The 54,954-nt window shown below is 70.7% G+C and carries 55 protein-coding genes (2 of these 55 running past the window's edge); 32 read left to right on the top strand and 23 right to left on the bottom strand.

The features are described 5' to 3' along the window. A protein-coding gene (locus JMO03_RS17945) for a LysR family transcriptional regulator (protein ID WP_202845109.1) crosses the window boundary here: on the top strand, window positions 1–736 show its 3' portion. The gene continues 311 nt to the left of window position 1, outside the view; only the last 736 of its 1,047 coding nucleotides appear in the window; its start codon lies beyond the left edge, outside the window; its stop codon occupies window positions 734–736. A 63-nt stretch (window positions 737–799) separates the two neighbouring features. On the opposite strand, the gene JMO03_RS17940 is transcribed toward JMO03_RS17945, so the two are convergent. Together JMO03_RS17940 and JMO03_RS17935 are read right to left on the bottom strand one after the other, a co-directional pair. After that, window positions 800–1,777 carry a zinc-binding dehydrogenase gene (locus JMO03_RS17940; protein ID WP_202845108.1) on the bottom strand — a complete coding sequence of 326 codons (978 nt, stop codon included), beginning with the start codon at window positions 1,775–1,777 and terminating at the stop codon, window positions 800–802. A gap of 108 nt (window positions 1,778–1,885) precedes the next feature. Beyond that, window positions 1,886–2,038, bottom strand: coding sequence for a hypothetical protein (locus JMO03_RS17935; protein ID WP_187471121.1), 153 nt, complete (start codon window positions 2,036–2,038; stop codon window positions 1,886–1,888). Between the two features lie 153 nt (window positions 2,039–2,191). Between JMO03_RS17935 and JMO03_RS17930 the strand changes: the two genes are divergently transcribed. From JMO03_RS17930 to JMO03_RS17910, 5 genes are all read left to right on the top strand, one after another. Beyond that, the gene (locus JMO03_RS17930) at window positions 2,192–3,043 is read left to right on the top strand and encodes a helix-turn-helix domain-containing protein (RefSeq protein ID WP_202845107.1); all 852 of its coding nucleotides are present in this window, start codon (window positions 2,192–2,194) and stop codon (window positions 3,041–3,043) included. Between the two features lie 258 nt (window positions 3,044–3,301). Beyond that, a complete protein-coding gene (locus JMO03_RS17925) occupies window positions 3,302–4,315 on the top strand; it encodes a saccharopine dehydrogenase NADP-binding domain-containing protein (RefSeq protein WP_202845106.1) in 1,014 nt (337 codons plus the stop codon). A 385-nt stretch (window positions 4,316–4,700) separates the two neighbouring features. After that, on the top strand, window positions 4,701–5,858 hold the full coding sequence (locus JMO03_RS17920) for a mechanosensitive ion channel family protein (RefSeq protein WP_202845105.1): 1,158 nt from the start codon (window positions 4,701–4,703) through the stop codon (window positions 5,856–5,858). Between the two features lie 56 nt (window positions 5,859–5,914). After that, window positions 5,915–7,852 (top strand): SLC13 family permease, encoded by a 1,938-nt coding sequence (locus JMO03_RS17915; protein WP_202845104.1) that lies wholly within the window; start codon window positions 5,915–5,917, stop codon window positions 7,850–7,852. Window positions 7,853–8,236: 384 nt separating this feature from the next. Continuing rightward, window positions 8,237–8,731: a lipocalin family protein gene (locus JMO03_RS17910; RefSeq protein ID WP_202845103.1), complete on the top strand. Its 495-nt coding sequence runs from the start codon at window positions 8,237–8,239 to the stop codon at window positions 8,729–8,731. Window positions 8,732–8,848: 117 nt separating this feature from the next. On the opposite strand, the gene JMO03_RS17905 is transcribed toward JMO03_RS17910, so the two are convergent. Together JMO03_RS17905 and JMO03_RS17900 are read right to left on the bottom strand one after the other, a co-directional pair. Then, window positions 8,849–9,424, bottom strand: coding sequence for a TlpA family protein disulfide reductase (locus JMO03_RS17905; RefSeq protein WP_202845102.1), 576 nt, complete (start codon window positions 9,422–9,424; stop codon window positions 8,849–8,851). 128 nt (window positions 9,425–9,552) lie between these two features. After that, the gene (locus JMO03_RS17900) at window positions 9,553–10,104 is read right to left on the bottom strand and encodes a YdeI/OmpD-associated family protein (RefSeq protein WP_202845101.1); all 552 of its coding nucleotides are present in this window, start codon (window positions 10,102–10,104) and stop codon (window positions 9,553–9,555) included. A gap of 85 nt (window positions 10,105–10,189) precedes the next feature. On the opposite strand from JMO03_RS17900, the gene htpG reads away from it, so the two are divergent. The 4 genes from htpG (at window position 10,190) to JMO03_RS17880 (ending at window position 15,096) form a co-directional block, all read left to right on the top strand. Next, window positions 10,190–12,088, top strand: coding sequence for a molecular chaperone HtpG (htpG, locus tag JMO03_RS17895; protein WP_202845100.1), 1,899 nt, complete (start codon window positions 10,190–10,192; stop codon window positions 12,086–12,088). Between the two features lie 461 nt (window positions 12,089–12,549). After that, entirely contained in the window at window positions 12,550–13,254 is a 705-nt protein-coding gene (locus JMO03_RS17890; RefSeq protein ID WP_202845099.1) for a hypothetical protein, read from the top strand. A gap of 88 nt (window positions 13,255–13,342) precedes the next feature. Continuing rightward, entirely contained in the window at window positions 13,343–14,410 is a 1,068-nt protein-coding gene (locus JMO03_RS17885) for a LysM peptidoglycan-binding domain-containing protein (protein ID WP_202845098.1), read from the top strand. Window positions 14,411–14,640: 230 nt separating this feature from the next. Continuing rightward, the gene (locus JMO03_RS17880; protein ID WP_202845097.1) at window positions 14,641–15,096 is read left to right on the top strand and encodes a PA2169 family four-helix-bundle protein; all 456 of its coding nucleotides are present in this window, start codon (window positions 14,641–14,643) and stop codon (window positions 15,094–15,096) included. Window positions 15,097–15,231: 135 nt separating this feature from the next. Here JMO03_RS17880 and JMO03_RS17875 read toward each other — a convergent pair whose 3' ends face one another. After that, window positions 15,232–16,149 (bottom strand): MerR family transcriptional regulator, encoded by a 918-nt coding sequence (locus JMO03_RS17875; protein WP_202845096.1) that lies wholly within the window; start codon window positions 16,147–16,149, stop codon window positions 15,232–15,234. Between the two features lie 98 nt (window positions 16,150–16,247). Here JMO03_RS17875 and JMO03_RS17870 point away from each other — a divergent pair, with 98 nt between their 5' ends. The 4 genes from JMO03_RS17870 to JMO03_RS17855 all read left to right on the top strand — a co-directional run bounded on the left by JMO03_RS17870 (window position 16,248) and on the right by JMO03_RS17855 (window position 18,720). After that, entirely contained in the window at window positions 16,248–16,793 is a 546-nt protein-coding gene (locus tag JMO03_RS17870) for a fasciclin domain-containing protein (protein ID WP_202845095.1), read from the top strand. A 61-nt stretch (window positions 16,794–16,854) separates the two neighbouring features. Further along, window positions 16,855–17,082 (top strand): DUF378 domain-containing protein, encoded by a 228-nt coding sequence (locus JMO03_RS17865; protein WP_202845094.1) that lies wholly within the window; start codon window positions 16,855–16,857, stop codon window positions 17,080–17,082. A gap of 361 nt (window positions 17,083–17,443) precedes the next feature. Further along, window positions 17,444–17,974 (top strand): fasciclin domain-containing protein, encoded by a 531-nt coding sequence (locus JMO03_RS17860; RefSeq protein ID WP_425491862.1) that lies wholly within the window; start codon window positions 17,444–17,446, stop codon window positions 17,972–17,974. 263 nt (window positions 17,975–18,237) lie between these two features. After that, complete coding sequence (locus JMO03_RS17855) at window positions 18,238–18,720, top strand: ribosomal L7/L12 family protein (RefSeq protein ID WP_202845092.1); 483 nt, start codon at window positions 18,238–18,240, stop codon at window positions 18,718–18,720. Between the two features lie 286 nt (window positions 18,721–19,006). Here JMO03_RS17855 and JMO03_RS17850 read toward each other — a convergent pair whose 3' ends face one another. Next, window positions 19,007–19,750 carry an SDR family oxidoreductase gene (locus tag JMO03_RS17850; protein ID WP_202845091.1) on the bottom strand — a complete coding sequence of 248 codons (744 nt, stop codon included), beginning with the start codon at window positions 19,748–19,750 and terminating at the stop codon, window positions 19,007–19,009. 99 nt (window positions 19,751–19,849) lie between these two features. Here JMO03_RS17850 and JMO03_RS17845 point away from each other — a divergent pair, with 99 nt between their 5' ends. The 3 genes from JMO03_RS17845 (at window position 19,850) to JMO03_RS17840 (ending at window position 22,355) form a co-directional block, all read left to right on the top strand. Then, complete coding sequence (locus JMO03_RS17845) at window positions 19,850–20,761, top strand: AraC family transcriptional regulator (RefSeq protein ID WP_202845090.1); 912 nt, start codon at window positions 19,850–19,852, stop codon at window positions 20,759–20,761. A gap of 199 nt (window positions 20,762–20,960) precedes the next feature. Then, window positions 20,961–21,086 carry a small membrane protein YohP gene (locus tag JMO03_RS21430; protein ID WP_273544288.1) on the top strand — a complete coding sequence of 42 codons (126 nt, stop codon included), beginning with the start codon at window positions 20,961–20,963 and terminating at the stop codon, window positions 21,084–21,086. 420 nt (window positions 21,087–21,506) lie between these two features. After that, complete coding sequence (locus JMO03_RS17840; protein WP_202845089.1) at window positions 21,507–22,355, top strand: type II toxin-antitoxin system RelE/ParE family toxin; 849 nt, start codon at window positions 21,507–21,509, stop codon at window positions 22,353–22,355. A gap of 63 nt (window positions 22,356–22,418) precedes the next feature. Here the strand turns inward: JMO03_RS17840 and JMO03_RS17835 are convergent, their stop codons facing one another. The 5 genes from JMO03_RS17835 to JMO03_RS17815 form a co-directional block, all read right to left on the bottom strand. After that, window positions 22,419–22,907 carry an EF-hand domain-containing protein gene (locus JMO03_RS17835; RefSeq protein WP_202845088.1) on the bottom strand — a complete coding sequence of 163 codons (489 nt, stop codon included), beginning with the start codon at window positions 22,905–22,907 and terminating at the stop codon, window positions 22,419–22,421. A gap of 555 nt (window positions 22,908–23,462) precedes the next feature. Further along, complete coding sequence (locus JMO03_RS17830; RefSeq protein ID WP_202845087.1) at window positions 23,463–25,604, bottom strand: prolyl oligopeptidase family serine peptidase; 2,142 nt, start codon at window positions 25,602–25,604, stop codon at window positions 23,463–23,465. Window positions 25,605–26,178: 574 nt separating this feature from the next. After that, window positions 26,179–26,610 (bottom strand): SRPBCC family protein, encoded by a 432-nt coding sequence (locus JMO03_RS17825; RefSeq protein ID WP_202845086.1) that lies wholly within the window; start codon window positions 26,608–26,610, stop codon window positions 26,179–26,181. 10 nt (window positions 26,611–26,620) lie between these two features. Beyond that, entirely contained in the window at window positions 26,621–26,947 is a 327-nt protein-coding gene (locus tag JMO03_RS17820) for an ArsR/SmtB family transcription factor (RefSeq protein ID WP_238346304.1), read from the bottom strand. Window positions 26,948–27,050: 103 nt separating this feature from the next. Continuing rightward, window positions 27,051–28,592, bottom strand: a complete 1,542-nt coding sequence (locus JMO03_RS17815; protein ID WP_202845084.1) for a S41 family peptidase — start codon at window positions 28,590–28,592, stop codon at window positions 27,051–27,053. Window positions 28,593–28,854: 262 nt separating this feature from the next. Here JMO03_RS17815 and JMO03_RS17810 point away from each other — a divergent pair, with 262 nt between their 5' ends. The 3 genes from JMO03_RS17810 (at window position 28,855) to JMO03_RS17800 (ending at window position 30,928) form a co-directional block, all read left to right on the top strand. Continuing rightward, window positions 28,855–29,406: a DUF6630 family protein gene (locus tag JMO03_RS17810; protein WP_238346303.1), complete on the top strand. Its 552-nt coding sequence runs from the start codon at window positions 28,855–28,857 to the stop codon at window positions 29,404–29,406. 184 nt (window positions 29,407–29,590) lie between these two features. Next, window positions 29,591–29,950, top strand: a complete 360-nt coding sequence (locus JMO03_RS17805) for an excalibur calcium-binding domain-containing protein (protein WP_238346302.1) — start codon at window positions 29,591–29,593, stop codon at window positions 29,948–29,950. A 6-nt stretch (window positions 29,951–29,956) separates the two neighbouring features. Then, window positions 29,957–30,928: a hypothetical protein gene (locus JMO03_RS17800; RefSeq protein ID WP_202845083.1), complete on the top strand. Its 972-nt coding sequence runs from the start codon at window positions 29,957–29,959 to the stop codon at window positions 30,926–30,928. Window positions 30,929–30,985: 57 nt separating this feature from the next. Here the strand turns inward: JMO03_RS17800 and JMO03_RS21425 are convergent, their stop codons facing one another. The 6 genes from JMO03_RS21425 to JMO03_RS17770 form a co-directional block, all read right to left on the bottom strand. Further along, window positions 30,986–31,120, bottom strand: coding sequence for a hypothetical protein (locus tag JMO03_RS21425; RefSeq protein WP_273544287.1), 135 nt, complete (start codon window positions 31,118–31,120; stop codon window positions 30,986–30,988). Between the two features lie 350 nt (window positions 31,121–31,470). Next, the gene (locus tag JMO03_RS17790; RefSeq protein WP_202845082.1) at window positions 31,471–32,292 is read right to left on the bottom strand and encodes an SEL1-like repeat protein; all 822 of its coding nucleotides are present in this window, start codon (window positions 32,290–32,292) and stop codon (window positions 31,471–31,473) included. A gap of 52 nt (window positions 32,293–32,344) precedes the next feature. Continuing rightward, window positions 32,345–32,734, bottom strand: coding sequence for a hypothetical protein (locus JMO03_RS21255; protein ID WP_238346301.1), 390 nt, complete (start codon window positions 32,732–32,734; stop codon window positions 32,345–32,347). A 31-nt stretch (window positions 32,735–32,765) separates the two neighbouring features. Then, the gene (locus JMO03_RS17780) at window positions 32,766–34,229 is read right to left on the bottom strand and encodes a P-loop ATPase, Sll1717 family (RefSeq protein WP_238346300.1); all 1,464 of its coding nucleotides are present in this window, start codon (window positions 34,227–34,229) and stop codon (window positions 32,766–32,768) included. Between the two features lie 38 nt (window positions 34,230–34,267). After that, window positions 34,268–35,107: a restriction endonuclease gene (locus tag JMO03_RS17775; protein ID WP_202845080.1), complete on the bottom strand. Its 840-nt coding sequence runs from the start codon at window positions 35,105–35,107 to the stop codon at window positions 34,268–34,270. Between the two features lie 154 nt (window positions 35,108–35,261). Continuing rightward, the gene (locus JMO03_RS17770) at window positions 35,262–35,900 is read right to left on the bottom strand and encodes a nucleotidyltransferase domain-containing protein (RefSeq protein WP_202845079.1); all 639 of its coding nucleotides are present in this window, start codon (window positions 35,898–35,900) and stop codon (window positions 35,262–35,264) included. Window positions 35,901–36,059: 159 nt separating this feature from the next. Here JMO03_RS17770 and JMO03_RS17765 point away from each other — a divergent pair, with 159 nt between their 5' ends. The 3 genes from JMO03_RS17765 (at window position 36,060) to JMO03_RS17755 (ending at window position 38,576) form a co-directional block, all read left to right on the top strand. After that, window positions 36,060–36,476 carry a hypothetical protein gene (locus JMO03_RS17765; RefSeq protein ID WP_202845078.1) on the top strand — a complete coding sequence of 139 codons (417 nt, stop codon included), beginning with the start codon at window positions 36,060–36,062 and terminating at the stop codon, window positions 36,474–36,476. Between the two features lie 82 nt (window positions 36,477–36,558). Further along, window positions 36,559–37,704, top strand: coding sequence for a DUF4932 domain-containing protein (locus tag JMO03_RS17760; RefSeq protein ID WP_337926448.1), 1,146 nt, complete (start codon window positions 36,559–36,561; stop codon window positions 37,702–37,704). Continuing rightward, the gene (locus tag JMO03_RS17755; RefSeq protein ID WP_202845076.1) at window positions 37,701–38,576 is read left to right on the top strand and encodes a DUF5694 domain-containing protein; all 876 of its coding nucleotides are present in this window, start codon (window positions 37,701–37,703) and stop codon (window positions 38,574–38,576) included. The genes JMO03_RS17760 and JMO03_RS17755 overlap by 4 nt, the downstream gene beginning before the upstream one ends. A gap of 563 nt (window positions 38,577–39,139) precedes the next feature. On the opposite strand, the gene JMO03_RS17750 is transcribed toward JMO03_RS17755, so the two are convergent. Then, window positions 39,140–39,778: an RBBP9/YdeN family alpha/beta hydrolase gene (locus JMO03_RS17750; RefSeq protein ID WP_202845075.1), complete on the bottom strand. Its 639-nt coding sequence runs from the start codon at window positions 39,776–39,778 to the stop codon at window positions 39,140–39,142. Window positions 39,779–39,919: 141 nt separating this feature from the next. After that, on the bottom strand, window positions 39,920–40,816 hold the full coding sequence (locus JMO03_RS17745) for a LysR family transcriptional regulator (RefSeq protein ID WP_202845074.1): 897 nt from the start codon (window positions 40,814–40,816) through the stop codon (window positions 39,920–39,922). A 101-nt stretch (window positions 40,817–40,917) separates the two neighbouring features. Between JMO03_RS17745 and JMO03_RS17740 the strand changes: the two genes are divergently transcribed. The 3 genes from JMO03_RS17740 to JMO03_RS17730 all read left to right on the top strand — a co-directional run bounded on the left by JMO03_RS17740 (window position 40,918) and on the right by JMO03_RS17730 (window position 43,038). Then, complete coding sequence (locus JMO03_RS17740) at window positions 40,918–41,283, top strand: Atu4866 domain-containing protein (protein WP_202845073.1); 366 nt, start codon at window positions 40,918–40,920, stop codon at window positions 41,281–41,283. Between the two features lie 394 nt (window positions 41,284–41,677). Beyond that, window positions 41,678–42,412 carry an SDR family oxidoreductase gene (locus JMO03_RS17735; RefSeq protein ID WP_202845072.1) on the top strand — a complete coding sequence of 245 codons (735 nt, stop codon included), beginning with the start codon at window positions 41,678–41,680 and terminating at the stop codon, window positions 42,410–42,412. Between the two features lie 122 nt (window positions 42,413–42,534). Further along, window positions 42,535–43,038: a nuclear transport factor 2 family protein gene (locus tag JMO03_RS17730; protein WP_202845071.1), complete on the top strand. Its 504-nt coding sequence runs from the start codon at window positions 42,535–42,537 to the stop codon at window positions 43,036–43,038. 15 nt (window positions 43,039–43,053) lie between these two features. Here the strand turns inward: JMO03_RS17730 and JMO03_RS17725 are convergent, their stop codons facing one another. Both JMO03_RS17725 and JMO03_RS17720 read right to left on the bottom strand, forming a co-directional pair. Then, window positions 43,054–44,088, bottom strand: coding sequence for a methyltransferase domain-containing protein (locus tag JMO03_RS17725; RefSeq protein ID WP_202845070.1), 1,035 nt, complete (start codon window positions 44,086–44,088; stop codon window positions 43,054–43,056). 509 nt (window positions 44,089–44,597) lie between these two features. Further along, window positions 44,598–44,825, bottom strand: a complete 228-nt coding sequence (locus JMO03_RS17720; RefSeq protein WP_202845069.1) for a hypothetical protein — start codon at window positions 44,823–44,825, stop codon at window positions 44,598–44,600. A 420-nt stretch (window positions 44,826–45,245) separates the two neighbouring features. On the opposite strand from JMO03_RS17720, the gene JMO03_RS17715 reads away from it, so the two are divergent. From JMO03_RS17715 to JMO03_RS17695, 5 genes are read left to right on the top strand one after another with little or no spacing between them, the layout of a single operon-like run. After that, window positions 45,246–48,065 carry an ATP-binding protein gene (locus JMO03_RS17715; RefSeq protein WP_202845068.1) on the top strand — a complete coding sequence of 940 codons (2,820 nt, stop codon included), beginning with the start codon at window positions 45,246–45,248 and terminating at the stop codon, window positions 48,063–48,065. Next, a complete protein-coding gene (locus tag JMO03_RS17710; RefSeq protein ID WP_202845067.1) occupies window positions 48,062–48,448 on the top strand; it encodes a response regulator transcription factor in 387 nt (128 codons plus the stop codon). The genes JMO03_RS17715 and JMO03_RS17710 overlap by 4 nt, the downstream gene beginning before the upstream one ends. Continuing rightward, the gene (locus JMO03_RS17705; protein ID WP_202845066.1) at window positions 48,445–49,611 is read left to right on the top strand and encodes a YaiO family outer membrane beta-barrel protein; all 1,167 of its coding nucleotides are present in this window, start codon (window positions 48,445–48,447) and stop codon (window positions 49,609–49,611) included. The genes JMO03_RS17710 and JMO03_RS17705 overlap by 4 nt, the downstream gene beginning before the upstream one ends. A 3-nt stretch (window positions 49,612–49,614) precedes the next feature. Then, window positions 49,615–50,700, top strand: coding sequence for a HEAT repeat domain-containing protein (locus JMO03_RS17700; RefSeq protein ID WP_202845065.1), 1,086 nt, complete (start codon window positions 49,615–49,617; stop codon window positions 50,698–50,700). Next, entirely contained in the window at window positions 50,697–52,097 is a 1,401-nt protein-coding gene (locus JMO03_RS17695; RefSeq protein ID WP_202845064.1) for a glycosyltransferase, read from the top strand. The genes JMO03_RS17700 and JMO03_RS17695 overlap by 4 nt, the downstream gene beginning before the upstream one ends. Before the next feature lie 99 nt (window positions 52,098–52,196). Here JMO03_RS17695 and JMO03_RS17690 read toward each other — a convergent pair whose 3' ends face one another. Together JMO03_RS17690 and JMO03_RS17685 are read right to left on the bottom strand one after the other, a co-directional pair. Next, entirely contained in the window at window positions 52,197–53,585 is a 1,389-nt protein-coding gene (locus JMO03_RS17690; RefSeq protein WP_202845063.1) for an ATP-binding protein, read from the bottom strand. Then, window positions 53,582–54,247 (bottom strand): response regulator transcription factor, encoded by a 666-nt coding sequence (locus JMO03_RS17685; RefSeq protein WP_202845062.1) that lies wholly within the window; start codon window positions 54,245–54,247, stop codon window positions 53,582–53,584. The genes JMO03_RS17690 and JMO03_RS17685 overlap by 4 nt, the downstream gene beginning before the upstream one ends. A 265-nt stretch (window positions 54,248–54,512) precedes the next feature. On the opposite strand from JMO03_RS17685, the gene JMO03_RS17680 reads away from it, so the two are divergent. Next, window positions 54,513–54,954, top strand: the start of a protein-coding gene (locus tag JMO03_RS17680) for an NTP/NDP exchange transporter (protein WP_202845061.1). It continues 932 nt past the right edge of the window; the window shows 442 of its 1,374 coding nt (coding positions 1–442); its start codon is at window positions 54,513–54,515; its stop codon lies off the right edge, out of view.

The following is a 54,954-nucleotide window of genomic DNA, read 5'->3' as shown; positions in this document are numbered from 1 at the left end:
CATCGACAAGATCGCGCCGCTGCTCGGCGAGTTCCACATGCGCCATCCGGAAGTGCGGGTGGAGATGATCCTGTCCAACGAGCCGCTCGACCTGATCGCCGGCGAGATCGACGTCGCGCTCCGGGTCGGCCCGCTGCCGGATTCGAGCTTCGTCGCGCGCAGGCTGGGCAGCCTGCGCACGCAGCTGTTCGCCGGCAGCGCGTACATCGCGCGCTACGGCGAGCCGCTGCACCCGGACGAACTGCAGTACCACCGTACGCTGGCGATGGCCAAGCACCGCCAGGGCAACGGCTACGTGTGGATACTCGACGACGGCAACGGCCGCCAGCCGTTCCAGATCCACCCGATCCTGGTGGCCAACGATCCGGCCGCACTCAAGGGCGCCCTGCTCTGCGGCGAGGGCGTGATCATCGGCGCCGACGTGATGGTCAAGCCGTTCGTCGAGCAGGGCCTGGTCAAGCGCGTGCTCGCCGGCTGGACCGACGGCGACTACGAGCTCAACGCGGTATTCCCGCGCGGCCACGGGCAGTCGCCGAAGGTGCGCGCGTTCGTCGATTTCCTGCTCGAGCGCCTGAACCTGGAGATCGACTACATGTCCGCGCACTGCCCGTTGATGGGCGGTTCCTGCGGCAGCGAGCACCCCGGCGCAGCGGACGAGGCGGAGATCGCGGATCCCGGGCAGGCCGAAGACATCGCCGCCGGCAAACGGATCCTGGAGACAGCCACCAACGGCTGAAGACGGCGCGCGGCGCGGCTGCATGCGGCGTGCGCGCGCCGCTGCGAAGCGTGACGGGTCGCGTCAGGCCCGCAGCAACACCTTACCGCCGCGGCCCGGACGCAGGCTCGCCGCCATTGCCTGCGCCGCTTCCTCCAGGGGGTATACCGCGTCCACCGGCAGCCGCAGTTCGCCCTGCGCGGCGCGCTGCAGCAGCTCGCCGACCAGGCGGCGGCGATCGTCCGCGCCCATCTCGCGGCCGACCTTGCTGCCCCAGAAGCCCTTCACCACCAGGTGGCGGAAGATCATGTCGCCCGAAGGGATCTGCATCGGCTCGCCGCTCATCGAGCCGAACGACACCAGCACGCCTTCGTCGCCCAGCAGCGAGGCCAGATCGGCGCTCGCCTGGCCGCCGACCGAATCCACCGCGGCGCGGGCGCGGCCCTTGCCGAGCAGCGCCCTGGCCGCGTCGCGCCAGTCGGCGCGTGCGCAGGACACCACGTTGTCCACGCCCACGGCCGCGAGTTCGTCCACGCCCGCGTCGCGCCGCACCAGGCTGAGCACCTTCACGCCGCGTGCCGCGGCGAGCATCGCCAAAGTCTTGCCGACCGCGCCATTGGCCGCGTTCTGCACGATCCACTGGCCCGGCTGCACGTCGAGGAACTCGAGCAGCATCAGCGCGCTGAGCGGCATCGCGATCAGCTGCGCGGCGACCTCGTCGGTGATCGCATCGGGCAACGGGGTCGCCATGCCGGCCGGGGTCAGGAAGTATTCGGCCCAGGTACCGCGGCCCGCGGCGGTGTTGATGCGCTGCCCGACGCGCAGGCCTTCGGCGCCCTCGCCGAGCGCATCGATCACGCCGCAGGCCTCGCTGCCGCCAATCGCCGGCAGCGCCGGTTTCCAGCCGTACTGGCCGCGGATCGTCCACAGGTCGTGGTTGTGGACCGGCGCCAGGATCATGCGCACGCGGACTTCGCCGGGTCCCGGCTGCGGCATCGGGCTGTCCGCGGGGCCGATCACGTCGGCCGGTTCGCCGAACGAGGCATGGACTGCGCTGCGCATGGACCTGGACTCCGGAAGAAGACAGGCGCCCACGCTAGCGCATCCGGGACCACCCTGCCCGTCGCAACCGCATCGCGCCGGCGCCCGGTGCCCGGTGCCGGCGATGCTTCAGCCCTGCTGCGCGGTGGCCGCCGCGTGCGCCTCGCGCAGCTTGACCGCGCAATCCTCGCAGCACACCTCGACGGCCTGGCCGCCGATCCTCACGGTGATCGCATTCGCGTCCAGCGGATAGTCGCAGGCCGCACAGGTCTTCTCGCTCATGGTGGTGCCTCCGTCGATGCCTGCCATCCAGGCGTCGCCATTGCGCCACGCTGGGCGCGCGCGGGCTGTCAGGATCTTTAGCGATCGCCCGCGCCGCCTGCCGGGAGCGCGGTCGCGGCGTATCCTGCCGCCAGCCGATACGCCGGGTCGCACGTGCCGCATTTCCAGGTCCAGACGCTGCTGCGCACGCCGGTCGTTGCCGTGCACGACGTATGGTGTCCCGGCGGCACCGCCCATCGCAGCGAACCCGAAACCTCCTCGCGCACCCACCTGGTATTTCCCTACCGCGGCACCTGGGTGCGCCACCTCGGCGCGGACGCCGCGGTCGCCGATGCCAGCCAGGTGCTGCTGTTCAACGCCGGCGAGACCTACAGGGTGAGCCATCCGCATCCGGGCAGCGACGCCAGCCTGGTGCTCGAGGTGGACGAAACGCTGCTGCGCGAACTGGCGCCGCCCGCGCTGCTGCAAGACGGCGCCGCACTGCGATTCCGCCGGCAGCGCCTGCGCATCGATCCGCGCGCGCAGGTGCTGGTGGCGCTGCTGCGCCATGCGCTGCGCGAGGGCACCGCCGAAGCGCTCGAAGGCGAGAGCCTGGCCCTGGTGCTGGCGAGCCGCGCGCTCGGTCCGCGCACCGCGCATGTCGCCGGCGCGGGCAGCGCGCGGCAACGGCTGGTGGAGCGGACCAAGCTGGTGCTGGCCGGCGACCTCGCGCGGCGCTGGACGCTGGCCGAGATCGCCGCGCAGGTCGGCGTGTCGCCGGTCTACCTCACCCAGTGCTTCCGCCAGGTGGAGGGCGTGCCGCTGTACCGCTACCAGGTGCGGCTGCGGCTGGCGCGCGCACTCGATCGGCTCGCCGAGCACGAGGACCTCTCGGCGCTGGCGCTGGAACTCGGCTTCTCCAGCCACAGCCATTTTGCCGCCAGCTTCCAGCAGGCCTACGGGCGCACGCCCTCGGCATTCCGACAGCACGTGCTGGGGCAGCGGCGCGGGGCACCGTCGCGCTGATCGCGCGGGGCGCAAGACACGCAACACCACGCCGATCGCTGTCGTCGTTCGCTTCACGTGCCTACGGAGGAAGTGGCGTACGGCATGATCACGCAGCAACCTGACCGCGCGCTGCCGATCGGCCGGACGGAGCATTGGCCGCAGGTCGCCGGAACACCGGAACACCGAAACACCGGAACACCGGAACTAAAGATTCCGACAGCGGACGACGCCGGTGTCCGCTGCAATGCGCGGCCGGCATCCACGCAGGAAACCCGCATGACCACTTCCCGACGCAATCCCGGCACCGTCGCCGTCTACGGCGCCGGCGGCCACACCGGCGGCTTCGTGCTCGACCTGCTCGCGCGCCGCGGGATCGATGCCGTCGCCGTCGGCCGCCGGATCGTCGCCACGCGCTCGCAGGTGCCGTTCCGGGTGGCGGCGCTCGACGATGCGCCCGCGCTCGCGCGCGCCTTCGCCGGCTGCGCCGTCGTGATCAATGTCGCCGGCCCGTTCCTCGACACCGCCGTGCCGGTGATCGAGGCCGCGCTGGCCGCCGGCTGCCATTACATCGACGTGACCGCGGAACAGGAAAGCGCGCGCGCCACCCTGCACGACCACGACGCCGCGGCGCGTGCGCGCGGCGTGGCGCTGATCCCGGCCGCGGGCTTCTACGGCGGGCTGGCCGACCTGTTGGCCAGCGCGCTCGCGGGCGATGCGGCCGCGGCCACGCCGATCGGATCGATCACCGTCGCCGTCGCGCTCGATCACTGGTGGCCCACCGCGGGGACGCGCCGCACCGGCGCGCGCAACACCTTCCCGCGCGTCGTGGTCGAGGACGGGCGGCTGGTGCCGCTGGCGGCACGCGGATGCCGCTGGGATTTCGGACCGCCACGCGGCGCCGAGGACATGGAGGCGATGCCCTTCAGCGAAATCGTCACCCTCGCCCACCACCTGCCCGCACGCCGCATCGACGCCTGGCTCGGCACGCGCGCGCTGCGCGACATCCGCGACCCGGCGACTGCTCCGCCTACCGCAGTCGATTCGCTGGGCCGTTCGGCGCAACGCTTCACGATGCAGGTGGCGCTGGAGGATGCGCGCGGCACGCGGCGCGCCAGTGCGCACGGGCAGGACGTCTACGCGGTGTCCGCGCCGCTGGTGGTGGAAGCAGCCAAGCGGCTGATGGCGGATGGGCCTGCGCGCGCGGGGGCGCAGACGCTGGGGTCGGCGTTCGATCCGCGGGGTTTTCTGGGGACGATTGCGCCGGAGTGGATTGAACTTGCGATGTCCTAGCGCGGCTGAACCCTGTCTACGACTGTCGGTGGCGATCTTCTGCCGGACTTCTTGCCTCGACTGCCGACAAGCAAAGGCTTCCGACCGCCTGCGGCGGACGGGTTCATTTCTTTTGATGGCGCCAAAAGAAATGAACCCGCTCGCCTGCGGCGAGCGGAAGCTGTTGCTTCACACGACTCTAGGCGCAGAGCGGTAATCAAGAGCACCCCAATCCAACCATTCTCCGCTTCGCGGAGGAGGATCTGCGAACGGGAAGGGATCATCTTGGTTCAACAACCAATGCGCCTCGCCCACGACGTCGCGATTCCAGAAACCGCGGATCGACACACCATGCACGCCGCAACTGGCATCCTGCACGATTCGAGATCGAGGATCCCCCGGAACGATGCCCACCCCCGACTGGCCCCAGATCACCGCCATCGCCTGGCCGATCCTGGCCGCGCTGCTGCTCGGACTGCTGGTGCGACAGGCGCTGCTGGGCGTGGCGCGGCGTGCGCGGGCGAAGTCGCAGGAGTCGTTGGCCGCGCGCGTGGTGCAGGTGATCGCGGTGCCCGCCGCGCTGGCGCTGCCGCTGCTGTTCCTGATCCTAGCGGTGGACGCGACACCGCTGTCGGCCGAGGTCGCCGCGCGCCTGCGTCACTGGCTCGGTATCGGCGTCGTGCTGTGCGTCACCTGGCTGGCGGTGCGCGCGGTCGGTGCGCTCGAGGCGCGGATCCTGCGCGAGCATCCGGTCGATATCGAGGACAACCTCGCCGCGCGCCGCGTGCAGACCCAGACCCGGGTGATCGCGCGCACCATCCAGGGCGCGATCCTCCTGGTGGGCGTGGCGCTGGCGCTGATGACCTTCCCCGCGATCCGCCAGGTCGGCACCACCCTGCTGGCCTCGGCCGGCATCATCGGCCTGGTCGCCGGCATCGCCGCCAAGCCGGTGTTCGGCAACCTCATCGCCGGGCTGCAGATCGCGCTGGCGCAACCGATCCGGCTCGACGACGTGGTGATCGTCGAAGGCGAATGGGGCCGAATCGAGGAGCTCACCAGCACCTACGTGGTGGTGCGCATCTGGGACGAGCGGCGCATGGTGGTGCCGCTGCAGTGGTTCATCGAGAACCCGTTCCAGAACTGGACCCGTACCAGCGCGCAGCTGCTGGGCACGACCTTCCTGTGGCTGGACTACCGCACGCCGATGGCCGAGGTGCGCGCGCAGTTGCAGCGCATCTGCGAGGAGGATCCGCGCTGGGACGGCCGGGTGTGCGTGGCCCAGGTCACCGAGACCACCGAACGCAGCATCGAGGTGCGGCTGCTGGTCAGCGCACGCAACTCCGGCGACCTGTTCGACCTGCGCTGCGTGGTACGCGAACGCATGATCGATTTCCTCGCGCAGGCGCATCCGCAGTCGCTGCCGCGGCTGCGCGCCGACCTCGCGCGCGAGCACCACGGGGCGGCAGCGGCGACGCCCGCATCGGCACCGCCGGGCCACGCCGAGACGATGTCGCCCGGGGCCGAAGACGACGCCAGCCAGGATCCCGCGCCCACGGCCGCGTGATGCAGGCGTGCACCCGGGCTCGTTACCCTGTCGCGTATCCCGGCAGCGGCAGCCCCATGCAGACCGACCAGATCCTGATCCTCGCCATCCTCGCGGCCACCGTCGCGATGTTCCTGTGGGGGCGTTGGCGCCACGACCTGGTCGCGGGCGCGGCGCTGATGGCCTGCGTCGGCGTCGGCGTGGTGGCGCCCGACCAGGCCTTCGCCGGCTTCGGCCATCCCGCGGTGATCACCGTGGCCTGCGTGCTCGTGCTCAGCCGCGGCTTGCAGACCTCCGGCGCGGTCGACGCGCTGGCGCGGGTCGCACTGCCGGACAAGGCCGGGCCGATGCTCTCGATCGCCGCGCTGACGCTGCTGGCGGCGGTCCTGTCGGGCTTCATGAACAACGTCGGCGCACTCGCGTTGCTGATGCCGGTGGCGCTGCAGATCGCGCGCAAGCGCAAGCTCGCGCCGGGGCAGGTGCTGATGCCGCTCGCGTTCGGCTCGATCCTCGGCGGCATGACCACCCTGATCGGCACGCCGCCGAACCTGATCGTGTCGGGCTTCCGCGCCTCCAACGGCCAGGCGCCGTTCTCGATGTTCGACTTCAGTCCGGTCGGCGTCGCCGTCGCCGCCGCCGGCGTGCTTCTGATCGCGATCGGCGGCTGGAAGCTGGTACCGGTGCGGCGCGAGGCCGCCGCGGCGGGTTTCGACCCCGGCGCCTACCTCACCGAGGTGCGCGTGCCCGAGGGCTCGCGTGCGGTCGGCAAGACCCTGGCCGAGATCGAACAATCGCTCGACAAGCACGAGGCGCAAGTGCTGGGCATGGTGCAGTCCGAGTTCCGGGTGCACGCGCCGCATCCCTCGCGCGTGGTCCGCGCCGGCGACGTGCTGGTGATCGAGGCCGACGCCGACACATTGTCCGACTTGCTGTCCGGACTCGGGCTCAAGCTCGAAGAGGACGTGCGTCCGAGCGACGACGCCGCCAGGCAGTCCGAGACCGACGAGCGGGACGAGGCGGCGGCGGTGGCGACGCTGGCGGAGGTCCTGCACGGACGCGCATCGACGGACCGGAACGACGCGAGCGACACGAACGACGGGGACGATCGCGCCGACAGCGGGGAAAAGCGCAAGGACGACGACCGTCGCACCCCGCACGCCGACATCATCCTGCAGGAGATCGCGGTGCTGCCCGGCTCCGGCCTGGCCGGCCGCTCGGCGACCGAGCTCGACCTGCGCACGCGCTACAGCATCAACGTGCTCGCGATCTCGCGCGCCGGCCGGCGCTCGCTCGCGCGGCTGCGCTCGCAGCCGTTCCAGGAAGGCGACCTGCTGCTGGTGCAGGGCACGCAGGATGCGATTTCCGGGTTCTCCGCGCAGTTCGGCGGAGTGCCGCTGGCCGAGCGCGCGTTGCGCATTCCGGACCGGCGCAAGGCGATCACCGCCACCCTGGTGCTGGCGCTCGCCATCGCCGCGACCGCGTTCGGCGTGCTGCCGGCGGCGGTCGCGTTCGCGTTGGGCGTGGTCGCGTCGATGGCGCTGCGCACGGTGCCGCCGCGCGAGGTCTACGAGGCGGTGGACTGGCCGGTGATCGTGCTGCTGGCGGCGCTGATCCCGGTGGCCGGCGCGATGGAGTCCACCGGCACCGCCGACCTGCTCGCGCGCGGACTGTTCGATTCGGTCGCGCAGGGCCAGCCGGTGCTCGGCCTGGTGCTGGTGATGGTGGTGACGATGACCCTGTCGGACCTGATGAACAACGCCGCCACCGCGGCGGTGATGTGCCCGATCGCGGTCGGCGCCGCGAACACCCTCGGGGTCAACGCCGACCCGTACCTGATGGCGGTCGCGGTCGGCGCCTCGTGTGCGTTCCTGACTCCGATCGGGCACCAGAACAATACCCTCATCCTCGGCCCCGGCGGCTTCCGTTTCGGCGATTACTGGCGGCTCGGTTTGCCGGTGCAACTGCTCGTGCTGGCGGTGTCGATTCCGCTGCTGTTGCGCTTCTGGCCGCTGTAGCGCGACGGCCATGATCGGGCGGATGAAGATCCTGCTCCTGACCGGCAGCGCCGAAGGCGACACCCATCCGCTGGCCGCGCCCGGCCATGCCCTCGCGATCAGCGCCGCGCAACTGGGCGAGGCCATCGCCTTCGCCGACAGCGACGAAGCGCGCCGGCAGTCCGCGCCGCTCGGCGAGCGCATGCAGCGCGAGGATGTTGCGCGGCGCGGTCGCGCTGGTGGGGCGCTACGCCGCGCGCTGACGGGGCCGCGTCGGGTGCGTCCGGGACGCGCGGCATGGCGCGCCACGTGCACCGCAGGCGGCGTGCGGCCGCGACGACGACGACTTCACCGTGCGGCGCCTATACCTGTGCGCCCCACGCTCCGCAGTGCGCAGGACGTCCCATGCCCGACCATCCCGAACCGGCCACCGTCGCCCACGTCGACATCGCGCGCTACATGGGCACCTGGTACGAGATCGCGCGTCTGTCGATGCGCCACGAGCCGGAAGATGCCACCGACATTTCCGCGCACTTCACGCTGCAGGACGACGGCAAGGTCGAAGTGCGCAACCGCATGCGCCGCAACGGCGAGGTCGAGGAGGCAGTGGGCGAGGCGCGCGCCATCGACGACAGCGGCAGCCGGCTGGAGGTGAGCTTCCTGCCCGAAGGCCTGCGCTGGATTCCCTTCACCCGGGGCGACTACTGGATCGTCGCGCTGGCGCCGGACTACAGCGTCTCGCTGGTCGGCAGCCCCGATCGCAGGTACCTGTGGCTGCTCGCACGCGAGCCGAAGCTCGACGAAACCACCCGCGGCCACTACCTCGCCATCGCCGAACACCACGGCTTCGACCTGGCGCGGCTGATCCATACCCCGCACACCGGCCAACCGACGGCCTGATCCGACGCACTAGGCCTTCGGGCCCGGTGGCAGGCGGATGCGCGGGTTGTCGATGCCGCCAGAAGCCGGGAACGCGGGACCGCCAGGCGCCATGCCGCGCGGCGGGCCGCGCCCGCTTCAGGTCTGGAGTCCGGACGCGGTTGCGACGACTTCGGCGGCCGGGGCCGGATCGGCCGCCGGCGCGGGGCGGGCGAGCACCTCGTTGAGAATTTCGATCGTCCGCACCGCGCCTTCCTCCGAATAGCCGCTGCGGATCGCGACCAGGGTGCCGGCCTTGTCGAAGATGTACATGCGCGGGACTCCCGTCACGCCGAAGGCATCGGAAAGCGCGCCATCGCGATCATGCGTCCAGGTCACCGGCGACTTGCGCAGCGCGCGGCGAATGCTGCGGTAATCGGCGGCAGGTTCCTTGAAGTTCACCACCACCACGCGCAACCGATCCGTGCCGACCTCGCTCTGGAGATGGTCCAGCAGCGGGAACTGCTTGCGGCAGTAGCCGCACCACGAGGCCCAGAAGCTCACCACCATCGCCTTGCCGAGGTGCGCGCTGATGCGGACCTCCTCGCCCTCGGGCGTCTTCCCGAGCAGGTCGACCGGCGAGGGCTCGCCGACCCTGGGCGAGGCCTGCGCCAGGCCCGCGACGCACAATACCAGCAGGCCAATGGCCTGCCGGACCTTCCAGGCTGTCTTCATGCTCCCCTCCCCCCCGCGCGTCGCTTCAGCGCATGCGCCGAAACATCCACCGGCGCGGGCCATCCCGTCAAGCCTGTCGCATGCCACGCGTCCGTGCGGTGTGCGCGCCATGCGCGCGGCGCAGGTGCCTATTCCGCCGCCTCGGGCGGGCCCATGTTGCCCAGGCTGTACATGCCCGAGCGGTCGAAGCAGCAGGCGCGGCGCATGCCGGACGCGAGCTTGTCGCAGGCGGTGGCGATGCGCTTGAGGCGCGTCTCCGCCTTCTTGCCCGAGGTGATCCAGTGGATCCAGTCGCGCCGTGCGACGGCGGTGATGTCCTTCCAGGTCGCGAGCGCGGCCGGATGCGCGGCCAGGGCGCGGCGCAGGTCCGCCGGCACCTTCGGCTCGGGCTCGCGCGCCACCGGCGCGATTTCCAGCGCGACTGTGTCGCGGGCGTCGACGCCCGCGGCCTCGCGCAGCTTCTTCTCCACCTTCAGCCAGTGGCTGCCCTGGCCGTCCGGCTCCAGCGTGGCCTGGAACGGCTGGCCTTCGAGGGTGCCGTCGACGGTGACCATGCTGCGCGTGGGCAGCCTGACGCTGGCCGCCGCAGGCAGCACCAGGAACCGCCACGCAGCGCCTTTGGGCTGCGCCGGGCGCTGCAGCCTCGCCTTGAACCGGATGCCGGCAGGGGCCTTGTCCATGCGCGAAAGATAGCACCGGCACGCTTGAAATCGCCGCCGGCGCACGCATATCCGCGGCCTGCCTGGCCATGCAAGGGAAGGGTCCATGACCGACGCCACCACCACCGAAACCCGCAAGTTCGAAGCCGAGGTCGCCCAGGTGCTGCACCTGGTCACGCACTCGCTGTACTCGCACAAGGAGATCTTCCTGCGCGAGCTGATTTCCAACGCCTCCGATGCCTGCGACAAGCTGCGCTTCGAGGCCATCGCCAAGCCCGAGCTGCTGTCGGGCGCCGGCGAGCTGCACATCGACGTCAGCTGGGACAAGGACGCGCGCACGATCACCATCGCCGACACCGGCATCGGCATGAGCCGCGACGAGGTGGTGGCCAACATCGGCAGCATCGCCAGCTCCGGGACCCGCCGCTTCCTCGAGGCGCTGGGCAGCGAACAGAAGGCCGACGCGCGCCTGATAGGCCAGTTCGGCGTGGGCTTCTACTCCGCCTTCGTGGTCGCCGACCGGGTCACCGTGCTCACCCGCCGCGCCGGCGACGCCCCCGACGCCGGCGTGAAGTGGGAGAGCGACGGCCGCGGCGAGTACACGCTCGAATCCGCCACGCTCGACCAGCGCGGCACCACCGTGGTGCTGCATCTGAAGGCGGACGAGGACGAATTCCTCGACGGCTGGAAGCTGCGGGCGCTGGTGCGCAAGTATTCCGACCACGTTGCGTTCCCGATCCGCATGCCGAAGGAAGCCGCTGCCGCCGGGGAAGACGAAGAGAAGACGGACGAAGCACCGCAGTGGGAAACGGCCAACGACGCCTCCGCGCTGTGGACCCGTCCGAAGAGCGAGATCACCGACGAGGAATACCAGAACTTCTACAAGTCGCTCGGCCACGACTTCAACGACGCCGCGGCCTGGTCGCACAACCGGGTCGAGGGCAGCCAGAGCTTCACCACCCTGCTGTACCTGCCCTCGCAGCCGCCGTTCGACCTGATGATGGGCGGGCGCGACGAGCGCAAGGGGCTCAAGCTCTACATCAAGCGCGTCTTCATCATGGACGCCGCGGAAGAACTGCTGCCGAACTACCTGCGCTTCGTGCGCGGCGTGGTGGACGCCGACGACCTGCCGCTCAACGTCAGCCGCGAGATCCTGCAGCACAACCGCCAGCTCGAACGCATCCGGGGCGCGTGCGTGAAGCGCGTCCTGGACCTGGTCGAGAAGCTCTCGCGCGACGAGCCGGACACCTTCGCCGCCTTCATCAAGGCCTTCGGCAATACGCTCAAGGAAGGCATCGTCGAGGACCATGCCAACCGCGAGCGGATCGCGAAGCTGCTGCGGTTCGCTTCCACCCGGGGCGAAGGCGAGGCGCAGACGGTGTCGCTGGACGACTACGTCGGCCGCATGGCCGAGGGCCAGGACGCGATCTGGTACGTCACCGCCGACGGCTACCGCGCCGCGGCCGGCAGCCCGCAGCTGGAGGCGTTCCGCGCGCGCGGCATCGAGGTGCTGCTGATGTCCGACCGCATCGACGAATGGATGCTCGGCCACCTGCGCGAGTACGCCGGCAAGCCGCTGCGCCACGTCGCCAAGGGCGAACTGCCGCTGGACGAGGCTGAGAAGGCGAAGCAGGCCGAGGCCTCGCAGGCGGCGGCGCCGCTGCTCGAACGCATCAAGGGCCTGCTCGGCGAGCGGGTCGAGGACGTGCGCGTGTCCGCGCGCCTGACCGACTCGCCGGCCTGCCTGGCCCTGTCGGAGTACGAGATGGCGCCGCACCTGGCGCGCCTGCTGCGCGAGGCCGGCCAGGATGTGCCCGGTGGCAAGCCGGTGCTCGAGGTCAATCCGCGCCACCCGCTGCTGCAGAGGCTGCTCGGCGAACACGACGACGCGCGCGCCGCCGACCTCGCCCACCTGCTGCTGGAACAGGCCGAACTCGCCGCCGGCGCCCCGCTGCCGGATCCGGCCGCCTTCGTGCAGCGCATGAACCGGCTGCTGGCGGGATGAGGAACGGCCGCTTGCACGGCACTGCCGTGCGGCCGCTCCGAACGCCCGGCGCGCTGCGCCGGGCTGGGTGAGGGAGGACTGCTTGCACGGCACTGCCGTGCAGTCCTGCCGAACGCCCGGCGCGCTGCGCCGGGCCGGGTGAGAAATAGCCGCTCGCACGGCCGCCTGCGGCCGTAGCCCGGATAAGGCCGCAGGCCGCATCCGGGATGCCGGGGTACCGGCCCTGCGCGCGGCGATGGCGCACCCCCATCCGCCTTGGGCACCTTCCACCCGTGAAGGGGCAATGCCCCGCAGGCGGGGAAGGAAAGAACCACGCGCCTCGCAAGCGGCGAATGCAAAAAGAGTTGCGGACCCCCAGACGCGGGGCTGACACCACCGCGTCTGTCCACCGTGCGGCGCCGCTCACGGCATGCCCGGGCGCGGCGCGCTATCGTTGCCCGCTCAACGCCCCGGAGACACGCATGGCCTCGACCGGTTGCTGCACGCGCGCCGCATCCGCGGCCCGCCCCATCACCCTGTCCTGCATGTTCGTCCTGCTGCTCGCGGGGTGCGGGTCGCGCACACCGACGGCTACGCCGGAGTCGACCGCGGGCACGCCGGAGACGCTGGAGACGCCAACGGCCTCGCGCGTCCACACACCCGCAGCGACGTCGGCGCCCACTCCCCCGTTGGCGTCCTATGCATCTTCCCCTGCCTCCTCTTCCTCTCCCGCTTCCCCACCGCCGCCCGCCCGGGCAGACGGGCGGGCGATCTCGCCCGAGGGCGTCTACGCCATGGCGCCCCCGCTGGGATCGGAGCTGCGCGTGGTCGCGCTCCCCGGTCGCGCCGGCGAGTACCGCATCGAGGTGCACGGGGGCGGCGATCCGGTCGACGGCGCCGGGGTCGCCGCCGATTGCCAGGCGGTCGCCGAAGGGCCGCTGGAAGGCGGGCGCATCGATGCGACCCTGGTTCCGTTCGAAAGCGATATCGGCGGCCTCGATGCCACCGACCTGCAGTCCGCGCCGCGAATGGTGCTGACCTTGCAGGGCGACCGCGCGCAACTGGAGGGCGGGTTCGAGCATTGCCCGATGGGCACGGCGATGGCCGGCACCTACCGGCGCACGGCCGCGACGAAGCTCTTCGAAGCGTGCGCGCCGCTGCCCGCCGCGTGCTGGAACCGTGACTGAGCGCACGCGCACTGGGGTCGACCCGAGGATGTGAGTCGCCGCCGCCCGGGTTATTCCTGTCGGACCCCCGCGTGCGGAACATAGAGCCATGGACAGCAGCAACGGCGTCGGCAGTGCGGACAGCCGCGATCATTCGCAGGACGTGCAGGGCAATACCCAGGCCTCGAGCGCCTCGAGCACGTCGGCCACCACCAGCGCGTCCGACGCGCTCGATGCGGTCACGTTCGACAATCCCGCCGCGCAACGCGCGGTCGCCGACGCGATCGCGACACAGACGCCGATCGCGCTCTCGGGGCCGGTCTGCTACACGATGCAGCCGGGCCAGACCCTGCAGGACGTCGCCACCGCGTTCGGCATCACCGTGCGCGAACTCGCGATCGCCAACGACATCACCAACCCCGAGACGGTGCAGCCGGGGCAGACGATCAGCGTCGCGCCGCCGGTCGACAAGCCGGAGATCGGCTCGCTGTCGGCGCAGTACGAAACCGGCAATCGCGGGCCCGGCACGGTGTCGACCGGCCGCGGCGACATCGGCGGCGTCTCCTACGGCAGCTACCAGCTCTCGACCGCGGCCGGACGCCCGCAGGAATTCCTGGCCACCGAAGGCGCACAGTGGGCTGCCGAGTTCGCGGGACAGCGGGCGGGCACGCCCGGGTTCAGCCAGACCTGGCGCGACGTGGCCGCGCGCGAGCCCGAGGCCTTCCAGCAGGCGCAGCACGACTACATCGAACGCACCCACTACGATCCGCAGGCGGCGCGCGTCGAGCAGCGCACCACCGTGGCCGGCGTCGACGGCGGCATCGCCACCGCCGGCGTCGACCTGTCGCAGCATTCGCGCGCCTTGCAGAACGTGGCCTGGTCCACCGCCGTGCAGCACGGCCCGCGCAGCAATATCGTCGCCGACGCGATCGCCGACGTGCGCGCGGCCGGCGTGCAGGACTGGGAGGCGGGCTTCGACCGCGCCGTGATCGATGCGGTCTACGACGAACGCGGCCGGGTCGACCGCAACGGCGAGCTCGTGCACTTCAGCAGCAATTCCGCCGCGGTGCAGCGCGGCGTCGCCGAGCGCTTCGTCAACGAGCGCGCGGACGCGATCGCCGCGCTGGAAGCGGAAGACGGCGCGCTGCGCGAAGCGCTCGGGCAGACCGAGCCGTAACAGGCGAGGCGTCATGCCGCGGTGCAACGTCGGGCGCGTTCGATGGCGATCGGCGCGTTACCGCAAGCGCGGCAGGCGCCAGCGGCCGCGTGGGACGAACGGACCATGGCAACCACCGCGCTCACGCCGTCCACGCAAAGCTGAGGTCGCGTTCAGTCCCGCGCGCCGATTGCACGTTGCCTTGATGCCTCCTGGTGGACACTGGTGCCCACACATTGAGGAGACATCACATGAACGTGGAAAAGAAGATCCAGCACAGCCTGAACGACCTGATCGAGATCGCGCGCGACGGCGGCGAGTTCTACACCGAGGCCGCGGGCAAGGTGAAGGATCCGCGCCTGGCGACGCTGTTCAGCCAGATGGCCGCGCACAAGCAGGAGATCGTGACCACGCTGAGTGCGGACGTCGCCGCGACCGGTGGCGATCCGGCCGACCACGGCACCATGGTGGGCTCGATGCACCAGCTGTACGGCAAGGCGCGCGCCGCGCTGGGCGATACCAACTATGCCTACGTCGCCGAGCTCGAGGAATCCGAGGACCGCCTGCTGAAGGCGTTAAAGGACACCCTGAAGGACGACGACACTCCCGCCCAGGCACGCATGGCCGCCGAGCGGCTGATGCCTCGCGTCGTCGAATGCCACGACATCATGCGCAACCACAAGCAGGCGCTGAAGGCCGCGAGCTGAGTTCGAGGCATCGCGCAACGCGCCCCGCACGACCGACAGAAGCCCCGGCACCAGCCGGGGCTTTTTCTATGGCGCGTTTCGCCGATGTGCCGGAGCGGAGCACCGCCACCGCCATCGGCATTGCCGCGAAGCGCATCATCCTGCCCGCGCCGCGGCCCGCCTGCCACGCGACGACGTCGCCTCGCGCCGGATCAGGCGCGACAGGGCCGCGGGATCGGTCAGCGCCTGCACGCGCGCGAGCGCGAGCGCCTCGGCCAGGTAGCGCGCGTTGGCACCGCCCAGCCACACCGGCACGCCGGGCGCCAGCGCCTCGTCGAGCACCCGCAGTTCGGCCAGCGCGGCCGGCGCCTGGCCCGGATCGACCGAACTGAGCGCCACCGCCATCACGTCCAGGCGTTCGGCCACGCGCGCGAGCTCGCGCGCCGGCAGTTCGGTGCCCAGATACAGCACCGGCGCGCCGGCGTCGTGGGCGTGCAGCGCAGCGCCGAGCAGGCCCAGCTCGTGCGGCTCGCCGGGCAGGGTGGCGAACAGGATGCGCGGGCGCTGCTCGCGCGGGTGCTGGTTGAGCACCGACAGGAAGCGCGCGCGCAGCAGGCTGCTGACCAGCCGCTCCTGCGCGATCGCGAGCCGCCCGTCCGCCCAGCGCACGCCGACCTCGCGCAGCAACGGCGTCACCACGCGCGCCACCAGCACCGACATCGGCAGGGTCGCGATCGCCACCGACAGGTCGCGGTCGAATACGTCCACCCGGTAATCGGCGATCGCATCCAGCATCCGTTCGGGCAGGGTCTCGACCCCGCCGTACCCGGCGTGGCGGCTTTCCTCCAGCAACTGGTCGAGGGCGACGTCATCCAGGGCGGCGAGGTCGCGGATCGGATGACCGCGGTCGGTCAGCCGGTGCAGGTGGGTGAGCCGCTCGACCATCGCGGCGTCGTACAGGCGGCGCCCCTTGTCGTCGCGCAGCGGCACGACGGCCGCGTGCCTGCGTTCCCAGGCGCGCAGGGTCTCGGGGGTGAGCCCGCTGAGATCGGCGGCGGCCTTGACCGGGAACATGGGATGGATTGTACAACATACGTACAAGTACAAATTGTACAACGGCCTAACGCCGAACACCGGAGACTGGCCACCTGCCCCACTCCGGAACCACACCGATGACCCATCCAGTCCAGCTCCGCCCCACCACCCCCGTCCGCGCCCTGGTCGCCGCACTCGCGCTCGGCCTTGCCGCGCCCCTGGCGTTCGCCGCGCAGCCGGCCGCACCGCAGGCCGGCGTCTCCCAGGCCCAGGCCGACATCGTCGACACCGCGGTCGCGGCCGGCCAATTCAAGACCCTCGCCGCCGCCCTCGCCGCGGCCGGACTGGTCGACACGCTCAAGGGCGCCGGTCCGTTCACCGTGTTCGCGCCCACCGACGCGGCCTTCGCCGCGCTGCCGGCCGGCACCTTGGACAACCTGCTCAAGCCCGAGAACAAGGACCAGTTGGTCGCGATCCTCACCTACCACGTCGTGCCGGGACGCTACCCGGCCGCCCGCGTGGTGACGCTGGACGAAGCCACCACCGTCCAGGGCGGCGCGGTCGACATCGCCGCCACAGGCAGCGCCGTGACGGTCGGCGGCGCGAACGTCGTCAGTCCCGATGTCCAGGCGAGCAATGGCGTGATCCACGTGATCGACAAGGTCCTGATCCCGGGCAGCTGACCGCTGCCCATCCCCCGCAAGCACCCCACGCGCACTCCCCACGCATCCAAGGAGACACACCATGAAAGTACTCAACCTCGTCACCCTCGCCCTGGTCATCGTCGGCGGCATCAACTGGGGCCTCGTCGGTGCCGCCCAGTTCGATCTGGTCGCCACAATCTTCGGCGGCCAGGATGCCCTCCTCGCCCGCTTGGTCTACGTGCTGGTCGGCCTGTCCGCGCTGTGGCAGATCGTGCCGCTGATGCGCGCCGGCAACGTCGGCGAAGTGCGCGCCGAAGCGCACCGCTGATCCACGCCGGCACCGTCTGCAGTCCCGGCCGGCCCGCCGCACGCGGCTCCCTCCCGGCCCGGACCTTCGCACGCAGTTGGTGCACCGGGGTCGTCGTGGTCCTGTGCCTTCGGGTGCAAGGCGCTTCGGCCCCGGTTTTTTTCCCGGTTCTTTTCCGCTCGATAGCTTTCCATCGATGCACGCCTGGCGCGCAGGCACCGAGTGCCGTGCGCCCGTCGCGATCGATCCAACCTCCACAAAGGACACCACCATGAAACTCCATGTACTCACCGCCGCCCTGCTCGGCGCACTCGCACTCAGCGCCTGCCAGAACGACACCGCCGACACCGCGATGACGCCCGACGCCGACGACACGGCCGCCATGGCCGACACCGCGCCGGTAGTCGACGACGCGACCACTTCAGCCGATGCCACCGGCGCGATGGACGCCACCGCCGGCGCGTCTGCTTCCGGCGACATCGTCGATGCCGCCATCGCCTCGCCCGACCACACCACCCTGGTCGCGGCCGTGCAGGCCGCCGGGCTGGTCGACACGCTGAAGGGCGCCGGCCCGTTCACCGTGTTCGCGCCCAGCAACGCCGCGTTCGAGAAGCTGCCGGCCGGTACCGTCGATGGCCTGCTCGCACCCGCTGCCAAGAGCGACCTGACCAGCGTGCTCACCTATCACGTGGTGTCGGGCAATGTCGACGCCGCAACGCTGACGCAGCAGATCGAAGCCGGCGGCGGCAATGCGACGCTGACCACCGTGCAGGGTGGCACGCTGACCGCGCGCGCCGATGGCGGAACGGTCACGCTGACCGATGCCAAGGGCGGCGTCTCCACCGTCACCGCCGCCGACTTGCGCGGCAGCAACGGCGTGATCCACGTGGTCGATAGCGTGTTGATGCCGTAAGGCGCCTTCGCGGCGCCTTCGCGGCGCCTGCGCCTGGCGCGAGGCGCCGATACAGGCAGTACCACGCGGACTCCTCGTCTGGTCCGCGAGTCTCGGGGAGGCGGCCATGGTCGCCTCCTTCTTTTCTCGCGTTGGTGCGCGAATGCCGCGTGGCAGGTTCGCCGCTCCACCACGCGTGCGCAGCCACGCATTTCCGCATCAGCCGATGCAACCCGACGCATTCGCGGCTTATGCTGGCTTCCCGTTCGCGGAGCCCGCAGTCCATGTCGTCGCGTCCGCCGTATTTTTCGCCGCAAGCCGTCGATGCCATCGCCCGCGGGCAGACGATCGACGCCATCCGGCACCTGCGCGAGGACAACGGGCTGAGCCTGCGCGACGCCAAAGCGGCGGTCGACGCCTATGCCGCGGGCCGGCGCGACTTCGACGCGACGCCCTCCGGGCCTGACGCGACCGACGCGCCCGACCTCGCCGCCAGGGTCGAGCGCCTGCTGCAGGACGGTCACGTCATCGAGGCGATCAGGCTGGTGCGCGAGGCCACCGGCATGGGCCTGAAGGAAGCGCGCGACTGGGTCGAGGCGCATCGCAGCGGCCAAGACCCGTCGCCCCAGGCGGCTCCCGACATGCCTTCTGCCAAGGACCCCCGCGCCGGTGCCACGGTGCAGCGCGATTCGGACGGGCGCTGGATCCTGTGGGCCGGGCTGGGCCTGATCGTTCTCGCGGGCGCGGCCTGGTGGCTCGGTCGCTAGGTTGCCGCGACGTGCGCCGCCTCCCGCACCGCTCCTCCCGGCCCGCCGCCAGCGCTGCACGTGTCGAAAACCGGCTGGCGCGCCTGAAGCGTGCAGTGGTCCACCTGGCGCCTGGCCAGTGCCCGCAGGCGTCGCAAGTCCTTGTCGCAACTGCGTCGAACGCGGTGCCCGGCACGCGGGCGTGGACCGCGCGCCGTGCGCCCTCGCGTCGCACCAGCCGCCGGGGAATCAGGCGTCCCGTTTCCCCCGGACCAGGCGCGAAGCGATTCGACCCGGCCGCAGCCCGCTAGGCAGCGCGCGCCAGCGCCAGTGCGTCCGCGCCCGCCGCGTAGCGCAATCGCGTTGAGGCATCGTTCGCCGCCTGCCATACGGCCTGCGCCACGTCGTGCGGTTGGGTGACGGCGGTGAGCTGCGCGAAGCCTTCGAACACCTGGCCCGCGAACGGCGCATACGGCTCGGTCACCAGGCCCCGCATGCGGTCCGCGCCGTTCTCGGCGAAACGCGTGTCGGGGCAGTAGCCGGGTTCGACCAGTCTCGCGCGCACGTCGAACCCGGCCAGCTCCAGCGCCAGCGATCCGGTGAAGCCTTCGATCGCGGCCTTGCTGGCGGTGTAGGCCGCGACCAGCGGGAACGGCGCGAGCGTGGCGCTGGAGGTGACGTTGACGATCGTCCCGGCGCCGCGCTCGCGCATGCGCGGGATCGCCGCCTGGCACATCGCCATCGTGCCGAAGGTGTTGGTCTCGAATATCTCGCGCACGGTCGCCATCGGCGTGGCCTCGAACGCGCCGAACAGGCCGAGGCCGGCGTTGTTGACCAGCACGTCGATCGGCCCGGCCGCCTCCAGTGCGGCGGCTATGCTGGCGGCGTCGGTCACGTCCAGCGCCAGCACACGGATGCCGGGCGCGTCCGCGAACAGATCCGCGCGGGGGCGGCGCATGGTGGCGATCACCTGCCAGCCCTGCGCGTGGAAGTGGCGGACGGTGGCGAGGCCATAGCCGGACGAGCAGCCGGTGATCAGAACGGTGTTCATGGGTGGCTCCTGGGGTGTTTGACCGGGAGGCCAGCGTGAGCCAGGATCGCCGGATGATCGATAGCCAAACGTCCGCATTCATGTAGTGATCGTCCGGAAATGAGCGATCCGCTGTCCCAGGTCGTCGCCCTGCTACAGCCGCGGGCGATGTTCGCCAACGTCGTCAGCGGCCGTGGCCGCTGGGCCGTGCGCTACGCCGAGTACGGCAGGCCCAGCTTCTGCATCATGCTCGACGGCCGCTGCCTGCTGGCCGTCGATGGCCACCCGCCGTTCGCGATCGAAGCCGGCGACTTCATCCTGCTGCCTGCGACGCCGGCCTTCACCCTCGCAAGCGACGATGCGCCCGCGCCCGTGCTGCGCGATCCCGAGGCCTTACCCAGCGACGGCAGCGAAGTGCGCTACGGCGAGCCAGGCGGCACGCCCGACATGCGCTCGCTCGGCGGCGCCTTCGTGTTCGACCGCACCGATCCCGCGCTGCTGGTCTCGCTGCTGCCGGCCGTGGTGCACGTGCGCGACGCCACGCGGCTGACGCAGCTGGTGGCGATGGTGGCCGAGGAAACCACGCAGCCGCGCGCCGGCCGCGAGGCCGCGTTGTCGCGCCTGGCCGAACTGCTGCTGATCGAAGCGATGCGCGCGACCACCGCGGGCACCGCGCCACCCGGCCTGCTCAGGGGCCTGGGCGACGAACGCCTCGCCATCGCGCTGACGCTGATGCACGCGCACATCGAACGACCCTGGACCGTCGCGCAACTGGCCAGTGCCGCCGCGCTGTCGCGCTCGAGCTTCTACGAGCGCTTCACCCGCACCGTCGGGATCGCGCCGATGGAGTACCTGCTGGCCTGGCGCATGCGGATCGCCGGGCAACTGCTGCGCCAGGGCGAGCTGCGCGCAGCCGGGATCGCCGAGCGCGTGGGTTACGCATCGGCCAGCGCCTTCAGCGCGGCGTTCCGGCGACATGCGGGGCTGGCGCCGGGCGCGTACGTGCGGGCGATCGGATCCGACGGATCCTGACCGGTCCGCCGCGCCGCGCCGGCAAGGACAGTTCTTCCGGTTTGTCGCCCCGCAAGCCAGAGGCGGAATGCGGGCTGGATGGTGTTCCCTGTGCGGGCACTGGATCGATACGTCAGCCATCCACGCGGCGTTGATGCAAAGGAATGGAAAAAGGCGAAAAAGCCCGGGATTTCACGGGTTGTAACCGCTGCATGGACTAGTGTCATGCGATACGGTCGTCATCGACGAGGAGTTCGCAATGATCAAGTTCGTAGGCAAGACCATGGGCATCATTTTCCTGATCGGCCTGGCGGTCGTGATCGGCCTGTTGATGCTGATCTTCTGATCGCGCCCAGCGGCGCAGGCGTTCTCAGCACCGCACACCCACGCACGAACGCATCAGGCGCAATCCGCCGCGACCGCGCGCCGTCGTCACCGTGGCGCCGATCGGCAGCGTCGGCAGCACCGCCGGATCGCGACGCACCAGCAACTGCCGCGCGCGGTGCCGGTCGCCGGGAGAAGCACTCCCGCGGTCAGCAGCACCGGGAAGGCGGTCGGCAGCCAGGGGTCGTTATCCCATCCCGCTGCAGGTAGGGCCACCGGAACGACGGGCAACGCATGCGCGGGGACGACCTGGTCGGAATCCGACCCGCGTCGGTTCGCCGCCCCTGTCCCAAGGGCCCGGCGCGTTACGATGCCGCACCCCACGCGTCGTACGCCATCCACTCCCCATGAAGTTCCGCACCTCCGCCGCACCCCCGGCGGCATGAGCCTGGCGTCGACCCCACCAGGTGCCGGGCCCCGACATCGCATCGAACGCTGGCAGCCGAGGCTCGCGGCGCTCGGCAGCGTGCTGCTGCACGCGCTGTTCGTGCTGATCGCGATGCTGGCGCCGCCGATCACCATGACCGCACCGGAGGGCGACGCCGCCGGCGGCAGCCGGGTGGAAGTGGAGTTCATCGGCGACGGCACGCCGATCCCCAGCCCCGCGCCCAGCGACACGCCTCCGTCGAGCGCGCCCACCGCAGCCGCGCCCGCGGCCTCGCGCGTGCACACCACGCCGGTGCCGGTGGCCGAGAACCCGGTACCAACGGTCGCCGACACCCCCGCGGACGCGCAGACGCCCGTGCCGAGGCCGGCATCGCGCCCGGGCGCGCCCAGCGCGACCGCCAGCCCCCCGCCCACCAGCCGCCGCCGTGGCCACACCTGGGGCCAGCCACCGGGAATGGCGGTGCAGGATCTCGCGCCGGTGAACGCCGGGCCCGCGCGCAGCGCCGCGGTCGAACGCGGCCGCAGCCAGGGCAACGCCTCCACGTCCGAGCCCAGCCTCGAGGTCGCCGGTTACCAGGTGGTCTACGACCTGCGCAGCGAACGGCGCCTGCGCGAATGGCAGGCGCAGGGCATGACCGAACTCTTCATTCCCCTGCCGGGCACGCGTCGGCTGATGGTCTGCCCGCTGGAAACCGCGCTGCGGCGCGAGTCGGGCGCGTGTCGCCAGCTCGAACCGGACTCGCCGGAACTGGCCGGGATCGGCGACGCGCGCGAGGTGATCGGCGTGCACCAGATCTACCGCCAGGGCGAGATCGTGTGGCGCGGTCCGGGGGCGTATCGCTGAGCGCCGCCCCGCAGCGCGAAGACGCGTCGCGACGCATGGAGCGCGGGGCCCGGCGGGATGCGATCAGTCCTCGTCCTGCGGACGCAGCATCTCGCGACTCTTCGTTTTCGACTTCCACGTTTCGTACTCGGCGCGGGTGATCGTGCCGTCGCGCGCGGTGTCGATCTCGTCGAAGCGCTGCTGCAGGTCCGCGTGCGCCGACAGGTCGGTCCGCGTCACGCTGCCGTCGCCTCGCGCGTTGAGTTCCTCGTAACCGGGCATCCTGTCGTGGCCGGGATCGCGGTCCTGCATGCCCGGCGGCTGCCCCGGGAGGCGCGTGGCGGGTGCCTGCGCTTGCACCAGCGGACGGGTGGGTTGCGCGAGCGGACGCGTGGGTTGCGTCAGTGGCCGGGTCGGCTGCGTCAGCGGACCCGTGGGCTGCGCCAGGGGTCGGGTCGGTTGCGTCGTCTGCGGCCGATCCGTCTCCGGGCTGGCGGGCTGCTGCGCGAACGCGGTGGCGGTGGCCAACGCGGCGGCCAGGGTCGTCAGGGCGAGGGCGTGGATGGTCTTCATGTCGGTCTCCCTCCCGAGCGCATCTGGATGACCCGAGGGCAATGGTGGTGGGACTGCCACCGGCCCGGATGGCAGGTGCGGGTCGAGGACACCACAGCCGGGCTTCGCTTCGCGTGCGCGGATGCCTGAACCGGCGTCACGCGCCCTTACCAAAATTGCGCTGCAAAGCCCGCATGCCGCAAGGCGGGGCGGACGACGCCTGCGTGCAAGGCCGCACTGGTCGGGGCGCCACGCGCGAGCGCGCATGGCATGCAGGGACCTGGGACAGGTCCTCGCGGCTCAGGAAGATCTGCGTCGTTCCATCGGCACACACGTTATGCGCGCGCCGCGCATCGGCCAATTACATCTTTTCCGTATTTTTCGGGGCCCAGAAGTGGAAGCGGAACCGGCCCCGAAGGGGAAGGTCGTCGGGTCGCCCCGGGCGAGCTGCCCCGGGTTGGGCGCGTTGCCGAGAGCGAGCCTACGCGTCGCGCACGCGCCCCGTGCGGCAGCCACCGCCCAGGGACCCGACACGTCGCCCGTCGGACGGCGCGCGCGCTTTCAAGTCTGCGTCGCTCACGGCGGCCCGGGGACGGACGGCTGGAACTCGCGCATCCCGCCCTGCCACAGCGCGAAGGCATAGATGTCCGTCCACACCTCGTCGAGCTGGCTGCGGCTCGAGCCCATGCCGTGGCCGGCCTCGAAATCGATGCGCAGCAGCACCGGTTCGCCGCTGGCGGTGGCGGCAGCCAGGCGCGCGGCGTACTTGGCGCTGTGGAAGGTGGCCGCGCGCGGATCGTTGAGGCCGCTCACCACCAGCACCGCGGGATAGTCCACGCCTTCGCGGATGTGCTGGTAGGGATCGAGGTCGTACATCGTGCGGAACGACTGCGCATCGGCGATCGGCCCGCCCCACTCCTCGATGTCGGCATAGTTCTGCTCGGAGACGTAGCGCACCGGATTCATGAACCCGACGTTGGCGATCGCACCGCTGAACAGGTCCGGACGCTCGTTGACCGCACCGCCGAGCATCACGCCACCGGCCGAGGTGCCGAGCAGGGTCAGCGTCGCGGGCGAGCCGATGCGGTCGGCGACCAGCTTCTCGGCCACGTCGATGGCATCGCGCCAGGTGTTGGCCTTGGTGCCGGCCTTGCCGGCGTAGTGCCAGTCGCGGCCGAACTCGCCGCCGCCGCGCACGTTGGCCACCGCGTACACGCCGCCGCGATCGAGGAAGGCCAGCATGCGCGCGTTGAAGCGCGGCGAGGCGGGATAGCCGTAGGAGCCGTAGGCCTCGAGCAGCACCGGCGTACCGGCGTCGGGCGTGGCGCCTTTCTTCATGACAAGCGTGTAGGGCACCCGCACGCCGTCGCGCGCGGTGGCCACGCTACGGCGCGCGGCGTAACCCGCTGTGTCGAACGGCGGCGGCGGCACCAGGGCCAGGTCTTCCATGCGCCCGCTGTCCAGGTCCAGGCGGTAGACGGTGAGCGGCGTGAACCAGCCGGTCATCGCCACCAGCACATGGTCCGCGTGCGTGTCGCCGCGCAGCCACGACACCTGGCCGTCGAACGGCAGGGCGATGCGCGCGGGTGCCTGCCCCTCGGCGATCCGCCACAGGCCCGACACCGCGCCTTCCAGGGTGCGCACCAGCAGCCCGGCGCGGGTGGGCAGGATCGATTCGATCACCGGATCGTCCGGCAGCGACAGCGCGCGCGCCTGCGCCAGGTCCGGCGCGGTCGCCGAGGTCTCCAGCACGCGGCCGCCGGACGCGCCCTGCTTCGACAGCAGGAACATGCGGTCGCCGTGCAGCGCGGCATCCACCACCACGTCGTCGAAGCCGGCGAAGCGGGTCCACTGCGCCTGGCCGGTCATCGCCGCGTCGGCATCGGCGCGGTACATGGCCATCTCGCTGCGGCCGTCGCGCACGAAAGCCAGCGCGGTGTCGCTGCCGGGATCGAACAGCACCGGCAGGAACTGGGTCGGCGCGGCCTCGATGCCGCCCTCGCCACGTCGCGCCAGCACCACGTCGGGTGCGTCCACGCCCAGCCGGTGCAGGCGCGGCTCGTTGCCGACGAAGTACCCGGGCGTGCCCGGCTCGCCGACGAACTTGAGATAGCTGAAGGCGCGGCCGTCCGCGGTCCAGCCCAGCGCCATCGCATGCGGGATCGCCGCGGGCAGCAGGGTCGCGCCGGTCACCTCCAGCACCCGCAGGGTGGAATGCTCGGTGCCGCGCTTCGACAAGGCCACCAGCACGTGCATGCCGTCGGGTGCGGCGGACCAGGTGTCGAGCACCTGTTCGCCGTCGCCCTGCAGCTGGGTGGGGTCGAGCAGCACGCGCACGGTGCCGTCGGCCTCGCGCACCATCAGCTTGGTGTCCTGCTCGCCGGCGGCGCGGATCTCGTGGAAGACGCGGCCGCCCGCCAGTTCGCTGCGGCCCACGCTGCTCAGTTCGCCCGAGCGTGCGGCCACGTCGGCCAGCAGCGACGCACGCCCCGGCAGCGCCGCGAACACCGACTGCGTGTGCGCGCCCTGCGCCTTCAGCCACGGCAGCCAGTCCGGATCCTTGCCGCTCTCCATCCAGCGGTAGGGGTCGGTGACCTGCGTGCCGTAGTAGTCGTCGACCACCGGCGCGACCTTCGCCACGGGCGGCTGGGCGACGGACAGGCAGGGAACCAGCATGGCAAGCAGCCACAAGGGCCGCAGCGGGTGGAGGTGCGTCATCGGGATCTCCGGAACAGGACGGCACGCGAGGTGCGAGGTGCTGGCGTGTTGAACGCGAAAAGCATCGACGACCCGACACGCGGGCCCCGGCAGCCCGGCGCCGGATGCGACGACCCCGTCTCCGGGCCGGCGGATCCCCCGATCAGTCCCGTAGCCCGGGTAAGCGAAGCGCACCCGGGTGCCGCTGCCACGCCACTCGACGAGCGCCACCGCTCCGGCAGAACGGAGCGCCGCCGCCCGCAGAACGACGCGGCCTCGGATCGTGCTCCGATGTCTCCATCTCCCCGGATGCGGCCTGCGGCCTTATCCGGGCTACGCGTCCGATCGCGCCGGGCCCCGGATCCGTCAGTCCAGCGCCTGCTCCAGCGACGCCAGTCCCGTAGCCCGGGTAAGCGAAGCGCACCCGGGTGCCGCTGCCACGCCACTCGACGAGCGCCACCGCTCCGGCAGAACGGAGCGCCGCCGCCCGCAGAACGACGCGGCCTCGGATCGTGCTCCGATGTCTCCGTCTCCCCGGATGCGGCCTGCGGCCTTATCCGGGCTACGCGTCCGATCGCGCCGGGCCCCGGATCCGTCAGTCCAGCGCCTGCTCCAGCGTCGCCAGCATCTTCGCCCAGGCCTTGCGGCTGCTGTCCTCGTACTCGCGCCAGGCCGGATCCATCTCGTCGGTGAGCGTGACCTCGCAGCCGCCGTCGACGGCACGGAACTCGAGGGTGATGCGGTCCTCGTCGGGCGAGACGGCGGGGATGCCGAAGGTGAACACCAGCCGGTGCGGGCGGTCGATCTCGAGGTAGCGGCCGCAGTGCTCGACGTCGCCGTCGGGGCGTCGGTCGGTCATCACGAAGCGGCCGCCCACGCGCGGGTCGAGTTCGCAGCGCACCAGGGCGCCGGTCTCGGTCGAGAACATGAAGCGCGCCACGGTGGCCGGGTCGAGCCAGGCATCGAACACGCGCTCGGGCGGATGGGCGTAGCGGTGGGTCACGCGGATCTGGATGGGCGCGGTCATGCGGGCTCCTTCAGTCGGGCGGCGTGGCGTCGAGGAGACGCGCCAGCCGCTCCAGCCGGCCGCTCCACTGTTCGGTGCGCGTGCGCATCCACGCCGCCGCGTCCTCGATGGGTTTCGGATTGATGCGCAGCACGTGCTCGCGCCCGACCCGCCGCCGCCGCACCAGCCGCGCCCGTTCCAGGATGCGGATGTGCTTGGACACCGAATTGAGCGAGATCGCGAACGGCGCGGCGACCTCGGTCACCCGCGCCTCGCCCCGCGACAGCCGCTCCAGGATCGCGCGGCGGGTGGGATCGGCGAAGGCGATCAGCACGTTGTCGCGGGGGTCGTGTTTCAACATTCACCCATGTTGGTGAATGATTCGTGCGATGTCAATGTCGGTCCGAACCGCCGCGCGGCCATCAGCCGCGCTGCAGGACGAACGCCGGCGCGTCGATCGGTCAATCCACGGGCTGCGCCAGCACGAAGCGCATGGCCGCGTCGTGTTCGTTCGCCCAGTCGTCCGGTTCGGGCGGGACGTGGTGGTCGGGAAGGAGTTCCGGGCTGCCCGGAAGGAACGCGTAGTAGCGCGTGGAGACGCGAACGCCGAGTCCGGAGTTGGGCAGGTGGAACTGGCGCACCTCCTGCCAGTTGTTGGGCGCGGCGCCCGCGGGCTCGCCGACGAGGATGGCCTGCGTCGTCCGCTTGAAGTCGACCGCATTGGTCATCGCCGCGGAAAAGGTCTTGCGGCCGATCAGCACATACAGCCTGCGGCGCCAGTCGAGCCACGGCGTGTTCCGGATCGCCTCGATGAAGTTGCGGCCGACGGTGTAGTCGCCGCCTTCGTTGTCGCGCAGGTCGATGATCAGGCGAGGGGGCCGGTTCGCCTCCAGCTTTCGCAGCAAGGCGGCGCCATGGTCGGCCAGTCCGTCATAGGCGCGCCAGTTGACGTAGACGCTGCCGTCGGGGAGCTGCATGTCGTGGAAGGCCTGCCCGTCGTGTCGCTGCCACAACGGCCGGCCTCGGCCCAGCAGGAGGGGTTCGTCGCCGTCGTGGGAGGCGAGGACCACCCGCTCCTGCCTGCCGTCGATCTCCAGCATGAAGGCGAACGTGGGGTTCGCGCCAAGCCCGATCGCACGCAGCACGTCCGGATCGTGCAGCAGGCCAGGCGTCCGGGCGCGATGGAATCCCTCCGTTTCGCCCTGGGGGATGTAGGCGCGCAACCGCTGCGCGATTCCCATAACCGGCACCTCGTCCACCGCCACCAGCCTGGCACCAAGCAGGTCGCGGTGCCGCGCAGGCAGGCCCACGACACGCAGGCCGTCCTCGAACCAGTAGAACTCGATGGGCAGGCGCGGGCGACCGTGCGGCAGGTCCACGGATGTATGGCCGTCGCCGATCAGTGCGCCCAGCCTGCGGAACGCGAGAGCGGCCGCAACGGCGTCGAGGTCGGGGATCGCGGCACGCACCCGCTCGGCTTCGCGTTCGAACGCCTCGGCCGGCGTGCGGTGGAACGGCGAGCCATGCTCGCGTGTCAGGATCGCGACGAGGTGGTCGAGATCCTCCCGCCACTGCGCCGTGGTCAGGTCCATCCGTTGCGCAGGCGGGCGGAAGAACGTCTCGGCATCCCGGGTGGTGCGTTGCGCGGTGATCGTCCCGGACTGGCCTGCGAGGTCGAACACGGCCGTCAGCAGGTCGCCGTCGGTGCGCAGGGTGATGCCGCCGCTGCCGCCGGCGCCGCGGAAGCGTCCGACGATCGTTCCGGCGCCCCTCGCGTCCTCGAGTTCGAACTGGCTGCCCGGGATCGACAGGGTGCCGGTCACGGTGTCGCCCTGTCGCGCCAGTTCGACGTGCGCGGGGATCGGCGGCTGCGAGCCCAGTTGGGTCTCGCCCGCAAAACGCTCGGTGGACGCGGTGGTGGCGCCCTGTGCAAATGCCGGACCGGCGCATGCCATCGCAACCAGCAGCGGGAGGACGCGGAGGATCCGTGCGAGGCTGGCCATCTGTCGTCCCCTTGCGAGTTGAAGAGTATCGGCCAGCCCCGGGCCCCTGTCTTTGCCCATGCTGGCAAGCCGTCCCGACGGATCGATCCTGCCCGCTTCCGCCGGACGCGGACATGCCGTGCGCATGCGGGAGCGGGTTGGGGTATGCGTCCGTGCCGGTGGGACGAGCCCGCGGACGGACGCTTTAGCATGGGCGGGCCGGATCCTGCTTCTGCCCGATCCGGCAGGCTTTCGACCCCAGACCACAGCGGACGCGCACGCGATGACCCTGCCCGACGAAGAATTCGATCCCGACGACAACTACACCGGCGACACCGAGCGCGCGCAGATCGACGACGACCTCGGTGCCGAGGCCCTGGTGTGGCAGCTACTGCTGGTCATCAACCCGGGCGACGAGGACGCGGCGCTGCAGCAGTTCGGCGCGTTCCAGGAGGCGCTCGACGGGGGCGATGCCGAGGACGTCGACGCGGTGTGGCTGCTCAAGGACGTGATCGACTGGAAATCCGGCTTCCACATCGACGAGACCGAGCCCGGCGCCCTGATCGACTGCCTCGCCGAGCTGGCCGCGCGCTTCAACCTGCGCATCGACTGGGGCGTGGAAGACCCGACCGACGCGGCCTTCCTCGCGCGCGTGTCGCCCGACGCCCTGCTCGAGACCGCGCACGAGCAGCTGCGCCTCGACGGCTACACGCTGTGGACCTGGGAGACCGGCACCGACGCGCGCGCCGGCTGGATGACCTTGTCCAGCGACGACGAGGCGATGCGGGTGATCGCACCCGCGCTGGGGATCGAGGTGCGGCCTGCGGGGGTGTGACCCGTCCCGTCGGCGCGCCGCGCGAGCGTCGATCCATCGCATCGCCGGTGCCCGCACGAATGGCGCACAGTTGCCGCTCAGCGGCACCCAAGGTCCCCCGCCACGAGGTCGTAGCCGCCTTGTGGCCTGGCACGAGTCCTGCTGATCGATTGTGGACAGATCCGATCGGCGGGAAGGGGGATCCATGAATCGTTTTGCTGTGCGACTCGCGCTGCTGCTCGTCGCCCTGCCCGGCGCAGGCGCCGCCTTGGCGCACGGTGGCGGCCTCAATGCCGAGGGCTGCCACCACAACCGCAAGACGGGCGACTACCACTGCCACCGCCCGGCCGCCCAAGGCCCGCCGCGGCAGAACGTCGCGCCTGCCACCCTCACGCCTTCGCGCGCCGCCCCCTCGGGGCGTGCGCCTGCGGGACGCGCCTTTGCCAACTGCGCCGAGGCCAGGGCCGCGGGCGCAGCGCCGGTGCATCGCGGGGATCCGGGTTACGGACCGCATCTGGACCGCGACAACGACGGGATAGGATGCGAGCCGTACCGCGGACGGTAATGCCCAGTGGCCGATGACCAACACAATTCGGACGACCTGCACGACCTTGCCTATGCCGCGATGGACCGCGGCGCGCTCCTGGAAGCCTCGCAGTACTTCGAAGCGCTGCTGGCGCGCGCGCCGCACAAGCACTACTACCACTACATGCGTGGCCTTGCGCACAAGTACATGCTGGACTGGCCGACGTCCCTCGATCACAACCTGCAGGCGATCGCACTGACGAAAGAGCCGAGTGAGGCGGAACACTGGAATGCGGCGATCGCCGCGACCGCGCTGGGCGACTGGGCGCGTGTTCGCGCGCTGTGGGGTGCATGCGGCGTCCGGGTTCTGGAAGGCCAGGGCCCGATCACGGACGACTACGGCCTCGCGGTGGTGAGGCTGAATCCCTGGGCCGGGGGCGAAACCGTCTGGGCGCGCCGCATCGATCCGGTGCGCGCGCGGCTGCTCAACGTGCCGCTTCCCGAGAGCGGCCACCGGTTCGGCGACATCGTGCTGCACGACGGCGCGTCCACCGGCTGGCGCTGGGACGGCGACCGCAAGGTCAACGTCTTCAACGAACTGCAGCGCCTGGAAACCTCGGAGTTCGCCACCCACGTCGCATTCGTGCGCTGCGAACGCAGCGAAGACCTGCAGGTGCTGCTGGACACGACCGTGCCAGGCATCGGATACATCGAAGACTGGACACAGAGCATCCAGCATTACTGCCTGCGCTGCAGCTACGACGCGCCGCACCAGCACGATGCGCCCGTGGTGAACGACGACTGGTCGCCCAGCCGCAACCTGGGCATCGCCGCCCAGAGCCGGAAGTCGGTCGAGAAGGTGCTCAAGGACTGGCAGGCAGGCGGCCGGGGGCGCGAGGTGGAGGGCATCGAGATCCGTGAGGTCATCGCTCCCCAGCGTGTTGAAGGACACGTGTGGTGGCAGGAGCCTGAGCTGGAACAGGACGCCCCGGACGACGATGCGCCCTCGGGACAGTGATCGGGAAATGCTCTTGACGCCTTCTTGTCCAGAGCGTGCGCACAGCGCAGGCGTGGATCAGCGCTTGAGGCCGGCCACGATCTCCGACACGTCCACGCCCATCTCGAGCTGCACCCGCACGTACTCGCGCTCCTTGCGCGAGAGGGCGCGCCCGGCTTCGATGCGCACGTCCTCCGCCTGCAGGATGCGCATGATCCGCGGCAACGCCGACCCGATGGCATCGGGCCCGTAGCCTGCTTCACGAAGGGCTGCGCGGAGGAGAGCTTCGACGTCCATGCCACGTCCTGGTCGTGCGGGGGGCTGTGCATTGTGCGGCATGCGGCCTACTCGCTCCGCAGGTACGCGCAAGCCGAGCATCGCGGACTGGGCCGATACGGGCGACGCGGCTGAATGTCGGCATCTCCCGGACCGATGAGCGGAATCAGCTGGACCCATCGTTCTGGAAGAAAAGTGAACCCGGGCCTTTCGCGCCGACCCAGCCACCGCCGCTCACGGTCTGATGGATCGGCATGCACCGCTGGACGCGGAGTCGCCCAGACACTTTATTGCTGCAGGTCCGCCAGGACGGCGGTTGCCTTGCTCTCGCCCAGACGTTTCGCCAACTCCAGCCAGGTGATTGCCGAAGTGCGATCGCCCAGATCGACGTGCATCAGGCCCGCGTTGTAGGCGCCGATCGCGCTGCCCATTCCGGCGGCGCGTTCGAATGCCGCCAAAGCGCGTTCCTGGCAGAGCATGAAGACATCGAAGCCGATGCCCGCCTCCACCACGCCGGCCGCGAGGCCGTCGTTGGCGAACTGATCCTCGAACTGCGCTATCGCGCCCGGCACCAGCGCCATCAGCACGTCCTCGCCACGCGCCACGCGGTACGGCCCGCTCTTCCACACCGAGAACGCCTGCTTGGTGGTGCGCATGGCGCCCGTGGGACTCAGCCAGAGGAATCCATCGCTTCCGTCCACCGGGAAACCATCCAGGGCGACCGACACCCGATGCGCCAACGTCTCGCCGTCGCCATCCGGCCGGGCGGCCGTCCACGAACCCGCCAGATGCACGCGCCGGTCGCTCTCCGGCCTGCCGGCACGGATCGCGGCAGCCACTTCATCGATGGTCAGGATCCGTCCTTCGGCGTCGTACATCCGCCAGGGACTGGTCTGCACGCCGATGGTGAAGACATCGGGGACCTCGAGCGCTTCGAGCGCTTCGTACGCCGCCTGGGATCCGGGCACGCAGTCGGCGTCTGCCGATGCCGGGTCGCACTGCGGGATCGACAGCACGCCTTCGAGCGCGGGCGCCTGGTCGCAGGCATGCCCGAAGGCGGGCAGCAGCGCGATGGCGAGGAACAGGTTGAGCCGGCAGGTGGCGATCATCGGAACCACGCAGGAGTCGGGAAAGAAGTGAACCGGAACGACGCGCTGTCTCTCAGCGTTCCCGGCACGTGTAGTAGCGGTGTTCGTCGTCCAGTGCCTGCTGCCATCCGTTCTCGAGCCGCAGCATCACCAGCCCGCCCATGCAGGCAACGCCGAGGCGCTTTGCCTCATCGGAGCCGTGCGCAGGCACCTTCAGCACCTTCCGCGACGGCTGCGGCCGGCCCAGGATGCGCGCCGTGCTCTGCCTGGAGCTGGCGTTGATGCGTTCGCACTGGTCGCGGAACAGGTAGCCGAAGGGATTGTGTCTGTTCTGCTCGGTGATGATGCTGCAGTCCTGCGGCTTCTGGTAGGACACGTCGCCGTAGCGGCGCGTCTGTGCCGAAGCGCCGGTGGCGACGATTAGCACAAGAACGGCAGCCATCCAATCCATCAGATTTCCCATAAAATGAAATTGGCCCCGCTCTCCCCCCCACCTAGAAGGCTTTACCTTGAGTAATTGAAAGACCTCCACGGTAGAGCATTGGAATCTTGTATGAAGCGCCAGTCTCGTACAAGAATCCAATAAATTTTAACTCTTCAATGACCTCAGCAAGCTCATCTCCCTCTAGTCGCAGTACTTGATGTAAAGAGGCCAAGTTGTGTTCCGCTTTTCCATTCCGGAACCGCTCAATATGCGCTGCCAGATGGTCGCTTTCAGCCAACAAAGTATCTTCTACTCGTAGCGTACTTAGTGCTATCAATGCACGCTTTATGGCGTCGGACTCCAGTATCGGCTCGCTGCCAGCATATTCGCGGGGTTCGCGCTCTTCCCGCTTGGCTTGATACTCCTTTGCCTTGTTGATCAGGTCAATAAGGTTTCTGGGGGACATCAGACCATTTCCATCTGCAATCCGAGTGGTGATCCAGCCCCAGGTATCCGGTCGCTTTTCACCAACATCTATTTTGTTGGGAAACAATCGTTCAAGAATTAGCTCGTCAGGCGCATCTGTAGGCAGACTCAAGGCGTCGAGAAATTGAAGAGAAGAGCGAATGCGATTGCAAAGGAGCGACTTTAGATCTTCCGCAGACCATTCAATGTTCACTCTCTTCGCGTTGACGTGAGTCATGTTTACAAAACCACCCCTCACGACCCTTCTGAATAGATCACTTCTTAAGAACATTTTTAGTCGAATATGATCGTACGACTGAAGGTCCAAGTAGGTTCTCAAGAGGGCACGCAATGCAGGTATTTCGACCTCTGCGTATCCGGCGAATGCTTCGTCAAGGCGGTCCAGGACCACCCAGATTCTAAGGTCCAGTCCAATTAAGCAGCGATTTAGGACGTTAAGAATTGTTTCCGTCTCGATCTGCTCACCGTCAACTACGGCATCGGACACTTCAGCAAACTCAAGACGCGTGCCAATCACAGGGATCCCATGTTCCGTGAAAGATAGTGAGTGTTCTGTGGCGGAAGGGTTCGTGTATTTCCTGACAAGGTTTGCAAGTCTGGAAAAGATCGTTTGTGCGCCAATGTCTTCGCTTCGAAGGCCGGTATGACGAAGTAGCGCGTCGAGACGTCTGGTATCGTCACTGAACCCTGACTCAACTACGTCCAACACATAATTGCCTGCCAAGGCTGCCAGGTACGCCTTCCAAACAGTTATGTATTGTCCCTCGGAGAGGGTTCTTGATTGCGTTAGCCTTTGAAAAATGGGATTTCCAGTGTCATTGAATCCGGAAACGACTTCGACATCCGAAATCTCGCCCACCGTGCGATATCTCGCCTTTACTACTCGATAGATCGCACTCTTTCCTGCCCCCTTTGCTCCGGAAACGATATCGTGCCTGTCATTTACAAAGTTCTGATATATCTGCGTCTCAATAAAATACGATTGCAGATGCGCATCGAATTCTGCAACTGAACTACCCACTTCGAGCTTCGCTAGCACTTCTTTCATGGTCATTTCAGTATCTCTTCGTTGATAGAGCTAGCTTCTCAACGCGTCCCGCGGCAAGTTGGGTAACTGGCGCAACCCCAGAACGTGGCCGCAGTGAAGCGGTTCGTGCGCTCGACCATGGCCACACCGCAGCGCGGGCAGTCGGGCGTGGCGGGTTCGGGCGCGCTCGGCGCGTGCAGCACGGGTTCGATGCGAGCGTGGACGGGTGGCGGCGCAGCGGGCGATGCGGTGCCCACTTCGCGCGGCGCGGCCTGCACGCTGCGGATCATTGCGAACAGGGTGTCGCCGTCGATCAGTTCGATCGGCTTGTCGGCGGCGAAGCGCGCGGCGTCGCGGGTGAAGCCGCCGAGCGCGGCGATGCGCACGGCGTGCGCGCGGTGGTGGGCGAGCAGGCCGTACATCTCGCGCACCACGTTCACGGGCACCTTGCGGCGATGCCATTGCTTGCATTGCACCAGCGTGCGCTGGCCGTCCTTGCGCAGGATCAGGTCGATGCCGCCGTCGGCGCCGCCGAGGCCGCTTTCCTCCACCACGTGGCCCTGGCGGCGGAAGGCTTCGCCCACCAGCCGTTCGAAATCGCGCCAGTCGAGCGCGGCGATGCTGGCCAGCCCCGATTGCGCGTCGAGCAGGCGGCGCTTGCGTCGCGCGTCGAGGAAGGACGCGGCTGCGGCCATCGCGCACAGCGCGAGGAAGATCCACGCCAGGATCTGGAACGCACCGGACTGCGCCAGCCCCTGCGTGAGCGGACCGCCCTGCCCGGAGAGCCAGGCGGGAATCCCGTAGCGGATCACCCCGAACCCGAGCACGCCCATCGCCAGCCCCACCGGCCACGGCAGGACGGCGAGCTGATCGAGCAATCCCTGCCTTCCGCGTCCCATGCGGACCCCCATCACATTTTTCCCCGGAGCCGACCATAGCGCGCGGGCGGACCGGGCGGAAGTGCGCCCGTGTCGGCGCCCGCGGCCGGCGATGGGTCAGTGCCCAGCGAGTCCCATGCGTCGGAGCAGCGGCTTGCTGGTACCGGCCAGGTTCTCAAGCGCCGAGGTCATCTTCGCCTCCGATCAGCCAGAGGCGCGGCTGCTCGAGCACGCGCGTCACGAAACTGTTGCCGGATGCGATGCGCTTGCGCAGGTCGGCGCGAGAGTAGAGCGTGGGGTTGACGGTGCGGCCCAGCTGTTCGGACAGCGGGTGCAGGGCGGCCATGGCGTCGGCGTATGCGAGTTCGTCGGAAACCAGCAACAGGTCGATGTCGCTGCCGGCGGAATCGCTGCCCCTGGCGACCGAGCCGTAGACGAACGCGGCCCGGATCTGCGGGCGCAGCGGAGCCAGCGCTTCGCGCAGCGGTTCGGCCAGGCCGAAGGTCTTGCGAACGATAGCCACCAGCTCGTCGTGGATCGGCGAGTCGGGGTTGGCGCGATAGCGCTTCTGGTTGCCCACGCGCTCGACCGTGAGCAGGCCGCTCCCCGCAAGACGCGCCAGTTCCCGCTGTACCGCGCCGCTGCCGGCACCGGTGGTGTGGATGAGTTCGCTCACGCTGTACGAGCGGCCGGGCTGGCCGAACAGGCACGCCAGCACCCGGCGCTGGGTGGCGGTGAACAGGGCTTCGGCCAGGCTGGTGCTGGCGTACAACGCTGCCGCCTCGCTGACGCCGCGATTCCGCTTTGTGCCCATATCGGGCATGGTAATGCCCTTTCCGGGCACCGGCAACCTGGTTGGGGACGCGCGTGTGGATGCGGCACGGCCGCAAGCGGTTCATTCAGCCCGTTCATGCCGCCTCACGCCCCGCCTCGCCATGCTGGCGGCCCCTGCCTTGCCATGGAGCCCGGGTCGATGGCCCTGCTGTTCGCGTTGCTGCTGTTCGCGCTGGCCTGGGGGCTGGGCGCGCTGCAGCTGTGGCCGCGCACGCGCTGGATGGGCGCGGTGCTGCCGTGGCTGGGCGGCGCGCTGGCGCTGGCGTTCGCGGCGTGCCTGGTGCTGGGCCTCGTGGGGCTGGTGCGGTACGGGGACTGGGCTTCGCCGTCGGTCGCCCAGGCGCTGCACGGGCTGCTGGGCGAAGGGTCGCTGGCGCTGCGGCGCTCGGACTGGGCGTGGCTCAACCGGGCGGCGAGCGTGTACCTGAGCCTCGACGTGGCCTGGACCCTGCTGGCGCTGTGCTTCGCCTCGCTGCACGGCTTCGCGTTCTGGGCGGGCGTGGCCGAGCAACGGCGGCAGGCGCGGGTGCGCGCCTCGCGCCAGCGGGAGCGCTAAGCCGCGCTGCACACGTTGCGACGGCCGCAGTTGTGGACGCGCCATGCGCCATGCGCCATGCGCGATTGCTAACATGCATCGCGTGTTCCGAAAGACGTTCCTGGACGTGACGCGCTTTCTCGCACCCGCCCTCGCCCTGCTGCTGGCCGCCTGCAGCCAGCCTCCCGCTCCCGAAGACACCACCGCCGCACCGGTGCCCGCTGCACCGGACACCCCTGCGATCGCACACGTGGTGGCGGTGCATCCGGGCACCGAACTGCTGCACGTCATCAACTACCTGGCGCGCGTGTACGGCCCGCCGGTGCGCGAGTACGACTATCGCCGCGACGTGGACGCCTGGTTCGGTCACCTGCGCGATCACCCGGCGGTGGTGCATGCACGCACGCTGCCGTACAACGATTTCGCGGAACTCGGCTGGGCGTTCGAGTTCCCCGGACCCACGCTGGTGGAACCGGAAGGCTTCGCCCACCTGGGCCTGATCAAGGACGAGGCCTACCTGCGCGAGTACCTGCGGCTGGCCGTCGAGTTCGCGAAGGACTCGGATTTCGCCGGCTTCTTCGCCGCGCACGAGGCCGACTACGCGCGCTGGGTGGCGCAGTTCGAAGCGCGCCTGGAGGCGGCCGATCCGTTGCCGGAACTCGCGGACTTCTACGGCAGCGGGCTGGACAAGACGCTGTACTTCTCGATCTCGCCGTTGGGCGTGGTGCTCAAGGCCAATATCGTGATCGACGCCGTGGCGCCGCGGCACGCCCAGTACGGGCCGATCCTGGTGCCGTTCGACCCGCGCTTCCTGCCCGAGGGCCCGACCGATGCCGCGCGTTTCGACTACGCCGACGAGCCGCTGGCCAACGCCGTGTGGCACGAGGCCACCCACATCGCGCTGGAGCAGTTCGCCGACGGCCAGCGCGAGGTGCTGATGGACATCGACTACGCGGACGATTTCTCGCACCAGTTCGTGGTGTTCGACGATCCGCAGCTGGATACCTATTTCTTCGTGCACGAAGTGCTGTCGGACGCGGTGGCCATCCACCTCAAGGGCGAACGTTTCGGCAGCGCGTCGGCGGAAACGCACCTCGAGCAGAACGAGGCGATGGGCGGCACGCTGTATCGGCCGGTCGTCGAGCATTTTCGCAATGCGTACGCGCCTGGCCGCCACGAACGCGATTTCCGGGCCTACCTGCCGGCCCTGGCCGGCTTCATCAGCAGCGTCGACGACGAGGACCCATGATCCGATTGCACCGTTTCGCCACCCGTCTCCCGCGGCGCGCACGATTGCTGGCCGCGGGCCTCGTCGCCCTGCTGGTGCTGGCCGGACCTGCCGCGGCCGCGGCCGAGCCCGGGTCCGACACCAGGCCGATCCGCATCCTGCTGCTGGGCACCTTCCACATGCACAACCCCGGGCAGGACGCGGTGAACATCGACAGCGACGACGTGCTGGCGCCGCGGCGGCAGGCGGAGCTGGAAGCGCTGACGGAGGCGCTGCTGGCCTTCGCGCCCACCAAGGTGGCGGTGGAGGCGCGCACCGGCGGCGCCGACCTGGTGTGGCCGGAGCCACTGGATCCGGACGCGCTACAGCACGACCGCAACGAGATCGCGCAGGTGGCGCAGCGGCTGGCGATGAAGGCCGGCATCGAGCGCCTGCATGCGGTGGACGTGGAAGGCGAGTTCGACATGGCGCCGCTGCGCGCGGTGACCGCGGAACCCGGTGCGCGCGAACTGCGCGAATCGATGGTCGAGGGCGCGCGGGTGGGCGAACAGATGGGTGAGCGGCTGGCGGCGCTGTCGATCCCGGCCTATCTGGACTGGCTCAACAGCGATGCGATGATCGAGGCCAACCATCGCCTGTACCGGCGGTGGCTGCGGGTGTCCGGCAACGGCCAGTACCCCGGCGCGAAGCTGGTGACCGACTGGTACGCGCGCAACATGCAGATCTGCGCGCGCATCCTGCAGGTGGCGCAGCCCGGCGACAACATCGTGGTGCTGTACGGCGTGGGCCACGTGTACTGGCTGCGCGAATGCCTGTCGGGGTTGGACGACGTGGAACTGGTGCATCCGTCGCGCTACCTGCAGGCGGCGGACAGGGCCCTCGGGGCGGGTTGATTCGGGGATTCGGCGCCGCGCCACCGTACGCAGCGTCGGTCCGCAACGAGGCCTTCGCGCCGCCGGACCATCCGCCACGTAGCCCGGGTAAGGCGAAGCCGCACCCGGGGAATGGTGGCCGACGTCATCGCGCACCGGCGCAAGCGATCCGCGCCGGACACCACGGCGATTTCCCGGATGCGCCCTGCGGGCTTATCCGGGCTACGACGGCGGCGACGGCGGACGCGTGGGCGCGGCCTTGGCGCCGCCGGGCCATCCGCCACGTAGCCCGGGTAAGGCGAAGCCGCACCCGGGAATGCCGGCCGACGTCATCCCGCACCGGCGCAAGCGATCCGGGCCGGGACACGGCGGCGATTCCCCGGATGCGCCCTGCGGGCTTATCCGGGCTACGACGGCGGCGGCGGCGGCGGATGCGTGGGCACGGCCTTGGCGTCGCCGGACCATCCGCCACGTAGCCCAGGTAAGGCGAAGCCGCAACCGGGGAATGCCGGCCGACGTCATCCCGCCCCGGCGCAAGCGAGGTGTACTGACACCGGCACCATGTCCGGATCGACGCCGGACCCTCAGGGGGCCGCCGCCATGGCTTTTTCCAGCTCGTCGAGTACCAGCGGGAAGCGCTCGAAACCGTCGCTGCCCAGGAAATGGCCGCCACGCGCAACCGCGACGAACCTGGCCTCCAGCGACCGCGCCAGGTCCTGGCTGAGCGGGGGGGGGACGATGGCATCGTCGTCCGCCGCGATGACCACCCGCTGGCCGGCCATCCGCACCAGCCTGCCGTAGTCGAGGTCCGGATCGCGGAACCCGTCGAGCTGCGGCAGGATCGGCAGGCGATCGTTGAAGCCCGACACCAGGACGAAGCCGCCGATCCGCGCGCCGGCGTCCGCGGCCACGAGGTACCTCAGCAGCGCGATGCCGCCAAGGCTGTGGGCGACGAACCAGGTGTCCTGGTCCGGCGCGGGCACCTGCGCCCGCAGCGTCTGCAGCCATGCGTCGGGCTGCGGATCCCCGGGCGTGGGCAGCTCGACGATGGACACCGTCGCGCCCCTGCGTTCCATCGCGTCCCTGAGCCAGGGGAACCAGTGGTCCGAGGGCGAAGCGCCGTATCCGTGGACGATGTAGACGCGCGCGGGGGCCTGTCGGGCCTCGGCCGGCGGCGCGTGGCCGCCGAACACGGCCAGGAGTACGAGAAGGAGTGCGGTCAACCTCTGCATGACGCCTCCGAAAGTCCTGATTGCGCACGCGTGGCGCGGAGCGGCACGCCGGCCCGGCGCAAGGTCTAGGCTGGGGCAGGGTTTTCAAGCCCCGGCGTGGTACGCGGCAAGGCACCTGTCTGGCGGGCCGCGCTACTCGCGTTCGCGGAACGCCCGCACGTGCTCCACCAGCGCGCGCAGCTTGCGCGGCTGGTTGTGGCGGTTGGGGAAGTACAGGAAGAAGCCGGCGAACGGCGGCAGGTAGTCCTGCAGCATCGGCACCAGGCGTCCGGCCTGCACCCAGTCGCGGAAGTTCTCCTCCAGGCCGAAGGTGATGCCGCCGCCGGACAGCGCGGTGGTCAGCATCACGCGCAGGTCGTTGGTGGTGACCTGGGGGGCGACGTCGACCGCGAACTCGCGTCCGTCCTCGCTGAATTCCCAGCGGTAGGGCGCGGTGTCGGGCGCGGGGCGCCAGCCGATGCAGCGGTGCTGGACGAGGTCGCGCGGGTGCCGCGGCGTTCCGTGCGCTGCGATGTACTCCGGCGCGGCCACGGCCAGCTGTCGCTGCGGGCCGGTGAGCGGCACGGCCACCATGTCCTGCTCGATCACCTCGCCCAGCTGCACCCCGGCATCGAAGCCGGCGGCGACGAGATCGACCGGGTCGTCGCTGACAGTGACGTCCAGCACGATGCCCGGATACGCCTGCGCGAAGCCCGCGACGAAGGGGCCGGACAGGAAGCGCTCGGCGATCGACGAGACGCTGACCCGCAGCAGGCCGCGCGGCGGGCCGTCGTCCACCGCTTCTTCCAGCGCGGCATCGACGGTGCGCAGCGGCCCGGCCACCTGCCGATGCAGGCGCTCGCCGGCTTCGGTCAGGCGCACGCTGCGGGTGGAGCGCTGCACCAGGGCCACGCCCAGGCCGTCCTCGAGCCGACGGATCCCCTGGCTGACCGCCGAGCGGGTGACCCCCAGCGCATCGGCCGCGGCGCGGAAGCTGGCGGCCTCGGCCACGGCCAGGAACATGCGCAGGAGGTTGAGGTCGGGGCTCATTGGTTAATCAGTCTAACCAATGCATCCAGCGTTTGACGGGTTCTCACGACACCGCCGGCGCCCTACCGTATCTCCACGCCCACCGGACTGGAGATCCCCCCATGTCGAATACCCCGCACGTCCAGACACCCGCCGCCGTGGTCGCCGCCCTGCTGGCCGGGGCGCTGGCCGCCGCCGAACCCGCCACCCCCGCGGCCCCGCACCCTTACGTGGGCATGTGGGTCACCGACGACGGCCACGTCCGCCACGCGTTGCTGCCCAACGGCCGCTACGACGAGGCGCGCGGCACCCGCGAGAGCGCCTACCGGGGCCGCTACACGGTGCGCGGCAACCGGATCGACTACGTGGACGACACCGGGTTCACCGCCGATGGCGTGTTCGTGGACGAGAACGTGCTGCACCACGGCGGGATGGTGCTGCGCCGGGCCGTGCCGCAGGCCGGTGGCAATTCCCCGCGCGTGCGCTAGGCAACGCCCGGACAACCCGGCCTCGAGAGTCGCGCCGCGACGGCGGACACGTCTTCCAGCCGCGTGCGGAGCGCTGGTCGACGGGACGGCGTCGCCCGATACCCCGACGTCCGGGGGCCCCACGCACTCACGGGTAATGACGGCACGTTTTGGGACCTTCCCGGAAGCTGCTTCTTCGCCGGAGCGTCGTCGCGCCGCGAGGCGTGCTTCCAGGTCCCTGGACCGGTCGAGCCGGGCGCTTCGATGCCAGGTGCTGTCATCCAGGGCCTGGCCTTCGAATCGATGTAGAGGCGCCGGGTACAGGCAAGCACCGGAATGACGGCGTTCCCAACGCAAGACCGGACACGCGTCCCGCACGCACCCCCCTCCCTTCACTGCAACAGGAGACACAACGATGAAAGACCTCAACGACAGGATCGTGCTCATCACCGGCGCCAGCAGCGGCATCGGCGAAGCCACCGCGCGCACGCTGGCCGAACGCGGCGCCACCGTGATGCTGGGCGCGCGCCGCATCGACCGGCTGCAGGCGCTGGCCGCCGACATCGCCGCGCGCGGCGGCACCGCGCATGCGCGCACGCTCGACGTGACCTCGCGCGAGGATATGCAGGCGTTCGTGGACGACGCCGTCGCCCGCTGCGGGCGCGTCGACGTGCTGGTCAACAATGCCGGCGTGATGCCGCTGGCGCCGCTGTCGGCGCTCAAGACCGACGAATGGGACACGATGATCGACGTCAACATCCGCGGCGTGCTGCACGGCATCGCGGCGGTGCTGCCGCTGATGGAGCGCCAGGGCAGCGGGCACGTGGTGAACGTGTCGTCCATCGGCGGCCTGTTCGTGATGCACAGCGCGGCGGTGTACTGCGCGACCAAGTACGCGGTGCGCGCGATTTCCGAAGGACTGCGCATGGAAAGCGACACCGTGCGCGTGACCTGCGTGTACCCGGGCGCGGTGGAATCGGAGCTCGCGAACACCATCACCCATGCCGAGACGGCGAAGGCGATCGACGAGTTCCGCCAGATCGCACTCAAGCCCGAGGCGATCGCGAACGCCATCGCGCATGCGATCGCGCAGCCGGCCGACGTCGACACCACCGACATCGTGGTCCGCCACGTGAGGAGCCCGGCATGAGCGGCGCGCGAGCCCTCGCCCCAACCCTCTTCCGGCCCGGCGCAGTCGCGCCGGGCCGGACAGGTGCCGGAGGCGGATGGGGGCGCGCGAAGCGCGTCTGGCTGCTGGCAGGTACGTTGCTGGTGTCGACGGTTGCGTCCGTCGCACAGGCGGGGCCGATCGAACGCGGCGCTACGCCATCGACCGTGGCGTCGGCAGGCACCGCCGCGCGGGCGTCAGCCGACGCGCCCACCCGCACTGCGGCGAACGAGGCACTGATCCGCAACGCCTTCGACGCATGGCGTGCCGGCACCGGCGGCGTGTTCGACCTCCTGCACGAGGACGCGGTGTGGACCGTCGGCGGCGACAGCCCGGTCTCCGGCACCTACCGCGGCAAGCGCGACTTCATGGACAACGCGGTCGCTCCCATCACCGCGCGCCTGGCCACGCCGATCGTGCCCGAGGTGGACCATCTCGTCGCACAGGGGGATACGGTCGTCGCGGTCTGGCGCGGCATCGCGCGTGCGCACGATGGCAGCACCTACACCAACCACTACGCCTGGCACATGGTGTTCGACGCCGACGGCAGGATCGTGCGGGTGGTGGCGTTCCTCGACACCTGGGTGCTGGCCGCATTGATGGAGTGAGTGGAGGGCCGCGCCCTAACCGTCCCCGCCAGCGGCGCCATGGGCCGACCCGCTGGCGCGGATGGTCCAGCCCACCAGGTATGCCTCGTGGAAGATCGGATCGGCGCGGGCATCGGACAGTCCACTGGACTGCAACAACCTCGAGAACGCGGCCGCCCGGTCCGCATCGAGCGCGTGGCGGAGCAGTTCCCGCTGGCGGAAGAGGGCATCGTCCAGCGTCCTCGCGTGCGCGGCATGCGCGGCCCGCGCCTGCTCCAGGGTGATGGTCTGCCCGAGCAGGCGCTGCATCAGCGTACCCACGACGTCGCGCGACTCGAACAGCAGATCCGGGCAGATGCTGCGTGCCGCCTCGTCTTCGAGCCGACGCATCGTCGCGTTCAAGGCGTCGCGGGCCGCGCCCGCACCCGCATCGCCGGCGAGGTGTTCGCGTCGTCCCTGCGCGGCCATCGCCAGGTACGGGAAGATCGCCGACGCGGCCGCCATGAGCTGGCCCGGCGAGCGCAGCCACTCGCCCAGGCGGATTTCCTCGCGAGCGACATCCGCCAGGCGCGAGCCGGCATGGTGGACGATGAGCGCCACGGAGCCCGACGGCTTGAGCACGCGCGCGACCTCCGGGATCGCGCGTTCGGGTTCGGCGTACTCCAGCCCGTACTGGCTGACGACGAGGTCGAACGTGTCATCGGCGAACGGCAGTCGTTCGACCGGGGTGCGCGGGTGGAAGCGCAGGGCGTCGCGGCAACGCGCCGGCGCGGACGCCAGCCATGCGGGGTCGATGTCCGCGCTGTCGATCGCGTCGACCCGCGGCATGTCCGCCAGGCCGAGCTCGCACAGCAGCGCCGGCAGCGGGCCGTTGCCGGTGCCGACATCGAGAATGCGGTGCGCGGATTCCAGCGGGGAAAACGCCGCGGTCCAGAACTGCCGGATGCTGCCTTCGTAGTTGCGCGCGAACGACCCGGAAAGCGAGTGCAACGGACCGCGTCGCCAGTGCGTCGACCAGACCCTGTGCCGGGTCGAGGTGGCCGTGTCGTCGTCGTTCTCGAGTGGATTCACGTCGATCATGCCGGAGCGCAGCACGGTGGGCGAAGGACCGGGACGAGGGTAGCCGCAAACCGGGTGCGCAAGGAAGGACGGGGCGGAGCGCAGCGCATCGCGCATGTCATGCGTGCACCCGTAGCCCCGGTAAGGCAACGCCGCACCCGGGACCGCGTGCAACGCTGCCGCAAGCCAGGGAGACCTTTCTGCACGGAAGGACAACGGCCCCGGATGCGCCCTGCGGGCTTATCCGGGCTACGTGCCTGCGTAGCCCGGGTAAGGCGAACCCGCACCCGGGACTGCGACCAATGCTTGCGCAAGCCGGGGCGACCTTTCGCACGGAAGGACGACCGCTCCCCCGGATGCGCCCTTCGGGCTTATCCGGGCTACGTGGTTACGTGGCCTGCGTAGCCCGGGTAAGGCGAAGCCGCACCCGGGGGAGGACGTGGGTGTCCCTCTGCGACGCACCGGTCACCGGGACGCGACGAACGGACGCATCCCGGATGCGCCCTTCGGGCTCATCCGGGCTACGCGAGGCGGCGGGCGTAGTCGTCGCGGACGTGCTGGTTGATGTAGGTGTTGAGACCGTCGCCCGCGTCGGCCAGGCGCTGCATTTCCAGCACGTGCAGGGGCCCGGGATGTGTGTGGTCGTAGCGGTAGGTGCCGCCGCGATGGAAGCGGACCAGGATCCACCCCGGACCGCTCTCGTAGGCGGCGACGCCCGAATCGCCATCGGCACCACGGTAAGGCTGCATGGGACTGCTCCAGGCAAGTTAATCGTGCTGCGCGACGGGTGCGTCGTCTGGCTTTCTGCAGTGGCGACTCGCCGCATCGCATGCAATCCCGCATCGCGCGTGCAAACCCTCGCGTGCGGCGGCACCGCATGCCGCGATCGCGCGATCCCGTGGACGGACCGTACATTATGGGCGCATGCAGGCCCTCTCCGCCCGCATGCGTCCTGCGACCGGACACGCCTGCACCCGACCGATCACTCCTGCATCGCGGCCACCCCGCTTCTGCCGGAAGGCGTGATACCAGCCGCCGTGTCTGCGCCGTGTGGTGAAAGCTCTCGACGCACGCCAGGTCGTGAACCCCGTCGGGGCTTGCGACGCCCGTCCACGACACGGCGACGGTGAGCCGCTAGGATCGGCCTGGACCGCCTCCGGTGACCTCATTTGCGCCTGCCGTCCGGGACGACCCTGCATAACCTCGGCTTCGCCGCCGCGCTGGCGCTGCTGAGCCTGATGGCGTGGCAGGGCAAGCGCACCCAGGACGTGCTGCTCGACACCAACGCTGCCATCGCCGACAGCCTCGAACTGATCACCGTGGTGCAGGGCATGTTCTCGGCGCTGCAGGACGTGGAGACGGGCTCACGCGGCTATGTGCTGACCGCGGACCCGGCCTACCTGGCGCCCTATCGCGACGGCCGGGCGCGCGTCGCGGCCCTGCGCGGCGAACTCGGACGCAGCCTGGACGGTCGCTACCGTGCGGCGTGGCTGGCCAGGCTGGACACGGACATCGCCCGTCGGCTGGAGATCGCTGCAGCCAACGTCGAGCGTCGCGACCGGCTCGGCCTGGAACAGGCGGCGCAGGCGATGGCCACGGCCGGCGGCAAGGAAACGATGGACGCGCTGCGCGCGCAGCTGGACGAACTCGAGGCCGAGGAGCGGGCCCTGCTCGCCACGCGGACCGCGCTGGCCGCCTTGATCCTGGAGCGCGGCCGCTGGCAGGTGCTGGGCGGCAGCCTGGTGATCGCGCTGCTGATGGTCTGGTTCCTGCGCGCGATGAACCGCACCCTGCGGCGCCAGGCGCAGCTGGCGCGGATCGCGGGCGCCGGCGAGGCGCGCCAGGCCGCGCTGCTGCGCGCCGTGCCCGACGACCTGTACGAACTGCATGCCGACGGCCGCATCGAAGTGCTGTCGCAGGCCGGCGGCCAGCACGGGGAGGTGCCGGACGGCCTGGCCAGCGCGTTCGCCGACCTCGCCCGCCACCCGGACCGCAGCCTGGTCGCGTTCGACTGGCACGACGAAGGCGGCCGCGACCACGAGGTGCGCATCGCGCGCAGCGACGGCGGCGAAAGCCTGGCCATCGTGCGCAACGTCACCGAGGCGGCACGCGCCCGCCGGCGCCTGCGCGACCAGCAGGCGTTCCTGCGCAGCGTGGTGGACGCCGACGAGAACCTGATCTTCGTGCGCGACGCCGGCGGCCGGGTGCTGCTGTGCAACCAGGCCTTCGCGGCGCTGCTCGGCCTGCAGCCCGGGCAGATCGAGGGCCGGCGCGTGGAGGACCTGCCCGGCGGCGACCTGCTGGCGCCGCTGCTCGACGGCGATACCGCGCTGCTGCGCGAAGTCTCGGAGCTTCGCCGCCCTGAGCTGGCGGTGGCCGACGTGCACGGCCACGAACGCTGGTTCCAGTTGCTGAAGCGGCCGATGGCGCTGTCCGACCAGCAGCAGCTGGTGCTGGCGGTGGCGGTGGACGTGTCCGCGCGGCGCCAGGTGGAACGCATGAAGGCGGAGTTCATCTCGACCGTCAGCCACGAGCTGCGCACGCCGCTCACGGCGATCCGCGGCGGGCTGTCGATGGTCACCGGCGGCATGGCCGGCGAGGTCCCCGAAGCGATGCGGCCGCTGCTGGAGATCGCGCACAAGAACAGCGAACGGCTGGTGCGACTGATCAACGACATCCTCGACATCGAGAAGCTCGAGAGCGGCCGCCTGGTGCTGAACCTGCAGCCGCTGGCGCTGCGGCCGCTGCTGGCGCAGGCGATCGAGCAGATCGGCGGCTATGCCGGCGAATTCGGCGTGCGCGTGCACCTGGTGCCCGGCGAGGACGCCGAGGTGGACGTCGATCCGGACCGTTTCGCCCAGGTGATGGCGAACCTGCTGTCGAACGCGCTCAAGCATTCGCCGCAGGGCGAGGAGGTGGTGGTGGTGCTGGCGGTGCGCGACGACCACGTCGAGGTCTCGGTCGCCGACCGCGGCGCGGGGATTCCCGAGACGTTCCGCGGGCGCGTGTTCGAGCGCTTCGCCCAGGCCGACGCGTCCGACGTGCGCACACGCGGCGGCACCGGGCTCGGGCTGGCGATCACCCGCTCGCTGGTGGAGCAGCTGGGCGGCAGCATCGGCTTCGACACCCAGACCGATCACGGCACGTGCTTCTTCGTGCGCCTGCCGCGGGCGCGACGCGACGCGGTGTCGCCCGTCGACGCCGAGGGCCGCCAGCGCGTGCTGCTGGTGGACGGCGACGCGGCCGCGGCGACGCAGCTGGCGGCGCTGCTGGAACAGCACGGCCACGCGACCGTGGTCGCCGCCTCCGCCGCCCAGGCGCGCCAGGTGCTGGCGTCCACCCCGGTGTACGCGCTCACGGTCAACCTCGCGCTGCCCGACGAGGACGGGCTTGCGTTCGTGCGCGCGCTGCGCAGCCAGCAGGCCTACCGCCACCTGCCGATCCTGGCGCTGGGCGTGCAGCCGCCGGCCCCGGAGCGCGAGGCGGTGAGCGGCGGCGCGGTGGGCATCGTCGACTGGCTGCACAAGCCGCTCGATCCATCCCGCGTGGTCGAGGCGGTGCGCGCCTGCCTGCGCGGTTCCGGGGCGCCCGCGCAGGTGCTGCACGTGGAGGACGATGCCGACCTGCGCACCCTGGTCGCGCACCTGCTGGAGTACGAAGCGCTGCGGCTGCATGGCGCGGGCAGCCTCGCCGAGGCGCGCCGCGAACTGGCGGCCCGCCACCACGACCTGGTCATCCTCGACCTGATGCTGCCCGACGGCGACGGCAGCGAACTTCTGGCCGAACTCGCGGCCGCCAGCCCACCGACGCTCGCGATCATCTTCTCCGCGCTGGACGCCGACGCGGTGGTGCCCGGCGCCGACAGCGGCCTGGTGCTGCGACGGCTGGTGAAGTCGCGCCACAGCGGCGCCACCCTCGCGGCGGTGATCGGCGACTACCTGCGCAACTGGCCGCCGCGGCCTCCGACACAAGGACATCCCATTCCATGAACGCACAGGCCGCACCGCGGGTGCTGGTGATCGAGGACGAGGAAGACATCGCCTACATCCTGCGCTTCCTGTTCCAGCGCGAGGGCTTCACGGTTGACCACGCCGCCGACGGGCGCGAGGCGCTGGCGCGGCTGGAACAGCCGCCGCCGCACGCGGTGGTGCTGGACATCATGCTGCCCTACCACGACGGCATCGAGATCGTGGAACGGCTGCGCGCGCAGCCCGGCTGGCGCGAGGTGCCGGTGCTCATGCTCACCGCCAAAGCGCGCGAGGTGGACATCGTGCGCGCGCTCGACCTCGGCGCCGACGACTACGTGACCAAGCCGTTCCAGCCCGAGGAAGTGCTGGCGCGGCTGCGTCGTCTGATGCGGAGGGCCGCATGAACCTCACGCGCAGCCTGCTGGCCGCGCTGCTGGTGCTGGCGGGCGCGCACGCCATGGCGCAGGTGGGGCCCGAGGTGGACGCGCGACTGGCCGCGGAGGACTGGGCCGGCGCCGAGCGGCTGCTGCGCGAGCGGCTGGCGGTGGCGCCGGAAGACGATGCCGCGCGCTTCCAGCTGGCGCGGGTGCTCGCCTGGCAGCAGCGCGCGGCCGAGGCGCTGCCGCTGTACGACGCACTGCTGGCGCGCGAGCCCGGCAATGCCGACTACCTGTTCGGCCGCGCGCAGGCGCAGCTGTGGTCGGGCGACCGCGCCGGGGCACAGGCCAGCCTCGCACAGCTGGAGACGATGGCGCAGGCGTATCCGGGCCTGGATGACCTGCGGCGACAGATGACGCCGGAGCCGACGCCCGCACCGTCGCAGGCGGCGTCGCCGGGCGCGCCCGCGGCGGACAGCCTGGTGGACGGCGGGTACCAGGTGGCGCCCGATATCCGCGAGGTCGGCCTCGGCCTGCGCCACGAATGGCTGACGCAGGGCCTCGATCCCTGGGAGGGCCAGCGCTTCGACGTGTCGAGCCGCAGCGACGGCCGTGGCTGGTACGTCGCAGCCGCGCGCGAACGCCGGTTCGGCCTGGTGGACAGCGGACTCGAGGCCGGTGTCGCGCTGACGGTCGCGCCGCGCTGGACGCTGCAGCTCGATGGCGGCGCGTGGCCGGGTTCGGACTTCCAGCCACGCTGGTTCGGCGACGTGCGCATGCAGCACGCCTTCGAAGGCGGCACCGTGCTGGCCGCGGGCCTGCGCCGCACGCGCTACCCCGAGGTCACCGTCGAGCGGCTGGCGCTGGCGGTGGAGCAGTACGTCGGCGACTGGCGGCTGGGCTACACCTTCAACCGCACCGATGTCGACGGCGAACGCGTCAACGGCCACGACGCCGCGATCGACCGCTACTACGGCGAACGCGACGTGATCGGCCTGCGGCTGACCGCGGGCAGCGAGGACGTGCTGCAGGGCACGCAGGTGGTCGCCAGCCAGGTGCGCGCGCTCGCGCTGCAGGGGCGCCACGGCCTGTCCGGCGCCTGGGCGCTGCAGTGGGGCCTGGGCTACCTGCGCCAAGGCGATTTCCACGACCGGCGCTGGCTGCAGCTGGGCCTGCGCCGGGCGTTCTGAGCGATGCCCGACTGGCTCGCCATCGCCCTGGTCGATCCGGTCCTGCGCTGGGCGGTGTACGTCACCGCCGCGCTGGCCGTGGTGACGCTGCTGACCATGGGCCAGGTACTGGTGCTGGCCGAACTCGGCGGTCGACGCCTGGTGCGGCGGCGGGGTTTCGATGCCGACTGGCGGCCGCGGCTGGCCGAGGCCACGCTGTACGAACGTGCGCCGCCGCCGTGGCCCGCGCCGAGCGCGCAGCAGCGGCTTTGGTTCCTGCTGCTGTGGAGCCGCACCCAGCGCCAGTTGCGCGGGGAGGCGCATGGGCGGCTCAACCGCCTGCTGCAGGCGTACGCGCTGGACCGGTTCGCGCTGGAGCTGCTGCGCCGCCGCGGCATCCACCTGCGCCTGCTGGCGCTGGCGGTGCTGCGCGAACTCGCCGATCCGGTCCACTGGGACGTCGTGGCGCGCTTCCTGCGCCACGACAATCCCTTCCTCGCGCTGGCCGCGGCCGAAGTGCTGGTCACCATCGACGCGGCGCGCGCGATGCGCGACGTTCTGCCGGTGGTGGTGGCGCGCCAGGACTGGACCCCGCAACGCATCGCCGCGCTGTGCCAGCTGGCCGGGCGCGCGGCGGTCTCGCCGCCCCTGCTCGACGCGCTGCGGTCCGCACCGGTGGCGGCGCAGCGGCGGATCGCGCCGCTGACGCAGTGGGCGGGTCCGGCGGTGCTGGCCGGCTGGGCCCGCGACGTGCTCGACCGCCCGCAGGAGTCCGCCGATCCGGGGCTGCGCCAGGCTGCGCTGCAGGTGGTGGGATCGCTGCGCGACGACGCCGACCGGCCGCGGCTGTCGCAGGCACTGGCCGATGCCGACGCCGGCGTGCGTCTGGCCGCGCTCAAGGCGCTGGGCAAGCAGGCGGCGCTCAAGGACCTCGACCAGCTGCTGGCCCTGCTGCCCGACCCCGACTGGGCGGTGCGCCAAGAAGCGGCCGACGCCATCGCCGCGCAGCCCGGCTTCGACCGCGCGGCGGTCGAGCGCATCGCCGACACCGTGGCGGACCGCTACGGGCGGGACGCGCTGCGGCGCGCGATCGCGGAGCGGCATCCGTGAACGGCGGCTGGCTGTGGTGGGCACAGGTGCTCTTCATCGGCTACTTCCTCGCGCTCAACGGCGGCTACCTGGCGCTCAACCTGCTGTCGATGGCCAGCCTGCGCGGCTACATGCGCCAGCGCAGCGCGCTGGGCGACGAGGCGCCCTACCTCGGCGTGGAGCCGCCGATCTCGCTGCTGGTGCCCGGCTACAACGAGGAGGCGACCATCCGCACTTCGGTGCGATCGATGCTGCAGCTGCAGTATCCGGACTTCGAGGTGGTGGTGATCAACGACGGCTCGCGCGACCGCACGCTCGAGGTGCTGCGCGAAGAATTCGAGCTGGTGCCGCACCCCGAGCCGATGCGGCGCACGCTGGAGCACAAGCCGATCCGCGTGGTCTACCGCTCGCGGCGCTACGCCAACCTGCGGGTGATCGACAAGGACAACGGCGGCAAGGCGGACGCGCTCAACGCCGGCATCAACGCCGCGCGCCACACCCTGTTCTGCGCGGTCGACGCGGACTCGATCCTGCAGCGCGACAGCCTGCTGCGCGTGGTGCAACCGTTCCTGGAAGACGAGCGCACGGTGGCCGCGGGCGGCACCGTGCGGCTGGCGAACGGCTCGGAAGTGCGCGGCGGATTCCTGGTGCGTGCGGGACTGCCGCGCAACTGGGTGGCGCGGTTCCAGATCGTCGAATACCTGCGCGCGTTCCTGCTCGGCCGGCTCGGCTGGTCGCCGCTCAACGCGGTGCTGATCATCTCCGGTGCGTTCGGCCTGTTCAACCGCGAGCGGGTGCTGGCGGTGGGCGGCTACAGCACCACCACCGTCGGCGAGGACATGGAGCTCGTCGTGCGCCTGCACCGCTGGCACCGCGAGCGCCGCATTCCCTACCGCATCCGCTACCTGCCCGATCCGATCTGCTGGACCGAGGCGCCGGAGGACCTCGTCACGCTCGGGCGCCAGCGCAGCCGCTGGCAGCGCGGCCTGGCCGAGAGCCTGAGCCGGCACGCGCGGCTGGCGCTGAGCCCGCGCGCGGGCGCGGCCGGCCTGCTGGCGTGGCCGTTCATGGCGGTGTTCGAGTGGATCGGCCCGCTGGTCGAGCTGGCGGGCTACGTGGTGATGCTCGGCGGGTTCGCGCTGGGCGTGGTCTCGCCTGCGGCGCTGATCGTGTTCCTGCTGGTGGCGATCGGCATGGGCATCCTGCTGTCGGTCAACGGGCTGCTGCTGGAGACGCTGTCGTTCCGGGTGTACGCGCGCAAGCGCGACATGCTGCTGATGTTCGCGATGGCGGTGCTGGAGAACCTCGGCTACCGCCAGCTCAACACGCTCTGGCGCTGCCGCGGCATGTGGCAGTGGTTCTCGCGCCGCAAGCACAACTGGGGCGTCATGCGCCGCAGCGGGAAGTGGGGGCAGTAGCGTGCGGGCCGCAAGGACGCCGCGAGCGCGCGGTCGACCGGGGCGCGCGGCGACAAACCCGCAACGCCCACGCACGCCTCTTTCCGCCGCGCCAGCGCGTCAGGTCCGGTCGCGCGCCGGCAGCCTGACCTCGATGCTGCAGCCGCGTCCGTCGATGCCGTCCCCGCAGTGCACGGCGCCGCCGTGGGCGGCGACTACGCGCTGCACCAGCGACAGGCCCATGCCGATGCCCGACGTGCGGTGGCCATTGCCGCCGCGATAGAAGCGCTCGAACACGCGCGCGCGGTCGGCCTCCGGGATGCCGGGACCATCGTCCGCCACCCGCAGCACGGCCATTCGCGTGCCGCCGTCCGCCGCCACCGCGGTGGACAGGCGCACGCGCGCGCCCGGACCGCCATGGCGCAGCGCGTTGTCGAGCAGGTTGCGCACCAGGATGCCGAGGTCGTCGATGTCGCCGCGCACCGGCGCGTGACGCAGGTCGAGCGCCAGCGTGCGGCCCTCGCGCGTGGCGACCTGCGCGAATTCGTCGGCGACCATGCCCGCGACCAGCGCCAGGTCCAGGTCGGTCGCGCGCGCGCCACCGCCGGCTTCGACCCGCGCCGCGTCGAGCAGCTGCTGCGCCAGCCGCGCGGTGCGCTCGATGCCGGCGATCAGTTCCTCCAACGCGATGCGCGCCTCGTCGCGGTCGCCGGCGTGCTGCAGCACCTGGGCCTGCGCCAGCAGCGCGGCCAGCGGCGTGCGCAGTTCGTGCGCGGCCTCGCCGAGGAACTCGCGTTCGTGCTGCAGCGCCTGCGCCAGCCGTTCGAGCAGGCGGTTGAAGCCCTGCACCAGGGGCGCGACCTCGCTCGGCAGGCCGGCGTCGGGCAGCGGCGCGAAATCCAGCGGCGCGCGCGCGTTGAGCGCCGCGCCCAGGCGCGCCACGGGGCGGAGGGACCACTCGATCACCAGCCAGACCGCGACGCCGAACGCCAGCAGCAGCGCCAGTGCAGTGCCGAGGCTGGCGCGGAACCAGCGCCGCATCTCCACGTGCACTGCAGCCTCGGGGATCCCCGCCTGCACCTGCACGCGCCCACCGAGGTCGTGCACCGCGTACACGCGCCAGGGCACCCCGCCGATCGACTGCGAGGTGAAGCCCTCGGCGAAGTCCGGCGCCAGCGCGTCCGCGGGCGCGGAGCGCGACGACACCAAGCGCCGGCGGCCGTCGAGATCCCACACCTGGAACGCGAGCAGGTCGAACTTGCCCATCGTCTTCGGCGCATCGATATCGAGCTCGAAGCGGCTCGACCGGCGGGCCGCGCCGGTGAGGTCCTCGGGCAGCGACTGCAGGATCTGTTCGGCGACGTTGCGGATCATGCCGTCGATGTCGCCGACCTGGCGCTTGGACATCTGCACGTACTGCAGCGAGAACCAGCCGGCCCAGCCGGTGAACAACACGATCGCCAGTGCCGCCAGCAGCCGCGTGCGCAGCGAGCGAGGGGCGCGGATCACGACTCGTCCCCGGCGCGGTAGCCGTGGCCGTGCTCGGTGACGACCACGCCGTCGCCCAGCTTGCGCCGCAGCTGGTGCACATACACCGCCACCGTGTTGCTGCCCACGCCGCCGTCGCTGCCGTACAGGCGCGCCTGCAGCTGCTCGCGGCCGAGCACGCGGCCGCGCGCCTCGAACAGCGTGAGCAGGATGCGCAGTTCGTTCGCGCTCAGGGCGACGCGTTCGCCGCCGCGGGTGACCACGCGCGCGGCCGGGTCGATCTCGACGTCGCGCCAGTGCAGCATCGGCGTGACCGCGCCGCGGCTGCGGCGCAGCACCGCGCGCAGGCGCGCCAGCATCTCGTCGCGCTGGAACGGCTTGACGATGTAGTCGTCGGCGCCGGCGTCGAGCCCGCGCACGCGGTCGCTGAGCTGGTCGCGCGCGGTGATCACCAGCACCGGCGTCGGGTCGTAGCGGGCGCGCATCGCCGCCAGCACGTCGAGCCCGGAGCCCTGCGGCAGGCCGAGGTCGAGCAGCACGGCGACGAAGGCATGATCGATCAGAACGGCGCGCGCGGCGGGCGCGTCCTCGCAATGCACCACGCGCCACCCTTCCTGGGCGAGCGCGGCGGTGAGCGCGCGCCCGAGCATGTGGTCGTCTTCGACCAGCAGGATTTCGTCCATCGGAGGCTGTGCGCAGGCGGTGCCGGGAATCATGCGGTGCGCCCATTAAAACGGTTTTAAGACGGCAGGTGCCACTTGCGTTGCGCTTAAACCCGAATTAATCCCCGGCGCCGAGCATGCACTCCATCGCCACGGTCGCATCCGTCGACCGCCGCACGCAGGAGCGCAACGATGATCTCGCCCACCGATCCGGCCATGCGCACGCGGCGCACTCACCCGACAAGCCTTGTGTCGGGTGCCATCCTTCGCGGGGCGGTGCGCTGACATGGGTGCGTCCCCGTCGTCGCCGGGTCGCACCGGCATGCTGCAGGCGCTGGCGGACATCCGTCAGGGCGAGCGCGCCGCGGTCGCGGTCGCCGCGCTGTTCTTCTTCTGCGTGCTGACCGCGCTGATGCTGCTGCGCCCGGTGCGCGACGCGCTGGGCATGTCGCAGGGCATGGACCAGGTGCGCTGGCTGTTCGTCGGCACCGCGCTGGTGACGCTGGCGGTGAACCCGGTGTTCGGCTGGCTGGCGGCGCGGCTGCGCCGGTTCCCGCTGCTGGGCGCGACCTACGGCTTCTTCGCGATCGGCCTGGCCACGTTCTGGGCGCTGCTGCAGTTCGCGCCCGGCGCGGTCGGCGAACGCAGCGGGCAGGTGTTCTACGTCTGGTTCAGCGTGTTCAACCTGTTCGCGACGATGGTGTTCTGGGCGCTGCTGGCCGAACGCT

Source organism: Luteimonas saliphila (assembly GCF_016774335.1).
GTDB classification, from domain to species: domain Bacteria; phylum Pseudomonadota; class Gammaproteobacteria; order Xanthomonadales; family Xanthomonadaceae; genus Luteimonas; species Luteimonas saliphila.
The sequence above is the reverse complement of the archived record's forward strand: the minus strand, read 5'-3'. Positions and strand labels throughout refer to the sequence as shown.

Coding starts and splice junctions, on each gene's coding strand:
- JMO03_RS17775 (WP_202845080.1), bottom strand. CDS start 35,107: ATGGGACGCGGAAGGCAGGGATTGCTCGATCAGCTCGCCGTCCTGCCG.
- JMO03_RS17860 (WP_425491862.1), top strand. CDS start 17,444: ATGGCCGACACCGCGCCGGTAGTCGACGACGCGACCACTTCAGCCGAT.
- JMO03_RS17780 (WP_238346300.1), bottom strand. CDS start 34,229: ATGAAAGAAGTGCTAGCGAAGCTCGAAGTGGGTAGTTCAGTTGCAGAA.
- JMO03_RS17810 (WP_238346303.1), top strand. CDS start 28,855: ATGACCCTGCCCGACGAAGAATTCGATCCCGACGACAACTACACCGGC.
- htpG (WP_202845100.1), top strand. CDS start 10,190: ATGACCGACGCCACCACCACCGAAACCCGCAAGTTCGAAGCCGAGGTC.
- JMO03_RS17875 (WP_202845096.1), bottom strand. CDS start 16,149: ATGTTCCCGGTCAAGGCCGCCGCCGATCTCAGCGGGCTCACCCCCGAG.
- JMO03_RS17755 (WP_202845076.1), top strand. CDS start 37,701: ATGATCCGATTGCACCGTTTCGCCACCCGTCTCCCGCGGCGCGCACGA.
- JMO03_RS17830 (WP_202845087.1), bottom strand. CDS start 25,604: ATGACGCACCTCCACCCGCTGCGGCCCTTGTGGCTGCTTGCCATGCTG.
- JMO03_RS17705 (WP_202845066.1), top strand. CDS start 48,445: ATGAACCTCACGCGCAGCCTGCTGGCCGCGCTGCTGGTGCTGGCGGGC.
- JMO03_RS17790 (WP_202845082.1), bottom strand. CDS start 32,292: ATGATCGCCACCTGCCGGCTCAACCTGTTCCTCGCCATCGCGCTGCTG.
- JMO03_RS17940 (WP_202845108.1), bottom strand. CDS start 1,777: ATGCGCAGCGCAGTCCATGCCTCGTTCGGCGAACCGGCCGACGTGATC.
- JMO03_RS17805 (WP_238346302.1), top strand. CDS start 29,591: ATGAATCGTTTTGCTGTGCGACTCGCGCTGCTGCTCGTCGCCCTGCCC.
- JMO03_RS17885 (WP_202845098.1), top strand. CDS start 13,343: ATGGACAGCAGCAACGGCGTCGGCAGTGCGGACAGCCGCGATCATTCG.
- JMO03_RS17825 (WP_202845086.1), bottom strand. CDS start 26,610: ATGACCGCGCCCATCCAGATCCGCGTGACCCACCGCTACGCCCATCCG.
- JMO03_RS17710 (WP_202845067.1), top strand. CDS start 48,062: ATGAACGCACAGGCCGCACCGCGGGTGCTGGTGATCGAGGACGAGGAA.
- JMO03_RS21255 (WP_238346301.1), bottom strand. CDS start 32,734: ATGGGAAATCTGATGGATTGGATGGCTGCCGTTCTTGTGCTAATCGTC.
- JMO03_RS17910 (WP_202845103.1), top strand. CDS start 8,237: ATGCCCGACCATCCCGAACCGGCCACCGTCGCCCACGTCGACATCGCG.
- JMO03_RS17905 (WP_202845102.1), bottom strand. CDS start 9,424: ATGAAGACAGCCTGGAAGGTCCGGCAGGCCATTGGCCTGCTGGTATTG.
- JMO03_RS17870 (WP_202845095.1), top strand. CDS start 16,248: ATGACCCATCCAGTCCAGCTCCGCCCCACCACCCCCGTCCGCGCCCTG.
- JMO03_RS17840 (WP_202845089.1), top strand. CDS start 21,507: ATGAGCCTGGCGTCGACCCCACCAGGTGCCGGGCCCCGACATCGCATC.
- JMO03_RS17850 (WP_202845091.1), bottom strand. CDS start 19,750: ATGAACACCGTTCTGATCACCGGCTGCTCGTCCGGCTATGGCCTCGCC.
- JMO03_RS17740 (WP_202845073.1), top strand. CDS start 40,918: ATGTCGAATACCCCGCACGTCCAGACACCCGCCGCCGTGGTCGCCGCC.
- JMO03_RS17745 (WP_202845074.1), bottom strand. CDS start 40,816: ATGAGCCCCGACCTCAACCTCCTGCGCATGTTCCTGGCCGTGGCCGAG.
- JMO03_RS17920 (WP_202845105.1), top strand. CDS start 4,701: ATGCCCACCCCCGACTGGCCCCAGATCACCGCCATCGCCTGGCCGATC.
- JMO03_RS17765 (WP_202845078.1), top strand. CDS start 36,060: ATGGCCCTGCTGTTCGCGTTGCTGCTGTTCGCGCTGGCCTGGGGGCTG.
- JMO03_RS17770 (WP_202845079.1), bottom strand. CDS start 35,900: ATGGGCACAAAGCGGAATCGCGGCGTCAGCGAGGCGGCAGCGTTGTAC.
- JMO03_RS17925 (WP_202845106.1), top strand. CDS start 3,302: ATGACCACTTCCCGACGCAATCCCGGCACCGTCGCCGTCTACGGCGCC.
- JMO03_RS17685 (WP_202845062.1), bottom strand. CDS start 54,247: ATGGACGAAATCCTGCTGGTCGAAGACGACCACATGCTCGGGCGCGCG.
- JMO03_RS17735 (WP_202845072.1), top strand. CDS start 41,678: ATGAAAGACCTCAACGACAGGATCGTGCTCATCACCGGCGCCAGCAGC.
- JMO03_RS17915 (WP_202845104.1), top strand. CDS start 5,915: ATGCAGACCGACCAGATCCTGATCCTCGCCATCCTCGCGGCCACCGTC.
- JMO03_RS17865 (WP_202845094.1), top strand. CDS start 16,855: ATGAAAGTACTCAACCTCGTCACCCTCGCCCTGGTCATCGTCGGCGGC.
- JMO03_RS17720 (WP_202845069.1), bottom strand. CDS start 44,825: ATGCAGCCTTACCGTGGTGCCGATGGCGATTCGGGCGTCGCCGCCTAC.
- JMO03_RS21425 (WP_273544287.1), bottom strand. CDS start 31,120: ATGCGCATCCTGCAGGCGGAGGACGTGCGCATCGAAGCCGGGCGCGCC.
- JMO03_RS17900 (WP_202845101.1), bottom strand. CDS start 10,104: ATGGACAAGGCCCCTGCCGGCATCCGGTTCAAGGCGAGGCTGCAGCGC.
- JMO03_RS17855 (WP_202845092.1), top strand. CDS start 18,238: ATGTCGTCGCGTCCGCCGTATTTTTCGCCGCAAGCCGTCGATGCCATC.
- JMO03_RS17845 (WP_202845090.1), top strand. CDS start 19,850: ATGAGCGATCCGCTGTCCCAGGTCGTCGCCCTGCTACAGCCGCGGGCG.
- JMO03_RS17880 (WP_202845097.1), top strand. CDS start 14,641: ATGAACGTGGAAAAGAAGATCCAGCACAGCCTGAACGACCTGATCGAG.
- JMO03_RS17700 (WP_202845065.1), top strand. CDS start 49,615: ATGCCCGACTGGCTCGCCATCGCCCTGGTCGATCCGGTCCTGCGCTGG.
- JMO03_RS17835 (WP_202845088.1), bottom strand. CDS start 22,907: ATGAAGACCATCCACGCCCTCGCCCTGACGACCCTGGCCGCCGCGTTG.
- JMO03_RS17935 (WP_187471121.1), bottom strand. CDS start 2,038: ATGAGCGAGAAGACCTGTGCGGCCTGCGACTATCCGCTGGACGCGAAT.
- JMO03_RS17815 (WP_202845084.1), bottom strand. CDS start 28,592: ATGGCCAGCCTCGCACGGATCCTCCGCGTCCTCCCGCTGCTGGTTGCG.
- JMO03_RS17890 (WP_202845099.1), top strand. CDS start 12,550: ATGGCCTCGACCGGTTGCTGCACGCGCGCCGCATCCGCGGCCCGCCCC.